Below are 56,124 nucleotides of genomic sequence, written 5' to 3' on the forward strand. Positions count from 1 at the left end.
CCCAAACGAAGGTATTCGATAATCCCATCTGCGGTTTTTCCAGACAAAGTTGTCAGCGTGCTATCCAGCGGCTGCTTGCCTGCCAGCGCATTTGTCATGGTGGTTGCAAAGTTAGGATCGTTTCCTAACGCCGCCGCCAGCTCGTTCAGGGTATCAAGCGCCGCAGGTGATGAGCCAACAAGCGCAGCCAGAGCTGATTTTACGAAAGCAGTAGTGGCTATTTGCGTATTGTTGACAGTCTGCGCAGCCGTGGGGGCTGTCGGCGTTCCGGTCAGGGCCGGGCTTGCCAGTGGGGCTTTGAGTGCAAGCGCGTTATTAATGGTGGTGCTGAAATTAGGATCGTTGTTGATAGCCGCAGCAATTTCTTTCAGCGTGTCCAGTGTAGCCGGGGCTCCATTCACCAGGGCGATCAGAGCCGCCTGAACAAACGCAGTTGTGGCAAGCTGAGTGGTATTGTTACCTGCAGCTGCAGTCGGGGCTTTTGGGGTGCCGGTAAACGTCGGGCTGGCTTTTGGCGCATATTGCGTATGCGGATCAGCTGCAGCAAGATGCGCCGCCATCAGCTCATCTACATACACCTTCAGTTCCAGCACCTTGTCATCCACATATTTGCGGGTAGCCAGCACTACGGACGGGTCAATTTTCAGCGTAATGTTATCGGTGCTGCTGGTAATCAGTACCATGCGCACTGTCTGCGTGCGGCCGCTCCCTTCTGCCAGCTGCGGTTTGTAGCTCTCCGGGCAGTTTCCCACGGCGATCAGCGCGCCCGTTTCGTCAAACAGCCCAACCTCACGAATCCACCAACCGCCCTCAGTTTCAGGAATCACCTGCTCAGCAATAATCTGGCTGCTGTTCTGCGGATCGATGTAAAGCATGTTCAGGTCAGCGCGCCGCTTTTCGGAAACCAGCTTAGTCTGTTGTGCGCTGGGAGTTGGAAGCACGCCGCCGCCATCCCCCACCGCCATCTGGGTAATTTTCAGCGGCACACCGAGCGCGGCAGCGCTTGCCAGTTTCGCCGCGCCAATATCCGTCAGCAGGGTATAAAATTTTGCGCTCATGGGTTCACTCTCATTGTGTCGATAACATGGACGGCGCCGCCCTCGTAGGCAGTGCCACCGGAAATGATGGTTTCGTTGATATACGGGTAAATCGTGATTTCTTCGCCGGTGTAAGTGGCAGCCCCAACGAAATATGGTCCGCTCGTCTGCAGGTTTATGGACATGCCGATCAGATGCCGGCTGCAGGGTTTGGCGTCACCAATCAGGCGCTCCAGCTCCAGATAGGTTTCTTCTGTTATGCCCTGGTCCTGCACCCCAATATCCAGGCGAAACGTGCCCGGCGCCTCGCCAGTCTGCCACCATTCAATGATGCGGATCAGAAAGCCGAACGGCTCCACCACACGCCGCACAGCGCTGGTTGTGCCCTTGTGCTGATGGATATAGAACGCATCCTGCACCACGCGGCGCTTCACGCTCTCCGCCCATCCTTCGTCCCAGCGATCAACCGAAAAGGCCCACGCCAGATACGGCAGAAACTTGACCGGGCATGTTGCCGGGTTCCATAAATCGCGCAGCGGCACCTGCAGATCGGAAATTCCGCTGCAGGTCTGCGCCAGGCGGCGCTCAAGCGGCGATGAACCAGGAGGAAGCAGACTATTCATCCGTTCCCCCGTTGGTTACGCTCCATTCCGTACATGAAGCGGCTTGTGTCTTATCCAGCACCACATCAGCGAGCGGCGAGGCCAGCTCAACACGTTGCACACCTTCAACATGCAGCGCGGCATAAATAGCACTGCGGCGAATATCGCGCCCCAGCCTCGTCTGGCTGGCGATATATTTCTGCAGGCTGGCCTTTGCCGCCTCCATCACCGGCTCAGCTTCTGGCCCCGGGTAAAGAAAGATCGTTGCATCCACGCTGTACGGAATAATTTCAGCGCTGCGCACCGTCAGACGGTCAGCAACCGGCCGCACGTTCTCACTGTTAAGCGCCTGTTCAACCACTCCCAGCAGATCCGCCGCTGCCGTTCCGTCGCCCTCACGGCTCAGCACGGTAAGCACCACCTCCGCCGGTGCCGGGCTGGTTGCGCTGGCGTCAGCCACTCGCCCGTCAGCGCTTTTAGCGTGAAACTCATAGGCCGCCGTCGGCCCCGCCACGGACAGCCCCTCAAATGCAGCAGGAACACGCAGGCGCAGCGCCTCATCACTTTCCATTACCGCTGCGACCGGCGGCACCGCGTCGTTATCCGCAGGTGTAACCGTCAGCCGCTTCACGTTGTAGTTGGCCGCCATCTGATCGAGATCGCCGCCAATGGCATAAGCCACCATGACCGCCTGCGCCGCCTCGTTAATGCGCTGGCGCAGGAGGATTTCACGATACGCATTTTCCTGCAGGAGCTTGGTCACGGGTTCAGACTCCAGCTCAAGCGTGCGCCTTACCGCGTCCTGCTCGTCTGCCGGATAAAGGGCCATAAACGCGGCTTTCCGTTCGTTTAGCAGCGTTTCAAAATCCGGCACATCCACTATCTGCGGGGCGGGCAGCTGGGAAAGGTCAATTACTGCCATTGTCTGCTCCTGTTGATACCGAAAGTGAAACCGGCGCGCCGTTATCACGCTGCCCGGTAAGCTCAACCACCATCGAACCATCAAAACTGCTGTCTATGGTGATGGAATCCAGGGTAAGCCGCGGCTCCCAACGACTCAGAGCTACATAGACCGCAGACATTACCTGCAGGCGCAGCGCCGGGTTCTGCGGCTGGTCTATCAGTTCAGACAGAAGCGAGCCATATTCCCGGCGGGCAATGCGGCTCCCCTGCGGGGTCAGCAGAATATCCCGGACCGACTGGCGCAGGTGGTCCGTGTCGGTAATGGTCCTGCCGTTGCCCTGACTCATGCCGATATAAAGCGTCATACCGGGCCTCCTGATGTATCGCCGCCGGACTTAACGCCGGTATGACCGTGTTTATCGACTACGATCCCGTTAGAACTCATGGCGCCGCCGCCCTGGGTGACGCCACCATTGATCACCACCTCGCTGTTTATGCGCGTGTTGCTTGCTTCCACCACAAATTCCCCCGTTTTCAGGGTTATGTTATCTGCAGCCTCGATCACCATGGATTTGATGCCCCGCACATGCCAGCGGCCGGTCGCAGGTTCATATTCAAACCAGCCACCGTCCGGGTATTCCGTTACGCATCCGTCCACGGAGTCCGACGGCGGCGCGAACTGGTTGGAATAGATCGCAGGTAAGGCAAAAGCGGTTTCCAGATTGCCGCCCATACTCAGCACCACCACCTGCTCATCCGGCGACGGGCACCACCATGTACGGGCACCACCTGCGCGCAGTGTCAGCCAGTTAATCCAGTTGGTTTCAAGCTCGCCCACTTTCACCCGGCATAGCCAGTTTTCCCGGTCCACTTCGGTTACGGTGCCGGTGCGGATCAGGTTGGTGATAAGGCGCATGATTTCGGTTAGTTGTGCGTTCATAACGAAAGGTTGCCATCAGAGGGAAAAGGGATGCAGCGTTGGGTTTTGTGCCGTCCGTGACACAAATTTCACTCCGACAGCCAGCGCAAAAGCGTGTCATGGGTGATGGTTTCCACCTCATCATTCACGCCCAAAAGACGGCGTGCCGGGTACCGGGCCTCCGGGCCGTTGCGTCTGACTCGATCACGCAGACCATAATGGTGAACACGGGCGATGCGCTGGACTTTCCCATCAAACTGCACGCTGGCAGAGTCCGCAGTGGCTGCGGTTTTCAGGTATTTAGTGGTGCGCAATTTGGCGAACATCTGGCGCTTGATGCGCCCCTTTTTACTTCTGGCCGTCACCCGGCGCGGCTCAAAGGTGGTGCCGTCTGGATTGCGCTGCAGCCTGATATTTTGCTGTTGCGACCGGCGCAGCTCCTGCGCCAGTTGTCGCATCATACGGTTGCGGGCTGCCGGTTCCAGATTCGCCAGCAGGGCCGCCATCCAGTCATCTACCCTCTGCAGGTCATCCACGTTTCACCGTCCACATTTCTTCGGGTACGTCGGGTTCCGGCACCGCTTCAACGCTCGATACGGTGCCGTCTGTGCTGACAATCACGCGCTCCGTGAGCTGCAGATTGAGGCTGAGATCACACAGATCGTTGCTCAGGATATCGACGTCAAAGGTAAAAAGTTTTTCGCGCAGTTCCGGGTTGTTGATGGCGTCCGGTTGATTGGTCATTAACCAGAGCAATACGGGCGCCATCACTAAATTCTGGTTGCCGCTAAAGTCTTCAATCACCACATTCAGGGTGTAGCGATATTCCCATGACATTGAACGGGCGCCGGTTGCGACCAGCGAACCGTTATCAACAAAAAGGTGCATTTTGTCCGGGTTGTCACGGACATACGCCACCGATTTATTCAGGGCGTTGCGTAAGGACTGCGGCTTGTTCACTGTCTCGCTCCTGACACGCTATGATCGTGTCCACTTTGTCGGCACATGCTGCCCAGGCGGCCTCAGTCTCATCCAGCACCTGGTTCAAATCCCCATTACTGCGCGGCGCTGACCTGTCCAGGCGGCATTGCGTCACTTTTGGACAACCACTCACGGTAAGCTGCACCTCCTGCGATGGCCGGGCGCTCCCGCAGCCGGATAATGTCAGCAGGCAAAGGAGTGTCAGCCCAGCGGCGTAAATCCTCGTTTTCACGTTTTAGCTCCTCGATCCGGCGCTGGCGACTCCGCAACAGCGCGGAATTCTCCTCCGCTGCAGCATAAAGTTGCATCTGCGCCCGGCTGTTGGTTTCAGTAAGAATGGACAGGCTGATGAGCTGGCTGTTTTTCTTCGCCAGCTCCTGCTTGTTCTTTTTAAGCGCCTCTGCCTGCGTCCCGATGGTGCTAACGGCATTGTTAAGCCGCCATGACTTCCAGCCCAGCAGTGTCAGCACCAGAGCCAGGATCACCGCCAGCGCGCGCGTCATGCCCCTGCCCCTTTAAGGCACCAGGCAAGCTCACGGGCGCGCCGGTTTTCCAGCCCTTTATTCCGTTGACCATTTACATAAACCCAGCGGGGGAGCTGGTTGCACGCCTGCCACCATTGCTGGCGATTGATGTAAGAAACCATTGTTGACCGGCAGATTGCCCCCGTTCCGACATTGAAACCGATACTGATCAGGGCATCGTAAACATGCTGAGGTGGCTTAACCTGCAGGCAGGCTTCAATCCTTTTTTCCGTCAGCAACACGTTATTAATCAGCCCCTGCGCGGCCTGTCGCTCCGTTATGGTTTTGCCCGGCACTACCCCGGACGTATTGCCGATCCCGTCAGTCCAGACCCCGGCGCTGCACTGGTATGGCTGGAGGCGACACCCTTCGAAATCAGCAATCAGTTTCAGCCCCTCGACGGAGGTATGAAGCGACTGAAAACCCGGCAGCGTGGCGGCAATCGCCAGCACCGCGCCGACCAGGCAACGCTTAACGATTGAAGGACTCATATTCCCCCCTGGATATTCTGCCGTCCCGCAGCAGCTGGTAGGCTTTCCAGCGTAAATAACAGGTCACCGCTGCAGTAATAATCCCCAGCGCAAGACCGGTGATGGTCGATACATCTTTAAGAGACAAATCACCGAGCCATGCCAGAAGCAGGGCAACGCAGTAAGTGATAAAGGCGCTGATTCGTTCAAGCGTCATAGTTCAGTCCCATAACTGGACAGTCTGCGCAGTGGTTGACGCCGTAATGTCCGGCAGCTCCACCTGCAGCCCGTGCGGTAAAAAGGGGCCATATTCAGCCAGCCCCGGATTCGCCTGCAGCACCTGTTCAGTGACTCCCTGCGTGCGCCCGTAATGGCGCCAGCAGAGTGCGTCCACCGTGTCATACTGATGCGCACGCACTTTCATCAAATCAGCTCCACCGTCATATGCGGCATATCGCGCAGGCGGGACTCCGCCCAGCGCACATCGCGCCACAGCTCGCCTAAGGTTGTTTCGATATCTTCAGCTTTCTTGCTTCCGTCGCCGGTTGCGTCAAAATCGCGATAGCGCTCAACCAGGTTTGCTTTTGCCCAGCAAAACACCGCACGGCGATACAGCATGAGCCGCTGGCTTTCGCCGTCGATCACATCTGCAGGGACGTCGGCCAGGCTCGCATACCCCTGCGCCCGTTGTTTCTCGCGGAACTCATAAAGATCGGCGTTAACTTCAGCAATCGCTGTCAGCAACGCCAGACGCAGGCGCGGATCGGTGACACTCCCATCCATGCGCATATCACGGCGGAACTCTGAAACCCTGACATCAGGCCAGAAACTGGTGTTTTTAATAACGTCCTGGGTACTTTCCCCGGCCTGTTCCGGCGAAACGAATTGCATATTTCTGGCACTCCCAAATAGTTGGGCGGTGGACGGGGTTTTGACGCGGCATAAAGCCTGTCGCCACCCCGTGCCGCCCCGCGCGTTGGCACGATTCGTTAAGCCGACATTGCCTGTCGCAATCGGCTTTCAAGCTTGTTGATTTCGGTTTTGACGCCAGAACTGTTATCCAGCTGCAGGGCACGCTTCAGATGGTTAAGTGCTGCCACTGCCTGATCGTTATCCCGCAGCGCGTAGCCCATCGCCTTATGAAGTCGGGCACGGGACTGATCCGGCATATCCTGACCTTCAACGATATCGAGCACCTGGGTAAGAATGGCGGCATTGAATGATTCACCGGCAGAAAAAGCGCGCATTGCCGCGTCGGCAAACTCTTCGGCAACAGCGGTCCCGCAGGTCCGGTTGAAGCGCTGCGGCAGGACCCATCCGTGTTTAATGGCATGACGGGCAATGTCCAGCGCGCCGGTATAGTCTCCGGCATCAATGCGCCAGATCATGACGTACATCGCCACGTCGTCCTGGCCTGACGCGTCAGCATCCAGCAAACCGGCAATCCATGAGGCATAAGCGGGAAGAAACTCACGTTTGAGCTGAGCCTTGCGCTCATTTGACTGGACGGTTTTAAGGCGCCTGCGGTGTTCTGTCAGCTGTAACAGCATCTGGTTATAACCCGTCATACTGGCTTTACTGCCGCCCTGCCGGGCGGCATCCTGTGCCTGTACATACTGAGTGTGAGCACGGAACGGATTCATTTATCACGCTCCGGCGCCAGTGCCGCCCGTATTCTGAGCATCAAGCGCGCCCTGCACTGCTGCAGCAACGATGGTCTGAATATTTTCAGCCGTCAGCGCCGCGCCCGGATTGCCGTCTGCCTGCGCTGGTAACATCTCGATGTTCTCAACCAGACAAACGCCATCGTAATCTTCGACAACATACGCCTCGTTAACGGATTCGTAGTTCTCCACGCGGTCACGCTTCGGATTGTCGATAACTGAACGACGACGGGTACCGGCTTGCCAGTAAATAGACAGGTTATCCAGACGGGTGATCAGCATGGCATTAGCCGGGAAGAACGGCGCGCGAACGGCCGGGAGGTTGCCGATACGCTTCTGGCTGATGATGAGATCGGCCGCCATCGCTTCGCTGTTTGGCTGGTCGCGGTTGACGATCGGGAAATATTTATCCGCCAGCAACTGGCGCCCGACGATAACCACAAGCTCCGTATCTTCCTGATACCACGGCGCGATTTTCTCATTCACGGCGCCCATAACCAGCGCGTCCAGATTCAGGAAATCGCCGCCTTTACCGACACGGATAGTCTGAGAAACCACCTCGCCCTCGGACACGATTTTGTCCAGAACCTGAACGGGTTTCTCCTGGCGGATTTTCTCCAGCCAGCCGATATTCACATCCTGCAGCAGCGGATAGGTCTTGCGGTCTGACGTTTTTTCACGTTTCACACCGTTGAAGCCGATCATGATGCGGTCAAGTGCCTGGCGAATAATGATGGCGTCACGGATGCGCGTCTGGAAGTCCTGGAATTTAGCCCACAAATCCAGTTTTGCATAAGGCAGCGCAGTATCAGAGTTAGTCTGGGTACACTTGTACCCTTCACCGTCGATGTAAGTCGGATCAACGGGTTCACGGTCTTTCTGGGTGGTATCAGTATTACCGGCGATACTGGCGCCAATCCCCAGCCCCAAACGCTCGCCGGACTGCTCATCAACCGGGATAATGTTGATTTTCTGAAGGAACGAGGAAGACTCCTGGATTTTCGTTTCCAGCGTCTGCGCAACGGACGGCTCTGCCGTATATTTTGAGGTGATACCGCTCACAGGCACGCCATTAAGTGTGGCGAGCTGCGTCAGATAGCCGTTGAATTTAAAACGCGTCTCTTTTTTCATTGTGCTTTTGCTCCATCAGCAATCGGTGGTTTGTTCTGCGCCGTTATTGCCGGTCGCATTAGGGCGGCGTTCGCTGCGGCTGTCCTGAGTGGAAAGCTGCTCACGCAGGGCGGAGAGTGCGTTGGTTGTCTCATCAACAACCTTCTGCATATCGCTCAGCTTGTTGCTGAAATCGGTTTGATGGGTGCTGACCTGCTCCGCCAGCGTCTGATGCTCACGCGCGATGGTTTCAACAGCCTGATTCACATCAGCAAAGCGGGCGTTATCATCGGCGCCTTTGCGGGACAGCAGCTCTTTCACGCGGGTAAACAGGCTGGTTTTTTCCGGCACGTCCTCAAACTCGATCAGCGTTTCAACAGCAGCGGTAAACAGGTTGTCTTTGTCCAGCTTGCGGCGCGCCAGGGGGTTATGTTCTGCGCTGGCACTGAACTGCAGCATTTCAGTGCCGAGGCTTGCCGGATCGTCAGTAATCGCCAGGCCAACCAGATAAGCGGAGCCGGTATCGGCAAAGCTGGTGTTAACTTCCATTGAGGTGAAAAGCTTCTGCCAGTTGCTGGTCATCGTGACCAGATCGTCAGTCGGGGCAATCCAGCCATACAGCGCCATTTTCCCGGATAATGCCCCTTCGGTGATTTCTTCCGCTTCCAGCTTTTCCACCATGCCAAAACGACGGAAAGGCCCATCAGGGGTGAAGCCCTTGATGTGTTCCATATTGATCAGCGCGGTGTATACCTGCGGGTTATAGCTCGCAGCCATCTGGGTGAGCCATTCACGCTCAATAACGCGCCCGTCAGTAGTGGCCCCTTCGACCCCAATACGAAAACGCTTAGATTTTTTTGCCATCGGTCCGGCTCCGGTTAGTTAGTTCGTAACACGTTCAGAGCCTTATGTTTGCGGTGATGGGCGCGTGTAAACAACGCGTTGGGCTTGTGCGAACTCCCACACAATGCGAAGCCGGGGAAAGTGCTGATTTGAGGCCGTATGTTTGTGCCATGACAACACTGACCCCCGCAGACCTCGATCCCCGTCGTCAGGCAATGCTGATGTACTTTCAGGGATACCGCGTAGCCCGCATTGCTGAAATGCTGGGCGAGAAAGTTGCAACCGTTCACAGCTGGAAAAAACGCGATAAGTGGGGCGAATATGGCCCACTGGATCAGATGCAGCTCACCACCGCCGCACGTTACTGCCAGCTCGTCATGAAGGAGCAGAAGGAAGGAAAGGATTTTAAAGAAATTGACCTGCTGGCGCGTCAGTCCGAACGACAGGCCAGGATCGGCAAATTTAACAATGGCGGGAATGAAGCAGACCTGAATCCGAACGTGGCGAACCGCAATAAAGGTCCGCGCAAGCCGCCGGAAAAAAACCTGTTTACCGACGAACAGATCGAAAAGCTGGAAGAGATTTTCCGCGCCGGTATGTTCGAGTACCAGCGCCACTGGTGGGACGCTGGCATCAAACACCGTATCCGCAACCTCTTAAAGTCACGCCAGATCGGTGCAACCTACTATTTCGCCCGTGAAGCGTTGATAGACGCCCTGACCACGGGCCGAAATCAAATCTTTCTGTCAGCGAGTAAAGCTCAGGCGCACGTTTTTAAACAGTACATCATCGACTTTGCAAAAGAGGTGGACGTTGAACTGAAAGGCGATCCGATGGTGCTGCCTAACGGCGCGTGTCTTTACTTCCTCGGTACAAATGCCCGTACCGCGCAGAGCTATCACGGCAATCTGTATCTTGATGAGTATTTCTGGATACCGAAATTCCAGGAGCTGCGCAAGGTGGCCTCCGGTATGGCGCTGCACAAAAAATGGCGTCAGACCTATTTCTCTACCCCTTCCAGCCTGACGCACAGCGCCTACCCGTTCTGGTCTGGCGCCCTGTTCAATAAAGGGCGCCCGAAAGCCGACAGGGTAGAATTTGACATTTCTCACAGTAGCCTGGCGCACGGCGTTTTATGCCCTGACGGCCAGTACCGCCAGATAGTCACAATTGAAGATGCCGTAAACGGCGGGTGTAACCTTTTCGACCTGGACCAGCTGCGCCTGGAGTACAGCCCGGACGAATACAACAACCTGCTGATGTGTCAGTTCGTTGACGACCTGGCGTCCGTGTTCCCGCTGGCGTTGCTGCAGTCCTGCATGGTTGACAGCTGGGATGTGTGGGACGATTTCGAACCGCTTTTACTGCGTCCGTTTGCATACCACCCTGTCTGGATCGGCTATGACCCGGCAAAAGGAACGCAGAACGGTGACAGCGCCGGTTGCGTGGTCATTGCGCCTCCCGTCGTCCCCGGCGGTAAATTCCGCATCCTTGAGCGTCACCAGTGGCGCGGGATGGACTTTCGCGCACAGGCCTTAGCGATTGAGGAAATCACCAGACGCTACAACGTGACCTACATCGGCATTGACTCGACCGGCGTTGGCGATGGCGTTTACAAAACGGTTAAGCAGTTCTTCCCTGCTGCGCGTGAGTTTGTCTACAACCCGACCGTTAAAAATGCCCTGGTGCTTAAAGCCTACGACATCATCAGCGGGCGCCGTCTGGAATTTGACGCGGGGATGCTGGATATCGCGCAGTCCTTTATGTCCATTCGCCGTTCAACCACCGCCAGCGGCAACCGGCCAACCTACGAAGCAGCCCGCACAGAGGAAGCCAGCCACGCGGATTTAGCCTGGGCAACCATGCACGCACTTTATAACGAACCACTGGCAGGAGCTTCCGCCAGTACCAGCAACATCGTGGAGATTTTTTAATGGCTAACCGCAAAAACCGCAGCAAGGCACCGCGCGGCCAGACCGCCACCGATACGGCCAACATGGTCAGTAATGCACATGCGGAGGCGTTTACGTTTGGCGATCCGATCCCCGTGATGGACCGCCGGGAGTTATTTGATTACCTGGAGTGCGTGCAGGTGGACCGCTGGTACGAACCACCGATCAGCATGGATGGCCTGGCGCGAACTTACCGCGCCGCCGTGCATCACTCCAGCGCAATTCAGGTAAAACGCAATATTCTTACCAGTACCTTCATCCCTCACCGCTGGCTGTCTAAACAAGCCTTTTCCCGGTTCGCCCAGGACTTTCTGGTATTCGGTAATGCCTACCTTGAAAAACGCATGAACCGGCTAGGGCAGATCATGGAGCTGCGCGCCTCGCTTGCCAAATATACCCGTCGTGGCATTGACCCGGACACCTACTGGTTTGCACAGTATGGCTACAACTCACAGCCCTATCAGTTCGATGAGGGAAGCGTGTTTCACCTGATGGAACCCGACGTTAACCAGGAGCTTTACGGGATGCCGGAATACCTCTCCGCCATTCCCTCCGCCCTGCTGAATGAATCGGCCACGCTGTTTCGCCGTAAGTATTACCTAAACGGTAGCCATGCTGGTTTTATCATGTACATGAGCGACCCGGCCGCCGATCAGAAAGACGTGGACAACATACGCGAAGCGCTGAAAAAATCGAAAGGGCCAGGCAACTTCCGCAACCTGTTTATGTACAGCCCGAACGGCAAGAAAGACGGCATTCAGATCATCCCGCTGTCAGAAGTCGCAGCGAAAGATGAGTTTCTTAACATTAAGAATGTGAGCCGTGATGACATGCTGGCAGCTCACCGCGTGCCGCCGCAGCTGATGGGGATTATTCCAACGAATACCGGCGGGTTTGGCGATGTGGAAAAAGCGGCGCGCGTTTTCGTTCGCAATGAACTAATTCCATTACAGAAACAATTTCAGGAGTTGAACAGCTGGCTTGGAGATAATGTAATTCGATTTGAATCCTATACTCTCGATGAAAACGATAATTAACAAAAAGGCGCCAAAAGCGCCTTTTTCGCATAAATTTTCATCAGGGTCTTGATAGTTGCCAATGCTGTTCTATGGATAGCAGTACCGCTGGCAATTCCCTTAGTTGATTTAAAAATCCTTCAATCACATGGTCATGGCTTCGGCCATGACCTATACAAGTACGCAGCGCACTGTCAACTCTGAATTCGCCCTGAAAAGCTATTGTTGCTTTCTCATTGACATGCTCTAGGGTTAACTCATTAATTAGAAAACATATAACCTGCTCTAAGCAGACAAAGCGATTATGTAACGCAGCCTCTTCAATGAAACCCGTTTCTGCTATTGCTTTCAAAAAGCGTTTATCACCAGATAGTAACAAATCATGATGATTCAACAACCCTTGAACCAAGCGCATTTCACCTTCATCAAGGTTATCAAAATCGTTTTGTAATGAGATCAGCCTTGGGTCCGTTATGATCTCTCCAAATAATGAAAAAACGCCTTGTCCAAGACAATCATTTACGCGTTCTATTGCCTCGGTACCGTAGCGCCGAATCGCAGCCTTTCCCCGTAGTTGATATACGATCGTATCTAAAACAAATAGTTGGCCAAAATTTCTAGTAAGTAATTTGCAACCTTCAGAAAGCAGGTCGAGTTGGGCCAATTTCAGTACTACATCATTATCAAGTAATACAGCCACTGGCACTACACCTCGATGTTGTTCATTCTGCAGAGCATTTCGAACTTATCTTCGGAAACCTTCTCTTCATCTACAAATGCAAGAAAGGTACGTTTAGCTTGATCAGGCCATGCCAATTCAGGACCAGGATAGAGTAAGTTCAATGCACTGGCACATACCGCATAAAAATTTTTCCCCGTGCGACTGGTCATCGTTTTAGCATAATTTAATGCTATATGGCCTGGGTCTACCTGATTTTGACGTGCAATGCGCATGGCTCCATCAGCTAAAACGTCAGCAGTAACCCTATATTGGCTATAAAACGATGCATCAGGTCGCCCATTCAACAACTCAATAGCGAAACTGTTAGCTTCTCTTTCAAGTGGATTGTCGACATCATCTTCGTTGATTTTCTCATCAATCAGCAGTGAATTACGATCAAGATGCCCGCAAGCAATATGACCTAATTCATGCGCTAAACTAAATAAAAGAGCACTTGCGTGCTTGTGCCTTTTTGTTAACGCAATGACTGGGCGATCAGATACTTTGATAGCAACAGCATCCATCTTTTTCTTGGCTGGGATTTCTGGCATGTACAGTACCGGTATTCCCATCGACCAAGAAAACTCTAAAAGAGCAAGATAGTCTACCCAAGGCTTGCCGCTGGATAATATTGAACCTCTAATTTCACCAGCAGTTGGAAGCCCTTGATAATCATTTTTTGCAACAGAGGCCGCAATTTTTGCCATCCCATCTACAACAGCCGTTGCAGCCTGTAGCTCCTGTACAGGTTTGTTAGCTGCATGTTTGTACCTACGTACTGAATCATTAAATTCCAGTGGTACAGAAGGATCTATGACGGTGTTGAGATCAAGATTGGCGAATTTTGCCAATCCTAAAATTACTTGCTGGCTGATACTCGGAGATTGGTTCAACGAGTCATCCCACCAATCAGGTAAAAGCTTCGCTAAGCCGTCAGCCAGACGCCCATCAAGGGTTCTGACACGACCAAGGAAAGCATTAAGAGGTTTTTGATGGATAGTTACAGTCATCTCCGCCCCTCCTTATATTGTTAATTTTGATGGTTGATTTCTATCCACAGTATAACCTGCGCATTTATGCTTCACACGCAATTTCTTATAACCCTACACCCTAAAACGCGCGCTCGTAGCCCCGCCACGCCTGCCCGCTTTACGTGATGCTTTTCATGCGCCTGCATGACCTAAGCAAAAGCCTGCCACTACTAGTGGTTTTCAGCTAAAACGATCCTCAAACGATCATGCGGATTCATGCGGCATAGCCATGCAGTAGCGGCCATTTCGGAAAAAATGCATGGCATGGCATACATCTTTTCGTATTGATCTTTTTAAACAGGCTGTTATGGCATATTTTAATTTCACCAAAAATAGATAATTTAACGCACAGAACCTACCCGCTATTGAAACTGGAGCACTAAGAATGGCTATTCACAAAATCTCTGGAGCATTTTTCAAAGACATGCAGGTTGAATGGCCCTGCCCGGAATGTGGTCAGAAAACCCTCCTAATCATCCCTGAAAGTTTTGTTGTTAATGACACACACGACACTGACAAACACAGTAGCGAAGTTTGGTTTGAGCCAGAAATGCATGTGTCAATTTTTAGCTGTATGGCCCGCTGCTCAAGAAGACAGTGCGGCGAGGTTGTAGCCTGTGTAGGCGATAGTGGATGGGAACGACGAGGTTGGGATGACGGTAGGTCTGATGATGAATATTACCAGTGGTATCATCCTAAGAGCTTTTTCCCATCATTACACCCTTTCGAACTTCCTGCTAAGTGTCCAGAAGAAATCACCGAACCTCTCCAGGCTTCCTTTTCTATCTTTTTGATGCAACCAGGTGCAGCAGCGAACCTCATTAGAATTTCAGTTGAACGAATGCTGACGGCTATGGGCGTTGCTGAGAAAAACGATAAAGGTAGACGCATCGTTCTACATACCCGCCTAGAAATACTCCCGGCTTTATATGAATCGTTTAAGGACCCTCTCATGGCTATAAAATTTTTAGGTAATGCCGGAAGCCATACGTACGACAAAGTTAAAATCAAAGACATTGAAGATGCGTTTGAAATTATGGAATACGTAGTTAATGATCTGTTTTCAGGCAGGAAAGAATCAGTAGAAATTCTGACGAAGCGATTGAGTGACAAATTTGAAGAATGAGTTTGAATAACCCCTCGCATCTCTCGTTGTTCAACCTTGCTGACGCCAGAATCATGTTCTGACGCCAGCAACGTTCCCTAATGCAGCCAGCTATCGTCTTCCCAAACCTGCTGCATAATTTCCATCACTCTTTTTTTGTCTTCATCAAGCTTTAAGCCGCTCAGCTCTAGGCCGTTAGCGCTTCCCTTACGTATGCGGATTGCCGTTTTTGGATAGAGAGGGCGCAAATTTCGGTAAAGCTCGGATTCAAGGGCTTCCAGTGTTGCCTGGCTTATCTTCTGCTCTTTATCGATCATTATTTCAATGCGCATAGATTCCCCCTAACTGGTAGCGTCCAATGTGCGGCTATATTCATGGTTGCGTATTTTTGCCATCAGCTCGTCAGTCAGCTCAGAAACCCACTGGATAGCCAGCCGCTTTTCTTCGTCGCTGCAATCGCTTGCAGCTACCAGCTTTAAGAAAAAATCAATGCGCTGAAGTTTCAATGACTCCAAAAGATAATCCTGCATTTTCCCTCCTTTTACGGCCACTTACACAATATAACTGTATGTATATCCACTGTTTATATATACAGTATAGTACCATTTTCTAAATGTAAAACGCTTTTTTGGTCTTCAATAAGAAAGACCTGATATGAGTCAAAAACAGAAAAATATATCCGATGTGTCAGTAATACAGACGCCATTTGTCATCCTCTCGCAGTCGCCCGTTCTGGTAAAAGATACGTAGCCCTCCCCCAGACGGAAGGCTGCCGCCGCGTAAAAGTAAATTCTCCTCGAACTCACTGCCATCGAATCCTCTGGACCTAAGCTCATACTCCAGTTGCAGACGCTGCTGCTCAGAAATATCCTGCTTGTAAGTCTTTTTCGGTTTCGGTTTTACCAGCCTGAGCCTGGCGACCAGCTCCCGCCGCTCCTTTTTTCCCATTCCGTGCAGATAGTCCTGCAGCGCCTTTTCATCCAGGGGAGTAATATCCGGTACTTCCCCCCCTGAGTGGTTCAAATTTTCATCAGGGGGACAGTTATTGCCACGAGTCCAAGGGGCGCAAGCGCCCTGGTCGGCTGTCGCCTCCTGAAGGTCAACGGCTTTACGAACCATTTTCCACTTCACAGCATGAGTGCAGATCCGGCCCTCAATGATCGGGGACCAGATGCCATAAATACGAACACCGTGATCGCCGTAGGCGCTCGGCTCGTCGTTCAGCTCATAGGCAGTTCTGACAAGGTGATGCTTACGGGGAACCAGGACGCCGCCCTGCTTCATGATGTAGGTGGCAAAACAGCCAGCATCAGCTGCGGCCAGCACAGCATCCAGACGCGGGTTTTCCAGTACCGGCGCGCCTGCCTTTTTGTCACTCTGCGCCCTGGCAGCCTGACCGGCCAGCAGGCGCAGCTCGCGGTACGCCTGGCGGCCAGGAATACCAAAGAAGCGGAATTGCTGGACACGGTGCAGCGAAGCCCAGGCGTTTACGTTCTCAGCGTTATCGCGCAGTGACCTGCCTGTTTCTTTGCTGATTTCCTGCGCCAGCCCGCGCCCGTCGATATTTTTGCTGATGTATTTGGCGATATAGCTGGTTGGCGTACCCTTGCGCGGGTTGATAAGCTCAGACTTGAATCGCGGCCCGGTATTGGTGCCCAGCTCCTCCCGATCCTCACGAATGGCGAATTTACGCAGCAGCGCGGTGATGGATTTGCGGTCTTTTTTGCGCATGAAGCAAAGCAGGTGCCAGTGCACGGTGCCGTCATGGTGTGGTTCAGCAACGCGGACGCCATACCAGCGCAGCCCGGCTTTGTGCATCGCCTTACGGAAGGCGGCGAACATATTTACCAGGTAATCGCTGCTCTGGCGGACTGTGGCACTGGTCCATTTCGGGTTTGGCCTGCCGTTATTAAGCGTCGCGTGAAAGCGTGACGGGCAGGTGATGGTATAGAACACGGCGCATTCACCACGCATTTCTGCGATCAGCTCCAGCCCCTTAACGCAGGCCATCATTTCGTTGCGCCGATGCGCTGGATTGCTGCTGCTGGCGTTTACCACTTCCTCCATATCCAGCGTATCACCTTCGGCGTTAACCAACTCATGTGAGCGGAAAAACTCCAGTGATTTGCGGCGCTGTTCGCGTTTGTGGATCACGGCTTCATAGCTTACATACGGGGACGCTTTTTTATTAACCAAGCAGACAGCGCGCAGCTGTTCTTCCCGCCATTCACAACGCATCTGCCACAACTTGCGATACCACCAGTCCGCGCAAAGCATACGGGCAAGCGAGCCCGGAATAAGCTCGTATGGGACCGGCTTACGGCGGTGCTTTTTACGGCGCAGCTGCTCGAAAGCAGGCGGGATAACATCAAGGCGCATGGCCTCAGCGGCCACCTTTTCCCATGACCGGCGGATCTCTTCCGGCGTAACGTCTTCATCGGTAAACAGCTCACCGCAGACAGCATCCAGACACATGCTCATGTGTGCCGCCACCAGGGTGGATAACCGTTTAACCTGCTCCTGGTTCATTTCCGGCAGGACCAGCAAGCCCTCCAGCCCGTCGTTGCTCGCCATAAAACGGAATGACGCAGAAACCTGGCTGATACGCACGCGTTCCAGGCGTTCAAGGCACGGCCTGATGGTTTCACGCAGATAACGGGAATAAGCCTTTGGCTTGCCCAGGCTCTCAAAATATTTAATCCGTTCAAGCAGCGGCTTACTGATATGCGCCGGTTGGGCGCTAACGTCCGCAATGATGACCAGATCGGGATTAAATTGCTGCTGTTCGCGGGCCATTTTGGCGCGGCTTAACAGCTGATCCTGCTCCATTTCGCGCTGAACAGGATCTCGGGATTCATTGAAGAAATAGCGATCCCAGACCTCATTACTCAGGGCCTCGCGGCGCAGCTGTTCCTGCTCGTTATCCGCAGCATAGAGAGTAAAGAGGTTTGAAAGCGCTGACTCCAGCGCTACTTCCGCCTGTTCCAAATAGGGGTTAATTGCCTTTTTAGGCGCGGTCCAGGGATATGCCCCGGTAGCTTTACCTCCACTACCGGGGATTTCTGATACAAGACGCGCGACGGGACGGCCTGAGCTGATATCCGTCACTCGCAAACTCCTGCGTAAACACTACTGCAAACCGCGCTGTCGTTTGCACTCGCCAGTAAATCAAACTGCGCACCGCCTCGTGTCGTCAGCGCCCAGTCGCGGTACGTCTCAATGCCATACGCATCAACAGTGATGACCTCAATACGTTTTTCAGCGCGGCGTGGATCATGCGTGGAGGGAAAGAAAGTTGAATTGCCGCGGCGCGAACAGTCCGCAACCATTCTTTCCCATTCAGCGACACGACGAACCTCTTCGGGCCAGCGCTGGAAAATTTCAGCAAGTTCAGATTTACGGGCGTGGATGCATGGCATACAACCGACACGGCTGCAGCCCTGCAGATACAACGGGTTAGGCTTGATGCCATGGCGCTTTGCAATCGCAAAGACATCCTCATGCAGCCAGTTAAGTATCGGACGATAGACGTGCAGGCCTGGCGTATTGTCTGCATCTTCCTCCCAGTCCGGCAGTAAAGCGCGCGCCGGGGATTCCTGAGCCCTGACCCCCTGCCAGCTGATAACCTCGTCATACTCCTCCAGAGCAGGAACAATAACCTGAGTCCTGACGGGTTCATGTTTGAGGTCAAAGGTGCAGAAACGGGCTTTTGTGGAAGGGAACCGGCCTTTCCACATGCACAGGTCCAGAAAAGGAATGCCGGTGGGCTTCAATATTTCCAGGGCACGGTGCACACGTTCTGCCGCCTCATCGGCAGACATACCGCATTCCTGAACCAGAGAAACGGGCCATTTCTCTGCAATGAATTTCCGTTTGCCTTCGATCTGGCGAGTGAAATCAGCTTTAACACGGATAACCTTGCCCAGCTTTGATTCCAGATAGTCCAGATATTCCATCGTCTGGGGGTGTTCATGGCCCGTATCAGCGAAGACAGAAATATGAGGAACATCGTTTTCAATGGCCCGCAGCCATTGGGCAAGGCTATCCTTGCCGCCTGAAATACTGGTGATGTTGATGGTGCTTGCAGCAAAGCAGCGCGGATCGATGGGATTCATACGCGCACCTCACGCACAACCGAGTAATCAGGGCCGCAAGCCAGATCAACGCCAGTCCAAACTTTTGGTTTCAGTACAGCAATAAGTTCGCCTGCGGTTTTCCCTTCTCCTGCAGCAACTCCTATGCTGCGTTTTGTGCTGATACGGTGAAGGGTGAAATTTCGGTAAAACGAACGAATCAGGCGGGTGTCGCTATTTGACACGACGATCGGGTGCCCCTCTGATGACCGGCGCACCAGAATAGATGCCAAATCATACTGGTCATCATCAGAGAACCCGGCAGTGTGATAACCGCTAAAAGTACCGTCATAAGGCGGATCGCAGTAAACAACATCACCCGCCGTCAGCATTGCCAGCGTTTCGTCATAGCTGGCGCAGATGAACGTGGCACGCACTGCCTTTTCAGCAAAGGTCAGGATTTCTGCATGAGGGAAATATGGATTTTTATAATTACCGTAGGGAACATTAAATTTCCCGCGTTGGTTATAACGACACAACCCACGATAACAATGGCGATTTAAATACAGGAATAATGCGGCGCGCTCCAGCGTGGTAAGGGATGTATCTTCGTTAAAACGCAGACGATTTTCATAATACTTTTCAGCACTGTTATCTTCGCTGAATAATACCCATGCAACCTGTATTAATTCCTCAGGATGGTAAGCCGCTTTCTTATACAAATTAATAAGGTCAGCGTTAATATCCGCGACAAGATAATGAGGATAGTCTGTTGCCATCATTACAGCACAGGAACCCGCGAAAGGTTCAACCAGTCGCGGGCCAGCTGGGAGGTGTTTTTTCAGTTCGGACATGATGGCGGTTTTGTTTCCCGCCCATTTCAGGATAGTGCTCATACAACGCCTCCGTTGTAGTGCTTGCCTTTAAGCTCTGCAATTTCCTGACAGGTCACGCAGCACTGCACGCCCGGAATAGCGCGGCGGCGAGCGGGAGGGATCGGTGCATCACATTCGATGCAAAGCACACGGGAAACGCCCGGTGCTCTGTTGCGGGCAGTGTGGATGTGGCGCTGACGTTCTTCTTCAACGCGCTGCTGTACGAGATCCATAGAGTCAGCCATTAGTGCAGCTCCTGAGATTCGTTTTCGTAGCGGGTTGCTTCGCGACGCAGCAACTCAGCCGCTTCAATACCGTTTAACCCTTTGTTGGTGATGTGGGTTGCCAGCGCCTCAAGGCGGATTGAAACTGCAAGCGCGCGGCCTTTGCGCTCCTCACGTTTGGCAATATCGATCACCGCCATAAGTGGGTCGGTTTCGGCTACAAACATTTTTGGTAATTCTTTCTGCATTGTTCTTTCTCCTGAATTTGGGCAAAAGAATGCCCGGCGGGTTTACGCCATTAATTTCTGTTATGGGTTAATTCGGCATGGTTAGCCGCTTGGGAAATAAGCTCACCACTGCACGAAAATGATTCATTGCTTTAACCAGTTCCCGCTTTTCGTCAGTAGTCAGATCACTAATATTGACGCCATGACGTTCAGCCGGAATTTTTGCCATAAAGAATATGGCTGCCAGTGCCCGCTCATTTTGTTTATGGTTTATATCACGACGGTCACGCATATCTTTTATGAACCTTTCAAGCTCTGGCTCAATATTCAGACCAAATACATTCGCCCTTAATTCAGCTATACGGTTCAGTCCTTCAAGCCGTTGACCCGGGCTTAGTGGAACAGTCGCAGCAGTGCCTTCAATAGCCATGGTTTCACCTGTTTGGTAGTGGTCAGCCCTGCCAGCAGTTCGTCCTGAGAGCGGGACGGGTGCCAGCGCTTGCCATCTTTCCCGATAATCCAGCCATGGCCGCAGTGCATACCCTGGCTTTGTTTAACCAAAAGCGATGCGAATGACGGCTCTTTAGTCAACATAATCACCTCAGATGATGCCGAACGAAGCACCAAGGCCCGTTACGGTGTCCACCGCACTTGCCATAGCGGGGTTGGCCTGCAGACGGGCCTGCATGGAAACGGCAGCCAGTGCCATCAGGCGAGTTACTGAGTTAATGCTGCTGATCACATCACGGCGTCCGGCAGTGGTTTTCACATCGCCAGTAACGGCACCGGCAGCAACGCGCCCTATCTCAGCGGTGGCGCTCATGACGTAATGCGGCAGTTTCTCTTTTGCCACTTCGTTCATCGGCACGCATGGCAGGCAGTGAATTTGTGCCAAGAAGCCGTCAACCAGGGTTGAGTCCTCAGTGAGATCGGTAAGCAGCCAGATTTCAGGTGGTGTGAGCTGATGCGGCTGGTCTGGGTTCAGCTTGTTGCGCAGTGTCTGGACATTCATTCCTGCGCGTTCTGCCAGCTTTGCCATGTTGTGACGCAGTGAGAAAGTTCGGCAGGCTTCATCAAAATGCGGATGTTTGGAAATTTGATAATCAAACATGTAGTAAATCCTTTTGTATCCCAAAATGGAACTATCAGGCCTGCATTGCGATTTCACAGCCTTGAGCCGCTTCCATCGTCAAAGCGAACATGTTTACTTCGATCAGGCTGTTTACCCCTTCTTTTTTGCGGATAGGTAAACGTCCTTCGCGGATCATCTGGCGGGCATAACTCAACTTGTAGCCGGTACGACGACAGAACTCATCAAGAGTGATGAATGGTTCTGACACCACAAGATTGATGCTGGGGCGCATTGAAAGTTGACGATACATGATGCAATATTCCTCAGTTTGGGTTGTCTCAACACTATTCGAGACTGTTAATCACTATTCGTTGCTTCACACAACGGAGAATAGGATCACAAAACGCCAATGTCAACACGAAACATCACAAATCGCCATATGCCACAGAAGTTACAAAGTAACATTATGCAAAATACTGGCGGCCAGCCGGTGATTGAGCGAATTCTAAAAGCCTACGGTTTTACTACCCGGCAGTCCCTTTGCAACCACTTGGGGATTTCCCAAAGCACGATGGCAAACAGGTATGCCCGCAACACCTTCCCTTCAGATTGGACAATAATCTGCAGCATCGAAACGGGTGCATCTTTGCAGTGGTTAATCTCAGGAGAAGGAGCGATGTACGAAAATGAGGTCGAGCATAAAGCTATAGCCTTAAAACATTACAAAATCACAGATGGGGTTTTGTCATCACATAATGAAATCTACTACGACGGTAGCCTGATTCCTGCCGGTCTATCGAGTCCATCATTAGTCACCTATGAAAACTCTCTTTACCTTATTGATGAACATGAAGGGGAGATTAATGATGGTTGGTGGGTCATAGAGATTGATGGGTTATACAGCATACGAGAAGTATTTAGATTTCCCGGAGGTCGCATACGCGTCGAAAATGGCAAAGCATCTTTTGAGTGTAAGGCACAGGACATAAAGGTATTTGGTAAAGTCATACTCAAAACTGAACAACTTACTTAAGGGTAGATCATGACGTCTTCAGCTAAAGCAACAAAAGAGCAAGAAACTGAAAAGCTTGAACGTTCTTGCTTTGTCATCATGCCTATCGCTGACATGGCTGGTTATGACCAACGCCATTTCGACAGGGTTTATAGCCATTTAATAAAACCAGCCTGTGTCGCTTCTGGTTTCAAACCAGTAAGGGCAGATGAAGTTAACAATTCCAATTTAATTGTTTTAGATATTTTAAAAAGAATTGTTGAGTCAGATATTGCTATATGCGACCTAAGTGGCCGAAATCCGAATGTAATGTATGAATTGGGTCTCAGACAGGCTTTCAATAAAAAAACAGTATTGATTAAAGATGATAGAACAATAAGTCCTTTTGATGTTCAAGCTTTCAGATATTGTGAATATGATAGTTCTCTGCGTATTGATAATGCTTTCAACAATATTAAATCTTTAGAAAAAGCAATATCAAGCACCTTTGAAGCGGATTCAAATGATGTTAACTCAATTGTTCAACTTTTAAGTATTGAACCAGCTAAAGTTGGAGAAAAAACACATTTAAGCAAACAAGACACTTTAATTTTTGAAACATTAAATCAGATATTAAATAAAATCGAAGAACCTAAAAAAATCTATAACAACAGAAAAGTCGTTTCATTTAAGTCTCGCTCGGCGTTTTTAATTGACCAACTGAAAACAACCAAGGTAGAAGACCTAATCGGTAGGAATTACATGAATGAGCGAACATTCGTAATGCTCGGTCAACTTGAATCCATAGAAAATATAAACGGAGTACTGCAATTTATATTTAGATACGGTAAAAATGCCATCTTTAAATACCCTGAAAGTCATCCTGAGCTGGAAGACATTGTAGAAGTCGGCGAATAGGAATTGAATACGCTATGTCTGTTAGTAAATTGTCGAATGGAAAGTGGCAGGCACAAGTTTTCCCAAATGGTAGGGATGGACGCCGTATTCGTCGTCAATTTGCCACCAAAGGCGAGGCTCTAGCCTTTGAGCGCCATGTAAAAGAACAAGCCCAAGATAAGCCTTGGCTGGGTGAGAAGACAGACAAACGCCGTGTTCGGGATTTGGTTACAACCTGGTATAACGCACATGGTGTAACGCTTGCTGATGGTGAAAAGCGTAAAGGTGCAATGGAGTTTGCCTGTCTCGCTATGGGCGACCCCTTCGCAACTGAATTCAACGCCAAATTATTCTCAACGTATAGAGAACAGCGGTTAAGCGGAAAAATAACCCGCTCAGATCGCGTCAAGTCCGTGACCCCTCGCACGGTAAACCTTGAACTGGCTTACTTTCGGGCTATGTTCAACGAGCTGAAAAGACTTGATGACTGGACAGCACCAAACCCTCTCGAAAACGTCAGAGAGTTTAAGATTGCAGAAGTTGAGCTAGCCTGGCTTACGGTTGAGGAAGCGACGCGCTTGCTTGAGGAATGCGAGAAAAGCAAAGCAGGTGATTTAACCACGATTGTCAAAATCTGCCTTGCGACCGGCGCAAGATGGGGAGAGGCTGAAAGCCTCACTGGCAAGCAGATAAGCCCGGGTAAAATAACTTTTATCAAAACGAAAGGTAAGAAAAATCGTGCGGTTCCAATTAGTGATGAGCTTTACGATTTGCTACCCAAAAGCCGAACCTCGAAGCCACTCTTTACCGGATGTTATTCAGCATTCAGGAGCGCGATAAAGCGCGCGGGAATAGAGCTGCCAGACGGCCAGCTGTCGCACGTTCTACGACATACTTTTGCCAGCCATTTCATGATGGGCGGCGGCAATATTCTGGTCTTACAACGCATCCTCGGTCATACGGATATTAAAGTTACGATGCGTTATGCTCACTTTGCCCCCGACCATCTAACAGAAGCGGTTCAACTTAACCCCTTAAACCTAATTAGTGGCAGCAAAATGGCAGCACAGCGCAGCACTATGCAATACTTTTCGACAATATACGAAATCCTATGCGCTTGAATTTACTGTAAATCTTTGTTTTCAAAGAAATACGGTTCGGACTCATAATCGCTTGGTCGCTGGTTCAAGTCCAGCAGGGGCCACCAAATTTTAGCTGTAGAATCAAATGATTAAGCCACTCTCGCGAGTGGCTTTTTTGTTTATTAATTTTAGCGTGGCGATAATAGAACGTGGTGATGCCAACAAAGCACAAAAAAGCCAACTCCGCATCAGCGCGGCGTTGGCCCTGTTTTTAAAGCAGTGACAATTACAACAGGTTAAAAGACATAGCGCATGCCAAGGGTAAATTCATTAGAGACAATGTGCGCTTTCATTTGCTCATCTTTTAAGCCACGCGCGTTGGTAAAGTTGTTATATCCGCTTTCGATCTTACCCATATCGATATAACGGTAGCCCAAATCAACATACAGACGCTCAACCGGCATATAGCTGACGCCTGCACCTAACGCGTAGGTCAAATTGCTTTGGGTGGTAGACGCATATTCACGACCTGCATTACCCTGCCAGCCGCCCGCTTTGATCTTACTCACACCCACCCCTGCGGTACCGTACACGGAAACACCGTAACCCAGCTCATAATCGCGATACACGTTGAGCATCAGGCGCTCGGTTTCAGTCTGCAGGTGGTTATAGCTGTTGGCGAACGTGCTGGAACCGCTGGTGTATTCAGTTTTCTGCTTAAAGGTGTACTCACCTTCGGTGCGCCAGCCGTTACCAAACTGATAGCCCGCAGCAATCGCCGCGCCGCCGAAATGCTCTTTTTCTTTACCGCCGGTAAACTGCCCGACACCCGGGCGAGCACTGGTATCCATCTCTTTCGCTCGCTGCTCGATCTGCAGGTATTTTGCAGAAGCGTAATAGCCTTCTTCAGTATTTGCCGCCATAACAGTAACCGGGATTGCTGCGATCGGCAGAGCTACTAACATCGCTTTCATATTCATCTTCACTCCGTTGGAAAATTATTACTGCACGTCGAACCGCCGTCCGCCAGTGTCAGGAAATAACAGTCAGTGAGACGAATCATAAACAGGCCGGTGAGGGCAAACTATTAGGGTGATTACGCGTTTTACCTGGTAATTTTACGTAGGGATTTGTCTCGATTTTTATCCCGATCTTTTTACTTTCAATTACTTATTGGTTGGGGAAAACGCAGCAGGACAATCACGCCATCGGTCAGAACCTTTTCCAGTTCCGTCACATCCAACGTGGTATTTTCCGGCAACCGTTGTTCAGTTTACCCGCCATGGCGTTCTTGAGTATTGGTTGTGGAAGCCCATTGCCGAGCCCCCTGAGCACAGGGAAGCGGCGTTTAATGCACAGCCCGTCGGCATTTTTGAGGGTGGTGAGATAATGCAGTTTTACCGTATCAATTAATACATGACTATCACCTACTGTGCATTATTCATAATGCTGTGAAGTCATACACACAGGATTAGAAAACCTAATATAACCGAGTTGTTTTCTATGCAGAAAACACTAAGCCTGCCCCGTAATGAAAATTTTTCTGGTCACCTCAGTGACAAAATCGAAATCATTTGTCACTTCATGAGAGCGACGCCAGGAAACTGGTAATACAGGTCTCTCCACCCTTGAAAAACAGGCGTTTTGGATATTTTTTATTTTTGTTTCATCGTCCATACACTCAATTAATGAAAGTAAGAAATGCATACCATCTGAATGAATGCTGAGCGTTTTTTGATTATCAAAATCTTTAATATTTACACTTCCAGTATGAGTCCTGAGCTTATGAAGCGCATCACAGATATCTACCCACAAAGGAACATTCTTTTTACTGAAACCAGTATCTTCGCAAAACAGGAAAAGCTTCATATACATCGTCTATCCTTTAATAATTTTTTCTCTGCATTTTAACATTGAAGATAAATAAGCAAGAGCAGGATGAAGGAAGATCAAGTGATGATGCTTGCAAATTACAGATTTTAGGAATTTTTTGGTCTACGTTCTGGCGATGTTTGCCATCCGCTCGCCGATATCGCTGACGCGTCAACTTCTATTCCTTGTCAAACATCGGGTTGATGCCTTATAGTCCAGCCAATACTTCACTGGGCTATAAGGCATTTCTATTCATGAAGAAAGATTAAATCTCCATTCTCTATTATCGCCTATGATTGCGACTTAATATTGACTCACCGTTTAGAACTTATTTTTAATGTTTTCGTATTTTTCAATATAACTATCTGCATTGCCTAAACCTCTTCCCTGAACAATTTGTACAGTAGCTGATATAACGTTTTTTACTTTTTCATCTTTGCCCATCTCAATATATAGCCTTTCTGATACGCCAGATTCTGTCCCGCTTATCATGTTAACCACTGGAATATAAGATGAGGCATCTCTTGAAATATCTGTTTTAGAATAGATAAGCAGAAGGTCACCTTCATCTGTAAACGTCATGCCATCAGGATTACCTAATAAATTAATAACTTTCGCTTTAGCACTACCTTTGTCTAATTCTGTAAACGCCAAATTGCGAGCGCTGATATAATCAAGATTATATTTATTCGCATTGTGCAAATCTTTTACAAAGATACCATGATTAATGACAACATTATCAGGACCATAGACAACTGAAAGAACTCTACGTGCATAAGTTCCGGTGATGCCGTTCAAAAAACCTGTATATGAAGCAACCGAAAGCTTACCATCTGGGAATGTTTTCTTTAAAGCCGATCGGGATTCATCTTTTTTCCCAATAATACTGGATAAAGAAGAGGCTTTTGTTTCTCCGTCTATTACTTTTGAATTAATAAAAGAATCACTGTTTTTCTTGTCCGACAATAGTTCACTACCGCCGTTGAATGCAGAGCATGCAGTCAGTAGCATTGATACAACAGCAACAGTTAATGTTATTTTTGTTGACATATTTAATTCATCCTTAAAAAATTTAATATTAAAACAGGAAGGCACCATAATGCCTTCATCCCACAAGGTTCTCGAGTATGTGCTCAGAACCGCTATTACTACCATTTCCTAAGTAATATCAACCCACGCTTGGAATTATTCATCAATCTGGAGAATCAAGCCGTTTAAAAAACTCATCTAAAACGTAATAAAAAACAGTAATGACCTACTTTTCATTTACCGATGCAGACTCTTCGCCGTCATCATCGACTTCACATTCAAAATAGAAAATTTTGACTATCGAAAGCGCAAAAAAAATTACCTTGTAAAATAAATCTTTTATAAATTATTTTGTTGGGGAGGGGTTCCACAGCAACAACTTTTTGCCCTAGCATACTTTTTGGCTTCGGACATATCGTCATACTGTGACATACCACCTGCACCTATGGATTTATCGCGGCAAGCTATGTCATTTTTCCATGAGGGTGGTACTCAAACTCTTATACAATGCCTTCATTTTTCTGACGTTTTCCTCGTCATAAGCCATAAGAACATCTGGTGACAGAGAATGGTAAGTAATAAATACTAAATATTTTGTACCTTCTACGTTAACAAACCTCACATCTTTACTGAGATAACCACCATACTTTTTAGTTTCCACAGCATCACTTACCGTTTCGACATCACCAGGCGAAGATTGCCAGACCAAAAAACGTTCGAACAAAGCATCCCACGCCGGCAACAATGCTTTGCTGGTATAACCGTGGTATCCCATACCACCACCTAAATCAGCAGCAAGCCTAGCATATTCAGGAGGATCCTCAATACGAATCAACGTATTGTGGTAATTCGAATACTTTACTGCCAACTCTGGTGTAAGATCGATATAATTAATATTAGTACTGTAAAAATCGAAAGGCTCAATGCGTAACGACTTATAAACGGAATGACAGCTAGTAAGTAAAAATGAAGCTAAAATTATCCATATAATAAAAAAAATAGATTTTTTCATATTTAACAGCCTTATAAATAGCATTTGATTATATATCGTACTAAATTACTCACAAACTCAAAGTTCGCAATGGACGAAGCTGTTCCTTCATCCCGCTTCTCCCTGACCTGATTTTTCAGGGATTCAGCAGCCTGCTTCGCCGCTGCACGGGCTTGGTCTCCGGCAAGCGAGTTATTATCAACAACAACTTTATCCGATGTGAAGCAGGCCGCCGGAGCTACATTTCTACTGCTACATCAGTATGTTACAACTACTTTTCCCGGACATTTCGCTGAATCGGGCGCAATGCCTTAATACGCGGTTTTGCACCACGTTCTCCACTTTTCCCAGTAATGGTAAAGAGCTGATAGCCGCCCCCCCTCCGGCATTAGAAGTGCATGAAGAGAGGGATTAAGAACTGACAGGTAAAGGTCCCTGCTCAGTGCCCGGGACCTCTACAATAACTACCACCATTTAGGATAATCGTTAAAAGCACGTAATATCGATTGCCAGGCAGCATCATCAAGCTTTTCACTTCCTTTTGATAGGGAGATACCACCATTAATATCTTCCTTCATACATGACCAATTCAGCTCACCAGCGACTGGATTTAAAACTAACTTAAAACCGTCGTTCATATCCTTGAGGATGGCAAGTTCGCCACAGTTCATACAGCTAACAAACTGGTCAAAGCACTGACACTCTATCCAGAAGTGAGCATTAACTTCAGCCTTATAACCAAACTTCTCAACTGAAATTGAGACGCTAAACTTTAAGGAAGGAACATGCTCATCAAGCTCAATAACGTCCAGCTTTATATTTACATGATTAGTAATTTCTATATCCATTTAATGAGACCCTAAATAACGTGCATGAATTATTGTCGGCAATTCTCCATCAACACGAGGCGGCTTAATTTCTAGCTGCCAGCCATCAACTGTAATTCGTTCTCCATATGGCATATTAGTTTTAGTTGCCGTGTTCACAGCAGCTTGAAAACTACGCAATTCCTCTTGACTGGCAAGACGCACTGCTTTAGGCGTATGTGTCACAGCTTTTGATGCCGCATATTCAGCCATATGTTCTGTAGCATTACCATGCTACTCATATTTTTTGTCCATTTGGTAAAGACATTTCAAATCGCGCAGGTCGTGGGTGGTTTTGCTGCTGCCGATGGTGAAGCCAATGCCCCCGGCCCATCAGACTGGACTTTTTGGTCTCCTTAAAGCGCCAGGAGGTGTCCGTGTTGGCGGCCAATATGCCGCTACGAGAGCGTAGAGGTCACCTACAGAATTCGTGCAGGCTACCGCCTTGCCATACGGCAATATCGGTGCGACCACAACCCTTTTCCGCCGCACGATATCCATGCTTCAGCTATTCAGCGAATAAAGGCTGATAAAAAGATCCCGCGCAGTGGCCGGGATTTTGTTAACAAGATGGTAGTTTAGCCAACAAAGAATTAATCTTATCGGTATCCTCAGGATTTAGTTTCAAATACTTTTCACACGCTAACCGAATATAATGATAGCAGGTTTCTTTACTGACAATAACAGCATCTGCTTCCGAAGGTGGATACCCCATAGCAAACTCCACCCCTTCAAAATGTTCGCTTTCATCGTAACTATCCATATCGGGAAAATTGCAATAAGCCCCATCTTTATTTAAAGCCCCCCCTTTAGAAAATAATTCAAGGGCTTCAATAAAATCACCATCCTCATAAACCCTGTCAAAATAGGACACAACAATTAAATTCAATCCACCATCTATATCCTGTTGAGTAAATAATTCTTTTTTCATGCCTCACCTCAATTGGGATGGAAGTTACGAACCGTTCCAGTAGTTTTATCTACGTAAATTCTGAAATTAACACCATCCACAGTTACATTCGCCTGGCCATTTTTACTAGACATTGCCTCATTAAATCCCTTAGCAGCAGCCTCTTGTCCAAGTTCTAATATTTTCTGGTCAGTAAATACCTTAGGATCATAGATGGTTTTGGTCTCAACAGTAGCTTTATATTCTCCTGTAAGACTACCATCCCGACTCTTGGTTGGAACAAGATATTTCACTTCAGTGATACCATTTGCCCCTGTTGGGGTTTCACTGACAATCTTCACATTATATTCTTTGGCTGCGTCATAAAACGCATTCGCATTGTGACCGCCCGAGATCCCATTCTTTTGCGTAAATCCATCTACAGTTGCCAAATGTTTTGGCTGATCAACTCTGAAATTAATTCCCGAGGGATAAACAACAATTTTTTCAGTTAGTGTACTGAGTTTACTGACAGCAGTAGCACCCAGTACAGGAGTCATTGAGGCAGTAACTATTTTCATCCCGTCATAGGTTTCAACATAGTTCGTCGCCGTAGCCTTATCAACCCCAAGCTGCGCCATGGCGTAATTCACCATCGCATCCTTCACCTGCTGCTGATTCTGCGCATCAACACTGGTGATATTCAGCAGGTTTACGATCTGACCATAAGAGTCTGCATACTGCTGGCTGGCTTTCGAGTTGTAGCTACCGGTGTTTTCGTATTCACCTTTAGCTGCGATAGCCTCAAGTCTTGCTCCGGCACAGGCCGCACTGCCAGCATTACCATTACCACAGGCATCAATGACTTTCTGGTCTCTGGCAATATCTTTTTCACGTAGATCATTGATAGTCTGCTGTGCTTTTTCACGTTCAGCCGGATCTTTGCTGTTGAGTTTTTGTTTCGCTAACTCAAGCTCTGTCTTTTCAGACACGCTCAGATAGTTATTCTCAACCGCATTCTTCCCGCCCTGCGCCCCCGCAGCTGCTGAAGCCGTACTGTCTCCCGCTATTCCTCCGGCCATCCCCGCCGATATTGTCGCCAGCGTGCTGACCGTCTGCTTCTGCTCCTCGCTCAGGTCACTGACCGCTTTACCCGGGTACATCACCGCCATAATGGCTCGCGCCGCCAGCTCACCCGTCGCCGCTCCGGCCGCACCCGCTGCTGTACTGTTCCCCTGCAGCGCCGCAACCGCGCCGCCCAGTATCGCGTGCGCGATGGTGTTGACCGCCGGATTACCCTCGGTTGATTTCAGCAGATGCGCCAGCTCCGGTGCCGAGGCCCCTGCCAGCGCACCGACGATATCTCCGCCTGCCAGCCCCTGAAGCGCCGCCGTTGCCGCCTGAATACCACGCTGAATGGTGCTGCCCGTACCAAACTTCGCCTGCTCATCCCGATACTCCGGCGTCTCTTTCAGTTGTTCAACCGTCAGGTCAGGGTGCGTCTTACGCGCTTCCTCCAGCGCATTCAGCTCGCCCTGCGTTCGGGCGATGTCGGCCACCTGTCCGCCGATATCACTGATGGCACTCACCTGCGCAAGCCGCTGCTGCTCCTTCTCCTTGTCAAATATCGGGCTGATGCTGTCGTTTGCGTGCTCTGTGTCCCGGCTCAGGCTGGCCACATCCTGCTGCTGGTTCGCGGTATCCCGGACGGTGATGTTACCCTCGCCCACCGCCGCCTGCGTCGTGCCTTCCGCATGACCGCTGCTGCCCGCGACCGATACAACCCCACCCGGCAGGTTGCCCTTGAATGTGTCGCCGCCAAAGTCACCGCCGCCGCTCAGGCTGACGCCGCTGTGGCTGACCTTATAATCCGCCTCGTTGTGGATATCACGGAAGCCCAGCGTTCCCGTATCGAGACTGTTTTTGTCCGCCGTCGCCGTCGAGGCAATCACCGCACCGTCAAGCTGCGTGTGGCGTCCCACCGTCACATCAAAGCCGCCGTCACCCGCGAAGAGCCCTGTCTGCTCCTGCACCGAGTCATACGTGCTCTTCATTTTGTCCTGGCTGGCGCTGATGTAGCCGGAACCCGTCATGCTGCCGAAGGTGAAGCTGCCGCCTGCCGCCGCGCTGTTCTGCGTCGATTTATAATCGTTGCTGTCCTGCTGGCTGCTCATCCACAGGTCACGTCCGATATCCGCAACGATTTTATCGCCACTCACCTGCGCGCCGTTCAGAATGGCGTCCCGACCGCTGGTCATGGAGACCGTCCCGCCGCTGTCGAACGTTGTTTCCGTCCACGCCGTACCGTCGCCTTTTTCGTGACCTTTCGACGCGTTTCCATTAGCGAAAACACTGATGCCATAACCGCTCTTCCCACCACCAATGCTGACGCCTGCGCCGCCACCGCTGCTGCTGTTCTTGCCGGTCGTCTGCTGTGTGCTGGCTGCACCGCCCAGCACAATGTCGTTCGCGGCGGCAAGCGTGGTGTCGCCGCCAGCCTTCAGTTGGCTACCACCAATCAGGATGTCGCCGCTGTTCTCCCCCTGCCCTTTTCCGGTCGCGGTGATGGACAGATTATTCCCCGCATTCAGCGTACTGCCCGCAACCGTGTCACTCTGCATGTGCTGTTCGGATTTCGATTTCTGCGAGGAGAGCGAAACGCTCACGCCAATGCCGTTGTTCGGGTCACCGTTAACCTGTGCCACTTCAGCACCCTGCGCCGCCTGCACGCCTGACAGTGCCGCTTTGGTCGCTTTCAGCGCCGCAAGGCGGTCATCGCTCTCGCCTTTCGCGTCGTGTGCCGTCTGCACCGCACTGTTCACCGCGCTCCCCGCCGCCCCAGACAGCGCCACCGTCAGACCGCTGCTCTTCTGCTCAAACGTCTCATCGCGGGTGCGTTTGTCGTGCCCCGGCTCAATCACCACGCTGTCACCAGTCAGGCTGATATCCTTTTGCGCGATGATATCCGCCCCGCCGATATGCGCCTGTTTGCCTGCCGTAATGCTGACGCTGCCGCCCGTCGAACCGACGGTGCTGAAGCTTTCACTCTGCGTCGTGCCCTGCTCGCGCAGATCGTGGGTGGTTTTGCTGCTGCCAATGGTGAAGCCAATGCCGCCCGTGCCCATCAGACCGGACTTTTTGGTCTCCTTAAAGCGCCACGAGGTGTCGGTGTTGGTGGCCGCCACGATGTCCACGTTGTTGCCCGCCGACAGCGCCACGTCACCGTCACCCGCCACCGCCGAGCCTAAAACCCGCAGGTTGTTCCCCGCCGACACCGTCACGTTGTCGCCACTCAGCAGCGAGCCCTTCTCCCGCGTCGCGCTGTCTTCCTCGATGGTGTGGGTGGTCTTCTTGCTGAGGAACCCTTTTTTGGTTTTGGTCTCTTCCTTAAAGTGGTAGTCGCTCTCCGTCGCCGTGGTCAGATTCACGTCGCGACCTGCCGCCACGCCGATATCACCCTGCGCTGTCACCTCTGCCGCCTGTGCGGTCACGTCCCGTCCGGCAAGAATGACCGTGTTACCGCCGCTGGCGATTGCCGTGCCCTGCTGGCGTACGGACTCATCGATAACGGTTTTCTTACCGCCCTGGCTACTGCTGCTCGTGGTGGTGGCTTCCGCCAGCAGGTTCACGTCCCGCCCGGCCTGAATGCCCACATCCCCTTCTGCCGCCATCGCCGCCGCACGGGCATTCACGTCGTTACCTGCCTGCAGGGTGAGGTCGCCGCCTGCGGTCAGCGTGCTGCCCTGATGCGTGACGGAGGCCGTCTCCGTTGTCGCGCGGTTGCGCCCGGCACGTCCCTCGCTCGTCGCCATCTCATTGGCGGTGATGTTGATATCGTTCCCCGCCGCCATGCCCAGACTGCCGCCCGCCGACACGTTTGCGCCAGTGATGTTGATATCCTGTCCGGCACGCATCACCAGCCCGTCTGTCGCGGTGATGGATGCCGTTTTGCCCACATCCGTACCGCCAAAATGCACGTTCCCCGCATCAACATTCCACTGATGGGTGCGTGTGACATTGTTGATACTGCCGGAAACGCTCTCAAGCCCGATGGTTTTACCGCTGATGGTGGAGCCGATGTTGTTGATGTCCCCCAGCGCGCTCAGGTTCAGCCCGCCGCCCGCGCTGATGAGCCCGGCGTTGAGGTTGCTGATGCTGTTGCTGCTGTCGATGGACAGGGCATTCTGCGCCGTGATGGTGCTGCCGCTGTTGGTGACGTTACCGCCCGCCAGCTGCACGTTATTACCGCCGATCACGCTGCCGCTGTGAACGGTGACATCCTTCGGTGATAGATACACTTTCGGGATCATCACCGTCTGGCCGTTAATGGTTGCCGCTTCCCACCACAGCAGGCTGTGGTCAAGGGCGGCAACCTGCGCTGCCGTCAGCGCCACGCCGAATTTCAGGCCCAGCGCCTGCTGCTGCGTGGCGGCGCTGTCCATCAGATAGCGCATCTGATCGAGGTCGGAACCGATGCCGTTGATATACCGGCTGCCGGTTTGGTTCAGAATAGCGTTGCTGACGTAACGGGTATCGAACGCCGCGTCGCCGAGGAAACGGTAATCGCGATCCGGGTTCAACCCCAGACGGTCGAGGAAATACGCCGAGCCAAGGAACTGGTTCCGATCGGTGTAGGCACTGTTGGTCTCACGCGGTGCATCGCCAGGCTTGATGCCGAGCATGCCATAGAGTCCATCAAACAGGCTGTTGTCCACCTTCCCAAGGCCATCAAGCTTAGGGTTCACCGTAATCAGGTACGGGCTGTCGGGGTCGGTGGATGGCACGAAGTAACCATTATCACCGGACGGCAGCGGATAGTTACCGCTGCTGCCGTTCTGTTCGGAAAGGGATGAGCCGCCGGAGATGTCTTTCAGGGCGTCAGTGATATTGCCCAATTGCTCAGGGAGGCGAATGTCTTCACTGCCACCTTGTGCCAGTGATTCACTGTTAAGGCCCTTACCAATAGCTTCAGGCGTAAGTGTATTCAGCGTTGGGGCATGAATAGTATTATTGAATCCGCCCGCGTTGGCAGTGACGTTGGTATTGCTGATGTCACTCTTAAAGTTCGCACTGACGTTACCGCCAGCACTGATAACTGAGCGGTATACACCGCCATCGGCCACAAATTCTGTCGTCCGTTCACCGAGGAGATAAGGCACCCAGCCATACCAGCCATAGTCCTCATCAAACCAGCCCCAACTTCCGTCTGCATAGTGCGTCAGAGGTTGCCATTTGCTGTCGTTGCAGTCCTGATAAAACCACTCACAACGATATTCAGCCTGAACGTAGGTAACGCGACGTCCACCTTCGGCAGAGAGGTTATTCAGTGTCCCGCCCGTAAGAACGGCGTTACGTCCCGCAAGAATATGGCTAGCACGGTTATCCAGCGTTCCTGCATTGATTATGATGTCGCGTCCGGCAGCCATTCGGGCGGAACTGCCGGTGGCCGATACGGACACAACGGACTCACTCAGCAGGAATTGCCGGATATCTTCCCCTGTGAGGCGATAATCAACCCTGTCACTGCACTGTCCACTGCCGTTTGCACCACTTCCGGCGCAATGCTCATACCTGTCAAAAACAACCTTACTGCCATCGTTTTTCCAGTCTTCAAGCAAGAGGACAAAATCCGAACGTCTGCCGTTGAGGTCATAACTAAAGTAGTGTTCATCTGCGGCAGGAATGGCATCAGGGTATTCCCGTTCTGACTGGCTGACAGTCAGGCCATCGGCTTCATTGAGCAAATGGCGGGTATTCACGGTGATATCGCCGCGTGTGGTCTCAATCGTACCGGAGCGGTTAATCACTTCTTCATTTGCCTCACCGACTGCATTCCTCTGCATCCAGAGGCTGTTATCAGCAAGAATATCGCCGTAAATATTGTGAATACGTGCAGCAAACAGGGAGAGATTATTGCCCGCATATATCAGCGCTGTATTAAGCAGCGTGCCTGCTGCCGTCATCGTCAGGCTGCCCGCCGTACCGGTGAAGCCGTTAATGGTGATATTTTCACGCGAGGTGAGCTGCACATCTCCGCCCGCCTGAAGCGAGCCGGACGCATTCAGTAGCAGGCTCTGCGCGCTGAAGGTACTGCTACCGTTCCCGGTGGTGAGCGTACCGTTGTTCGTGAATGCTCCACCCGCACTGAGGGCGATGGCATTGCCCTGGATAACGCCGCTGTTGGTGATGGCGTTTTGCGAGGAGACCGACAGCGTTTTACCTGCGGCCAGCGTACCGGTGTTAACAAGCGCATTAACCAGCTTCAGCGTCGCGTCGCCCAGGGAAACCACCTGACCACGACCGCTGAAGTTGGCGACATCGAGCAGCAGGCTGCCCCCGCTGTAGAGTTTACCGCTGACGGTATCGGTGAGAGCGTCACCCGTCACCGTCAGCGAGGCAGTACCCAGCAGCGTGCCGCTGTGGGTGATGTTCAGGTATTTCACCCCCAAATCCGCACCCTGAAGCGTGCCGCGGTTATCGAGCGAGCTGCCACGCAACTCGGCGCTGCCCGTCGCCAGGAGGTTCCCGCCATTCACGGCGTTAACCACATCCAGCAGCAGCGTGACGGCCTGAACCAGCCCACTGCTACCGTTTGCCAGCTCTGGCGCGGCCAGCGTGAGCTTCCCACCGGAGAGAATTTTGCCGTCATTCTGTAAACGGGTGGTGGCGTTCACCGTGGATTCACCGCCGCCCTGCACCGTCCCCTGATTATTCAGCGTGGCGGAAGAAGCCTTCAGCGCGTTCTGGCTCAACAGAACACCACCAGCGGTGTTGTTCAGCGCCCCGGAAACGTCCAGCGTCAGCGCTTCACCCTGAAGCCGTCCGCTGTTGATCAGTTGCCCGGCTGTGATTGCGGTCGTTTTACCCTGAATCTGTCCGGCGTTCGTCGCATTACCGGCATTCATCAACAGGACGCCAGCCGTGAGTAATTTCCCGCCGACCTGGTTGGTCAGCGTCTGGTTCAGCGCGGCGGAAAGCGCATCAACCCCGGTGATTTCACCGCTGTTTGTCAGCGTATTCGCCTTCAGCGTCAGATCCTTCGCTATCCACTGCCCGCTGTTTGCAAGCGTCAGTGCTGAGAGCGCCAGTTCTCCGTTTGAGGTGATTTTGCTGCCCGTCGTACTGATAAGATTGCTGTCGATCTGCGCATCCAGTACATCTGCCGCCTGGATCGCACCGCCGTTCGTAAGCGCCTGCGCATGAATAAGTACCCGCTTGCCCTGCCATTGCCCGGCGTTACTGAGATCACCGGCCGTCACCGTCAACTCGCCCGCCGTCAGCAGCGATCCCGATGCTTCATTCACCAGCGAGAGGAGCGGTGCAGCCATCTCCAGACGAGCAGCCAGCGTCAGCGCGGCGATCCCGGTGAGCGTGCCGCCGTTAGTGATACTGTCCTGATGCGCGGTAACGCGGTTCCCCTGAACCGTTCCGCTGTTGCGCAGCGTATTCCCCGTGAGCGAGAGCGTGCCAGCCGATAACAGATTGCCGTTGTTAACGGTATTGCCCGCATTCAGCGTGATGTCGCCCTGGCCCATCAGTTCACCGGTATTGCTGAATGTCCCGGTAGCGGAGGCGTCAAACGAGCCGGTCGCCAGCGAGCTTCCGCTGTTATTCCAGTCGCGGCCGCGAAGACTGACGTTCTGCCCCTGCAGCTGGCCCGCGGTGGTCAGCGTGGTGCCTGAAAAGGTGAGGTTCCCGCCCGTAAGCGTGCGCGAGCCTGCCAGTAAATCCAGTATTCCGGCGGTCACGGATAACGCGGTATCCCCCTGCAAGAGACCGCGACTGTCGAGACGATCGGCATTCAGCGTCAGCGTCTTCCCTACGATACTGCCCGCGCTGGACACCGATTGTGCCGTGATGCGGTTTGCCCCCTGCGCCAGCAGCAGCCCCTCCGCGCTGTTATTCAGCGTGCCGTAATCAACAAGGAGTGACGCACCGCTCAGCTCACCGCTGTTGGACAGGCGCGAGCCGGAAAGGGACAGCCCGGCATCGCTGGTGATAATGCCGCTGTTTTTCACGTCAGAAACTGAAAGGGTGAGTGCCGACGGGCTGTATAGCACGCCGCTGCTGCGGTTATCCAGCAGATGAGTGACCAGCGACAGCGTCTGTCCCGCGTGGATCAGACCACTGTTTACGACGGCAGGGCTGCTGATGGCGAGCGAGGACGCCGTCAGCGTCCCGCTGTTATTGAGATTGCGGGTTTCAATCTTCAGGGTTGACGCTGAGGATTTTCCCCCGTGACTGAGAGCGTCAGTGGCGTTCAGGATAAGACTGTCTTTGGCTGCCTGCGTCCCATCAAGCTGCGCATTCTGTACGTCCACGCTGACGCTGTTACCCTGCGTCTGTGCCGTTGCCGTGGTGGTCAGGCGTTGACCGCGAACGCTCACCGAGCCGCCCGCGCTGGTTTCTCCCGCCAGGGTGGTAGCCGTATTGTTCAGCGCCAGATCGCCATCGCTGTGGGTGACTGACTTTTCGGTGGTGATGAACGCGTCTGCTGAGCCAGTAAGCCCTCTGGCACCGGAAAGCGTGCCGCGGTTTGTCACCTGCGCTGCCTTCAGCGTCAGCGTGTCGTCGCTGACGAGCGTGCCGCTGTTATCCAGTTTACCGCTCGCGATAACGGACATTTTGCCTTTCGCGCCGGTTTCACCAGACAGCGTGGCGTTGCGTGCGTTGATACCCAGCATGGAGGCGCTTTTCAGGCTGCCGGAGCTGGTGATGTCGGTTCCTGAAACGTCCAGGCTGTTGCCCTGAACGGTGCCGGTATTGCTGAATGTCCCGGTCTTCAGCGAGGCATCCGTCCCGGCGGACAGCGTCCCGCTGTTGATCAGGTTCCCCGCGTTAATGCCAAGAGATTTTCCGGCAGTGGTACTGCCTTTCAGCAGGGTATTCCCGGACGTAGTGAGAGCGATATTTCCGCTGGCGCTGGTTCTGCTGCTGCTCTCCTGAGTCAGCGTCTGACCGCTGAGCGTGATATCTGAGGCGCTGACGCTCCCGCGCTGCGTCAGCTCACCGCCTTTCACCGACAGCTGCTGACCCGCGACGACAGAGCCGTTTAGCGCGGCACGCTGCGACGCCTCCAGCGAAATATGGCCTGACGCGGTCAGCTGTGTCCCGGTCTCCAGCGTTTTCGCGTTAACGGAAGCATCCTGCCCGGCGATGTTTTTCCCCTTAAGCGCCGCGTTTTCTGTCACGTTCACGGCCAGGTTACGACCGGCACCGCTCTGGGCATCCGCACTCTGGGTGAGGGTGTTTGCCGTCAGCGTGGTGTCGGTTCCCGCAGTGAACGCGCCGCCGTTTTGCGTGAGTTTACCGGTGGTCGCTAGCTGAAGGTTTTTATCGGCGGCGATATGGGCCTGGTCGAGCGTCAGGGCGCCCTGCCCGGAGACAGTGAGGTTCCCCCCTGCTTTATGGTCGCCGGTTAACGTGACCTCTTTCGCAGAAACGCGGGTGCTGCCGCTGGCAAGCGTGTTTTTCAGCACCACTTTCCCCGCGCTGCTGAGCGTAATATCACCCTGACGCGCGTTGAGATCCCCCAGGTTTACCCCCAGCCCCGTTTCGCTGGACACCAGACGAATACGGTTGGCGTACATCCCGCCCAGCGCACCCGTGTCTACCGCAACCTTCGGCGCGTCACCTTCCCCTTTCAGCGCGCTGACGCTGCCGTCTGCGGCGACGCGGTTCGCCCCGGCGACCACGCGCACCTCTTTCGCATGCAGCTGGGCATTGATCTCGGTCGCGCGGGAAATAATCGATACGGCATCGCTCTGGCTGCCATCCAGCCCGGCGCCTTCAATGGTGACCGCACCTTTCGTCACATCAAGCGATTGCAGCTTACCGCTGCCGTCGAGCACCGGTTTCCCCGTGGTGAGCGTCGCATTCGGCGTATTAATAAATCCGCAGCCGTTACAGGTGATACCGTAGGGGTTCGCCACAATAACGTTTGCCGCCTTGCCCGCCACTTCGGTGTACCCCTGCAGATGCGAGCGGTTCGTGCCGGTGACTTCGTTGATGATCCCTTTGGCTTCCTGCCCGGCTTTCAGGTTAGGGTTGTTTTGGATAATTCCGCCAAGCTGGGTCTGGTTCAGCTGTCCCGTGGCGTTATTCAGGATCAGCCCTTCTTTGCCGACGTTGTAATCGTGGTATTTATTATGGGAAATACCGGACTGATTCGGCGTGGCAATGTTCACGACCGGAACACCGTTGGCCGCCTTATCCATCTGCGTATTTCCGGACGGGGCGATCGTGGCGGCCACCGCAGGCAGCAGCGGCTGGGTTGCCAGCAATACGCTCAGTAATGCGCTAAGCGCACGCTGTGAAAAACGAACCTGATCCTTTTCCATCATCCCTGTCCCTTAAAAAACCACTGAAAAACGGTAATACATCACGAGGTGGTCCGGTGCCAGCCAGTCCGGATAGTCCACCGGCGTGCCGACGGTAAACTGGCTGGAGTACCCGCGATTCGTCGCGGTAAGCCCCAATGCGGTTCCCCACAGCGTGCCGGAGGCATAACGATCCAGGCCGTCCTTCTTCAGCCAGCCGCCGTCAATTGCGGCAAGTACGCCAACATCGCCAACCCACGGCAGCGTAAAGAGCGACCAGTTCAGCTCGTTTCGCCAGTAGCCGCCGTTATCGCCGGAGATGTACTGCTCCTTAAAGCCCCGAACAGACGTTTCGCCGCCCAGCGTCAGACGCTCGCTGCCGTACAATCTGTCCGGGGACCACTGAAAATAGACGCTGGTGAGCCACCAGAGTTTGTCCGCCACGGGACGCTGAAAGCTGCCGTTCAGGCTCCATTTGCGGAATTCTGCTTTTGGCACATCACCCTGTTTGTCGTTATCGTCTTCCGCCCCCAGCCACGGCACGCCCTGCGTAAAGGTTGGGTTCAGGGTCGCCACGCCCGAGGCGATTTTTTGAGTGTGGTTAATGCCCAATGAAACACTGGAGAGTTTGCGGCTGCTGGTGGCCAGCAAAACATCATCAAGATAGTTACGGTTGATGCGGTGAGTGATGCCCGCCGACACGCCGGTTTTGATATCGCCATTGCGGAACAATACCCAGGAGCCCGTCAGACGGTGCGTTTCGGTGTCCCCCGTCGACCGCCAGAGGTAGCCGTTGTTATCAATGGTGCTGAGGTAGTTGCTCCAGCTGTAGCTGTAGTCCAGCAGTCCGTAGCCGTAAGGCACGCTGACGCCTGCTGCAAAATTTTGCGCATCCTTGCTGTTGGAAAAATCACTGCTGCGCCCGCCGCTGATAAACCACTTGTCCGCCAGACCCAGCAGGTTATTTCCGTACAGCGCGCCAGTAAGCTGACCGGTGCCGGTGCTCTTTTGCCCGCTGTTATCAAAACTGACGGAGCCGCTGAGGGGGAACTCTGGCGTGGCGGTCAGATTAACCACCGAGTAGCCCTGCCTGTCGCCAGGCAAAATTTCAATTTCGACTGGCCGCTGACGTACCCGGTTGAGTTGTTCCATGCCCTGTTCGATATCGCGCAGGTTAAGGATCTTCCCCTCAAGCCCGGGGAAGGTCATGTTCAATGTGCGGTCCGGCACACCTTCGAGGCGAATGTGCTGAAGCTTTCCTTCCAGCACGGCAAGGTGGAGTACGCCGCCGGAGAGATCCTGCTCGGTTAAAAACGCGCGGCTGGTGATATAACCCCGGCTGATGTACCAGTCGGAAACAGCATCAGTCAGCCTGGTGAGACGAGCCATATCAAGGCACTGGTTAATCCAGGGGGCGGTCAAACGGTTTTTGGCAGAAGGTGAAAGCAGCGTCGCGCCCGACAGCTCAATGCGGCGGATGACGAAACAGGGTCCTTGCGGCGTGGAAGCATCGTCTGGGGTAACGGGACGCGGCACGATCGCGCTGCGCTCAAGCTCTTCACGCTGACGCTGGTTTTCATCAAGCAGCTGTTGCTGCTGTTGTTGAATGGTATTACGGTCAGCCGGAGACAATGGAGCAGCCAGTGCAGCACCGGATACCAGCAGGGTAATACCCGCTAGCACGTTGATTAACGCCGTTTTCCCTAACATTACTGACGCTCCTGCGTAAAGTCCGTTTTCAAACTTGCCTGTTAAAAAATGAGCAACTTATGTCAGAAAGTAACCGGTGTAAATAGATGTAAATGAGATTCAGATTAATTAAAGACACTTTCAGAGTTTTCGGTGTGTTTGGCAGATCGCCCGCAAAAAGAGAGGGCGTAACTGTGCAAGACAGAGTGCTAAAGAAATCCCCTGTCGCGCCGATCATCATCCGTGTGTATTATTTCCTGTAGCTTTTACAACAACTAACCTTAACTCAAATACTTAAGCGCCAAAGCGAAAGGCATCATGAGCACACCGATCAAACGGCTAGAAATCATAAAAAATGCCATCGAACTGGAAGATGACGACATCATCCAGAGCCAGCTGACGCGGCTGAAAAATGAAGCGTTTGACGAGGAACTACAGGCAATCGTCGTGGCGCTTGAGCAGAAGAACTACACCGCAGCCATCAGGGCCATCACCGCGTGGCTGCAGGGCCAGCGCGCCGTGACCCCGTGGCGTGACCCGCAGGTGGCCGCCAGCAAGCTGGAGCTGAAGGCGCTGGAAGAGCGTCTGCGCGATCTGATTGACCGCCGCAACGCCCGCGTGCAGCAGCTTGACGAGTTCAACGATCTCTATTTCTCCCGTCTCGGGCCGCTGATGCAGCAGATCCTCGCCCTGCGTAAAACGCTGGCGGAGCTAAACCTGCGCCGTCAGCAGGCGGAGGCGCGTCGGCGCGAAGAAGATTATCGCCGCTGTCAGCGCTATATGGCGCAGGCCGTGGAGGTGCTGGCAACGCTCACCCAGCGCTGGCGCGATCTCCCGGCGGATTCCGTACAGGCTGCCGAGGCGCGTAAACAACTGCAGCAGCAAAGCAACCTGATTGCCAATCTGCTGGCCGAAGCTCTGGAGCTGGAGAACGGCTTAACGCGTGAAGAAGAGCCCGCGCGCCAGGCGCGCGATGAGGCTAACGAAGAGTACGAGAAGTATCGCGAGCAGCATCACGATGCCGAAGTGCGTCTGCGCAAAGGGAAAGATCTCTCGGAAGAGGATAGGAACGAGCTGAAGCGCCTGTGGCGTCAGGCGAGCAAGCTATGCCACCCGGATCTGGTGGCAGACGATCTGAAAGAAGAAGCTAACACCATGATGGTGCAGCTCAACCAGGCCAAACAGCGCGGGGATGTGAAAGCGATCCGCTCACTGGTGGCGCGTCTGCAGCAGGGCTTTGAGCCAATGATGGCGAGCGACAGGCTGAACGATCTGGAGCGTATCCGCAAAAAAATGGCGCAGGTGCGCGACCAAATCGACACCCTGGTGAACGAGCTGGCGGAACTGGAGAAAGAAGAATCCTGGCTGCTGGTGTCGTCGCTGAACAATATGGAAGCCTACTTTGCCCAGCAGGAGAAGGCGCTGCACGAGGTCCGCGCCTCGCTCGAACATCAGGTAAGCGAAGCGCAGCTGGAATCCGCAGCCTGACTATTTAGCGTGCCAGTATGCGCTGGCACGCACCAGCTGTTGGTCAATCGCGTCGGTTTCAAACCGGCGGCTCAGGTTTTTCACCACCTTCCCTTCCCCGGTCAGCCAGATAAAGTAATCCTTTTCGGGCACGCTCAGCGTCGCCAGATGATCAGCCACCGCCTGAGGGTTGTGGCCCACAATCCAGGTGATGTTGAATTCACTCAGGTGCGCCAGATAGTCCTGATAAGATCCGTCCCCCACGGTCACGGCCGCATGAACGTCCGGGCGTACCGACAGTTTTGCGATGCCTTCTAAACGGCGGCGCAACGCGGGCATCCCGGACTCATCGCATACGTACAGCTGCCAGGCATAATCTTCCGGCACCACCAGCGATCCGCGTGGCCCACCGATAGTGAGTTTGCCGCCAGGTTTGGCTGCGACCGCCCAGTTGCTGGCAACGCCGCCATCATGAACGAAGAAATCCAGTACCAGCTCATTTTTTTCCTCATCGAACAGTGGCGTATAGTCACGCGCCTGCGGGCGCACGCCGTCACCCCAGTCGATGCCTTCATCGGTAACAACGGGCGGAACAAAGGTCGTGCCCGGCGCCGGGAAAAAGACCTTGGTATGGTCGTCGAAGCCGCGGGAGCTAAAGCCCTCCAGTGCCTCACCGCCGAGCACAACGCGCTGGAAGCCAGCGCTGACGCGCTCGACGCGCAGGACGTTCAGCTCGCGAAAGCGCAGATCGTTGCGGACACGTTGAGGGTAACGGGTTGATGTCATTTTTATGCCCTTCTCAGGTGAATACGATATATCGAAATTGTTTTTTAATGATAATGATTGCTATTAACCAGGAATGCAAGATCTTTTAGATTGCATCTGAATATATCTAAGATATAGTTTAGATATATCAAATTGAGAGGGTCACTATGCGACACGAACATGAAGGCGGTGGACGCCGACCGCGCTTTTTCGGCCACGGCGATCTGCGTCTGGTGATACTGGATATCCTTACCCGCAACGCCAGCCACGGTTATGAGCTGATCAAAGAGATCGAGAACCTGACGCAGGGGAACTACACGCCAAGCCCGGGCGTGATCTACCCAACCCTGGATTATCTGCAGGATCAGGCCTTTATCACCATTACGGAAGAAGAGAACGGCCGTAAGAAGATTGCGATAACCGCCGAAGGACAACGCTGGCTGGATGAAAACCGGGAACAGCTGGAACAGATCCAGGTGCGCATCAAAGCGCGCAGCGTCGGCTTCCAGCTGCGAAAAAACCCGCAGATGAAGCGGGCACTGGATAACTTTAAAGCAGTGTTAGACCTGAAGGTGAATCAGGGAGAGCTCAGCGACGCGCAGCTCAAGCAGATTATCGGCGTCATTGACCGCGCGGCGCTTGAGATTTCCCAGCTGGATTAAGCCGGTGCGTGCTCGCTCACGCGGAAGACGCGTACAAGCTCTTTCAGGTGCATCGCCTGCTCATTCAGCGATGCCGCCGCCGCAACGGACTCCTCCACCAGCGCGGAGTTCTGCTGGGTGGTGGCGTCAATCAGGCCAATCGCACTGTTGATCTGCGAAATGCCTTCCGTCTGCTCGTGGCTGGCCTGACGGATCTCACGCAGAATCACGTCCATCTCCTCCACGTTGCCGACCATCCCGTTGATCAGCCCGCTGGCTTTTTCGACCAGGTTCATCCCGTCCTGGGTCTGGCTGGTGGAGCTTTCAATCAGCTGGCGGATTTCACTCGCTGAAGAGGCGCTCTTCTGTGCCAGCTGGCGCACTTCGCCCGCAACCACCGCAAAGCCACGCCCGTGCTCTCCTGCGCGCGCCGCCTCGACCGCCGCGTTCAGCGCCAGAATATTGGTCTGGAAGGCAATGGCGTCGATCAGGTCGATAATGTCGGACATCCGGTTAGACGTTTCGTTAATCAGGCGCATTTTGCTGGTCACCTGCTTCATCATCTCACCGTTGTTTTTCACCACCATGGCGGCATCGGCAGAGAGGTTGGTCGCTTCCCCGGTGTGCGACGCGGTGTTTTTCACCGTCGCGGTGATCTGCTCCATTGAGGCAGCCGTCTGCTCGACGGAACTGGCCTGCTCTTCCGTGCGCGCGGCCAGATCCTGGTTGCCTGCGACAATCTGCGCGGCGGCGCTGGAGATGTTCTCCGAGCCGGTCTGCACCTGCTGCACGATCTCCAGCAGACGGGTTTTCATCTCCATCAGTGCATGCAGCAACAGGCCGGTTTCGTCTTTGCCGTGAGACGTAATGCTGCCGGTCAGATCACCATCGGCAATGGCTTCAGCAAAGCTCACCGCCTCGCCAAGCGGCCGGGTAATGGAGCGCACGATAAACCAGCCAATCAGGCTGCCCGCCGCCACGCTGAAGAGCGTGATCAGAAGCAGCAGCATGCGGTTGGTTCGGAAATCACCGTCCACCTGCGCGCCCGCGCTCTGCATCTCGTCGTTTTGGATGGCGATCAGCGCCTGCACCTTCGCTTTGTAAGCCTGCTGCACGGTGAGGGTGTTGGTCATCATCTCCTGGATAGCGCCCGCACGGTTGTTGTTCTGCACCGCCTGCAAAATGCGGTAGCGCGAGTCCAGATACTGCTGGCGCACGCTGCGGATATCCGCCAGGACCTGCTGAGACTTCGGATCCTGCAACGCGTTGTTTAGCTCGCCCAGGATCACCGTAATGTGCTCGCTGATCTCTTTCAGACGCTGCTGAGATTGCCCCGTGTAGGTGCCCTGCTCGTCCAGCAGCATAAGCTGCTGCGTGCTTATAAATTCCTGGAAGTTGTCGATTAGCTGGTTGGCTTTTACCGTGGTTGGATAATCGTGGGTAATGATAGTCTGCATCCCGTTGTTCGCCCGATTCAGGCTCAGCAAAGAGACGCTCGCACTGACGATCATCAGAACAATAAAGAACTCGAACGCCAGAAATAATTTCGTGCCGATCTTTACGTCATGTAAGAACATATTTACTCCATCGATGTGATTATTTCTCAGACGATCACCGTTATCGGTAACGAACGCGCTAACTTTATGACTTTGATCGTTTTTTTATTTCATAACCATCACAATGGATAGGTACAGTCTATTAATTTTGGCGCATCGATCGTTGCGTAACCACCAGAGAGGGCATTTCTGAAATAGCGTCGGGGAAAACTGACTTAGGCAGGCATAAATAACTGAGCGGATTTTTTTAGTTATTTAATATCACATTAACAATAAACGTTAAAAATTATCACATTAAAAAGCCGTTTATACCTGATGGTATAAACGGCTTTTCTGGAACATTACTGACTCAATGGAGCACGGTCACGGCATCTTTGAGACGTCCCGCACGGTGCTTCACCATGGCGGAGATCTGCGCGCTCTCCTCTACCAGGTCCGCATTTTTCTGCGTGATACTGTCCAGTTCGGCAACGGCCCGGGTCAGCTCGGACAGACCGGTAGCCTGTTCGGACGTGGCGTGGCTAATCTGGGCAATAAGCTGCGTGACGTTTTTCACCTGCTCAACAATGTCATCCATTGTGCGGCCTGCCGCGTGAACCTGATCGGAGCCGGACTGTACCTTGCTGGCGCTGGCGTCAATCAGCTTACGGATATCGTTGGCCGCATTGGCGCTACGGCTGGCGAGGTGGCGAACCTCACCGGCCACGACCGCAAAGCCTTTGCCCTGTTCGCCCGCACGTGCCGCTTCCACTGCTGCGTTCAGCGCCAGAATATTGGTCTGGAAAGCGATGTCATTGATAAGCGAAGTGATCGAGCCAATCTGCTGGGTGCTGTCAGCAATATCATCCATGGTTTTCACCACCGTCTGCATCGCATTTCCACCTTTGGTCGCCGCGCTGCTGGCCGCCACGGAGAGCTTATCGACTTCGGCAGCGGTTTCAGAGTTGCTTTGTACCGAGGCAGCCATCTGATTCATCGTCGCCACGGTCTGCTGCACATTGGTGACGGTCTGCCGCGTGCGGTCGTTGAGATCGTCATTTCCCTGCGCCAGCTTATCGCTGCCATCGCGCACGCTCACCACCTGGCTTGATACATCATTGATTAACCAGCGGCACATCAGCCCCAGCTGTCCAATCGCGCGCAGCGTCAGCCCCAGCTCGTCGCTGCGGTTCAGGTGCTGCACGCTGTTACGCTCACCCGTCGCAACCTTCAGCGCCTGACGCGCAACATTTTCCACCGGGCGGACAATCTGCTGCTCGAACAGCATCGTCCCCGCGACCATCACGACGGCAGCAGCCACCAGCGAAGGCCAACCCGCAGAGGTGAACGCCAGCGTGGCAGCCATTACCGCAAACAGCGCCGCCATGACGCTACGAACCCGCCAGCGCAGCGGCATAGCCGGTAACTTCCCGAGCCAGCCTTTGCGCACCACCAGCCCTTTATGGATACGTTTTTTACAGCGGCCTTCATTGAGCGCTTGATATAAAGGCTCCACGGTCGCAATCTCTTCCGCCGTCGCTCTTGTGCGAATCGACATATAGCCGGTCATTTTCCCGTGGCGCACCATCGGCACGGCGTTCGCCCGCACCCAGTAGTGGTCGCCGTTTTTGCGGCGGTTTTTGACAATCCCGCTCCAGGGTTCCCCCTGCTGCAGCGTGTACCACATGTCGGCGAAGGCCGCTTTCGGCATGTCGGGGTGACGCACCATGTTGTGCGGCTGTCCCATCAGCTCTTCGAGCGTATAGCCACTCACCTGCACAAAGGTGTCGTTGGCATGGGTCATGTAGCTCTGGAGATCGGTAGTCGACATAAGAGTGGTGTCACTATCCAGAGGGTATTCATTCTGGGTGACAAAGGATGGAGAAGACATGGCGGGCATTCCTTGCAGGTTATTCGAGTGTTAATTTTGTGGTTTATTGTTTTTTCGGCGGTTACAAATTTATCTTTAGTTGTTAAATCCGATCGAGATCGCAAATTTCAGTTAAACCGCACTTTCTGTACGCTTTTCTAATCGATTGATTTAAAATACTTTCGTACAGAAATTACCTGCAAAGCATGATCTGTTAACGCCCACTTAAGTGGCATCTTTCGCACCACTCCGGTGCAATTGACCCCATCCATCGCAATCTCCCCCCTTCCCCTTCATCCCGTCAGGCTTGTATCGGCATGATTAAATATTGCGCAACATTATTTTAACCTGGCGTTTATCCCGATTTTCGTTAAGTCCGCTGAAGTGGCGTAATCCCTGCAATACTTAACGCAGTATCATGTGATACGCGATCCCCGGGAGCATATTTTGAACAGGTTACCTTCCAGCGCCTCGGCTCTTGCCTGTACCGCGCACGCACTGAATCTCATTGAGAAGCGAACGCTCGATCATGAGGAGATGAAACAACTTAACCGAGAGGTCATCGATTACTTTAAAGAGCATGTGAATCCTGGTTTTCTGGAGTATCGCAAATCTGTTACCGCCGGCGGGGATTACGGAGCCGTAGAGTGGCAAGCGGGAAGTCTGAACACGCTTGTCGACACCCAGGGACAGGAGTTTATCGATTGCCTGGGTGGTTTTGGTATTTTCAACGTGGGGCACCGTAATCCAGTTGTGGTTTCCGCCGTACAGAATCAACTTGCGAAACAACCTCTCCATAGCCAGGAGCTGCTTGACCCGCTTCGCGCCATGCTCGCGAAAACGCTGGCGGCCTTAACGCCCGGCAAACTGAAATACAGCTTCTTTAGCAACAGCGGCACGGAATCGGTCGAAGCGGCGATTAAGCTCGCCAAGGCCTACCAGTCGCCGCGCGGGAAATTCACTTTTATCGCCACCAGCGGCGCGTTCCACGGGAAATCCCTGGGCGCACTGTCGGCGACCGCCAAATCGACCTTCCGCAAACCGTTTATGCCGCTGCTGCCGGGCTTCCGCCACGTGCCGTTTGGCGACATTAACGCCATGCGCACCGTGCTGAGTGAATGCCGTAAAACCGGCGACGATGTGGCAGCGGTGATCCTGGAGCCTATCCAGGGTGAAGGCGGCGTGATCTTGCCTCCGCAGGGCTATCTGCCCGCCATCCGTCAGCTGTGCGATGAGTTTGGCGCGCTGCTGATCCTCGACGAAGTGCAAACCGGGATGGGACGTACCGGCAAGATGTTTGCCTGCGAGCATGAAAACGTTCAGCCGGACATCCTGTGCCTGGCGAAGGCGCTCGGCGGCGGCGTGATGCCAATAGGTGCGACGGTAGCGACGGAAGAGGTGTTCTCGGTGCTGTTCGACAACCCGTTCCTGCATACCACCACCTTTGGCGGCAACCCGCTGGCCTGCGCGGCAGCGCTGGCGACCATCAACGTGCTGCTGGAGCAAAACCTGCCTGCGCAGGCGGAGCAGAAAGGCGACATGCTGCTGGACGGCTTCCGCCAGCTGGGCCGGGAATACCCGGACCTGGTGCAGGAGGCGCGCGGTAAAGGGATGCTCATGGCAATTGAGTTTGTCGACAACGAAATCGGCTACAGCTTCGCGAGCGAGATGTTCCGTCAGCGGGTGCTGGTGGCCGGGACGCTCAACAACTCGAAAACCATCCGCATTGAGCCACCGCTGACGCTGACCATTGAGCAGTGTGAGCAGGTGCTGAAAGCGGCGCGCAAAGCGCTGGCAGCGCTCAGGGTGAGCGTGGAAGAGGCGTAATCAACGCCGGGTGGCGCTACGCTTACCCGGCCTACTTTTCAACGGTGAAACTCCGCCACCGTCATAGTGAAGCGCAGCACGCTCTCCCCTTCGTTCGCATAACCGTGCGCCGCTTCGGTTTTCGCCACCGCCGACGCGCCAGCATTCACCTGCGTAACCGTCTCATCCACCGTCAGCGTCAACACGCCCTCGTTCACGTGCAGCAGCTCAAAGGTTCCCGCCGGATGCCCTGTCGAGGTGAAATACTCTCCTGGATGCATCTCCCACTGCCACAGCTCAATCATGTCCGGGCCCGCGGTGCCTGCCAGCAGCCTGGCGTAACCGCCCTGTGCACCCTGCCAGAGAACCGGGATCGCCGCTTCTTCAATAATGTGCACCAGCGGCTCGCTGGAGACGTTGACGATATCTGCTACGGAGATGCCGAGCGCGGCGGCCAGTTTGCACAGAATGGCGATACTGGGGTTGGCTGCGCCCTTTTCGATCTCCACCAGCATCCCTTTGCTGACGCTGGCGCGCCGCGAAAGCTCGTCCAGCGACAGTTTTTTTTCTTTACGCCAGTTGCGGATGCGGTTCGCCACGGCCAGGCTTACCTGGGCAACATCGGCACCCGAGCCAGTCATTATATTGACTTTATCAGTCATTGGTCACTACCATGGTATAAAACAGTCAATACAGGATTATTTATGTCTCTCGTAACGCCGTCAATAGATTCGCGACTTGCCGACATTGCGCCCGGCTTTCGGGCGCTGAGCATTCTGGTTGAAGCCGCGCCGATTACCCACCCGGAGGTTGCCCCCGCCGCGCTGGCGCAGGCCTGCCAGCAGATGTTGAATGATGATGTGCCGTGGGCTGATGCACACCTTTCAGACTGGGATGAGGTATTTAAAGCCTTCGGCGCAAAACCGAAACGCACGCCCTGTTCCGCCGCGGCCCTGCGCAAGCGGGTACTGAAAGACGGTTTGCTGCCATCGCTGGATCCGGTCGTGGATATCTATAACGCGGTGAGCATTCGCTATGCAGTTCCGGTGGGCGGGGAAAATCTCGCGGCGTACTCGGGCGCGCCGCGCCTGACGCTGTCCGACGGCAGCGAGCCGTTTGATACCTTTAAAGAGGGCCAGCCGGTGGTGGAATACCCGGATGCTGGAGAGGTTATCTGGCGCGACGACCTCGGCGTCACCTGCCGCCGCTGGAACTGGCGACAGGGAGTACGTACCCGTCTGGACAGCCAGGCGCAATCTATGTGGTTTATTCTTGAAAGTCTGCCGTCAATGCCGCTTGCGGCACTGGAAGAGGCGGGAGAAGAGCTGGTCAATAACCTGCAGCGGCTGATGCCGGGAGCCACGGTTCAGGTTCAACTGCTGACGCTGTAAGAGGACAACACGATGTTTCACGGATTAAGCGCTTTTCCGTTAACGCCCCTGAAGGAGGGGATGTTTGACGAGCAGTCCTTCATCAATCTTCTGCGCCCCGTGGTCGACGCTGGCGTGGATTCACTGGGCGTTTTGGGCTCAACGGGAAGTTATGCCTATCTGACCGTAGAAGAGCGCGGTCGGATCGCACGCTGCGCGGTGGCGCATGCCGATGACATTCCGGTCATCGTCAGCATTGGCGCATTACGGCTGGACGATATTCTGCGTCTGGCTGACGACGCGCAATCGGCAGGCGTCTCCGGCGTGCTGCTGGCACCCGTGTCGTACCAGCGATTAACGGAAGACGAAGTGTTTAATCTCTATGAAACGGTGACCCGCCGGATCTCCGTACCGCTGTGCATTTACGATAATCCCGCCACGACCGGTTTTTCGTTCAGCGATGAACTGTTATTTGCCGCCGCGGCTCTGCCGAATATAGGGTCCATAAAGCTTGGCCGCGTGCCGGAGGACCTGTCGCAGGTACGCGCTCGTCTTCCTGATCCCGTCACGCTGGGCATCGCCGGTGACTGGCGAGCGGCCTCCGCCCTGCAGGCCGGGTTTGACGTCTGGTACTCGGTGGTCGGCGGGTTGTTTCCGCAGACAGCGCTGGCAATTACCCGTTCGAAAGAGTCGGCACAATCCGAGCGGCTGGAGCCGCTTTGGGAATTGTTCCGTCGATACGGCAGCTTACGGGTGGTAGCGGCAGCGGCAGAAATGCTGGGGAAAGTTGAAACACCGGCGCTCCCCTTCCCGCTTCAGGCTCTTCAGGGTGAGCCGCGCGAAGCGCTTGCTGCGATACTTGCGGATCTGGCGCTGGCCTGAACAACGCCGGGTGACGCTCGCGCTTACCCGGCCTACAAAATCAACACAGCCTCGCACCCGTAGGCCCGGTAAGCGTTAGCGCCACCGGGCAAACACCGCACCATCCCGCACCCGTAGGCCCGGTAAGCGCAGCGCCACCGGGCAAAGCCGTTACTCCGGCAACAGCCCCACAAAACTGCGTTTCTTACGCGGCTCTGACATCAATTCCTCAAGCTTATCCACGCACGCCAGATAGTGCGGAGTTTGCTTATGCGCCAACACCGCCTCCTCGTCTTTATAGGCCTCGTAGATAAAGAACCGGGTTTTGACCCTCGGGTCCTGCAATACGTCAAAACGCAGGTTTCCCGGCTCCTTGATTGCCCCCTCGTGGTTAGCGCGAAACACCTCCAGAAACTCGTCCACCCGCTCGGGCTTGATGTTGATTTCAACCAGCGTCACGTTCATTTTGCTTCTCCCTGTTTCTCTTCCTGCCAGAACTGGAACGCATCGCGGGCGTTCCAGTTCTCGTGAACCACTTTCTTCACCGCCTTCAGCATGGCGAGCGGCGCGCTGGACTGGAAAATGTTGCGCCCCATGTCCACGCCGGACGCGCCCTGGTCAATCGCGCGCCAGCACATCTCCAGCGCCTCGTGCTCCGGCAGCTTTTTGCCCCCGGCGATGACAATCGGCACCGGGCAGCTGGCGGTCACTTTTTCAAAGCCCTCGTCCACGTAGTAGGTTTTGACGAACTGCGCCCCCATTTCGGCGGCGATGCGGCTGGCGAGCGAGAAATAGCGTGCGTCACGCGCCATCTCCTTGCCGACGCCCGTCACCGCCAGCGTCGGCATGCCGTAGCGCGCGCCCGCGTCCACCAGCTTGATGATGTTGTTGATCGACTGATGCTCAAACTCGCTGCCGATGTACACCTGTGCCGCCACGGCGCAGACGTTCAGGCGCAGCGCGTCCTCCATCGCCACCGCCACGCACTCGTTCGACAGCTCGCCCAGAATCGAGTTACCGCCGGAGGCGCGCAGCACCACCGGTTTGTTCGTCGCGGCTGGCACCTGGCTCCTGAGGATGCCGCGGGTACACATCAGCACGTCGGTTTCACCAAACAGCGGCGCGATGGAGAGATCGATACGCTCAAGCCCGGTGGTCGGCCCCTGAAAGTAGCCGTGGTCAAAGGCCAGCATCACCGTGCGGTTGCTCTGCGGGTTGAAGATGCGCGCAAGCCTGGACTGCATGCCCCAGTCCAGCGAGCCGCAGCCCTTCAGGGTGTAAGGCACGTTCTGCTGCGGCGTGCCGATGCCAAAATCCTTGCCGTCTTTGATGTCGTCTAAATCAGCCATTTGCTCCCCCGTCAGAAATCGTATTTGCTGATGTTCTCTTTGGTGAACACCACGCGCTCCGGCAGCAGCACGATGCCGTTGCCCTTCGCCTCATACTGGTAGCCCTGCACGCTGTTCGGCTCGACCTTCAGCGCGCCGATATTTTTTACGTCCATGCTGTCGCCGACGTTAAGATCGCCTTTTTTCAGCAGGCGATCGGCGACATTGACCGCAATTTTGCCCTGTTGCACCACATCCCACAGGCCGAAGGCTTTCACCGTGCCGCGCTCAACGTACGGACGCATCACGTTCGGCGTGCTGAAGCCGACAATCGCCACCCCTTCGCGCTTCAGGTTTTCCGCCGCCTGCGCCGCCGCCGGCAGCGCGTTGGCGTCCGGGGCGATGATCGCATCCAGATCCGGATACGCTTTTAAGATCCCTTCGGCGGTTTGCAGGGATTTGGTGGCGTCGTTATAGCCAAATTGGGTCGTCACGACCTGCCACTGGGGGTGATCTTTCTCGATTTTGGCCTTCGCCTCTTTCACCCACTGGTTCTGGTCGGTAACGGTGGGGCTTGAGTAGAAGAACGCCACTTTAGCGTTCGGCTTGGTGACCTGCTTGCCCGCCATCTCCACCAGCAGGCCGCCAAGCTGCTCCGGCGTCCCCTGGTTGATATAGATGCTGCGGCACTCCGGCTTGGTGTCGGAATCCCAGGTCAGGACCTTGACGCCGCGCTGCATCGCGCGCTTCAGCGCCGGACATAAACCGTCCGGCGACACGGCGGAGACGATAATGGCGTTATAGCCCTGGTTGACGAAGTTATTGATGAGCTGCACCTGGCCGGAGACGCTCGGCTCGGTCGGGCCGTCGTAGGTGACGTCCACGCCGAGATCTTTCCCCGCCTCTTTCGCGCCGTTGCCGCCGCTGGTGAAGAAACCCACGCCCACCAGCTTCGGGATAAAGGCAATGCGGTCCGCCGCCTGCGCCGACGCGAAGCTGAGGGCCATTGCCAGGACTATCAATTTTGTTTTCATCTTACGCTCCGGATAGTTTTCTAAAGAGAGAACGCACCCACTCGCGGTGCAGACTCAGCGAACGTCCCATCACCACCACAACCAGCAGCGCCCCTGACAGCGCGCTCGACACCTGATTAGGGATGCCGACCATCTGTAAACCCTGCTGCAGGTAGCCCACCAGCAGCGCCGCCAGCGCCGTACCGACAACCGAGCCTGACCCGCCGTAGATATTGGCCCCGCCGAGCACGGCGGCAGTGAGCGCGGGCATCAGCAAATCACGCCCCAGATCCGAACGCGCGGAGCCGAAGTAGGAGACCATCACCAGTGCGGCAATCGCCGAGGCCACGCCCACCAGCCCGTACAGCGCGTAGGGCATGCCGTTCACCGACAGCGCCGCATAGCGCGCCGCGCGCGGGTTCTGCCCAATCAAAAACAGATGACGACCAAAGCGCCCGCGGTGGGTAATCAGCCAGAAGAAGACGGTAACCACCGCGAACAGCACCAGCGGTATCGGCAGACCCAGCACCGTGAGGTTAGCGAACGCCGTGAAGCCATCCGGGAAGCCGCCGATGCCCTCGTAGCCCGTCGCTCCCGCCATGCCGGAGAGCAGCAGCGCGCCGCCGCCGTAGAGGTAGAGCGTGCCGAGGGTGATCACCAGCGGGCTGATGCCGGTGTAGTGAATCAGCGCGGCATTAAATAATCCGCACAGCAGGCCGAGCAGCAGCGTCAGCGGAACGGCGACCACCATCGGCCACCCCGCCTGCATCATCACGCCCAGCGCGATGGCGCACAGGCCGATGGTCGAGCCGAGGGAGATATCGATCCCGCCGCTGATGATCACAAGCGTAAGCGGCAGCGCCACAATGCCGATGCAGATGAAGTCGCTGGTGCTGAACAGCAGCATGTTGATGTCGAGCATGCGCGGGTTGATGGCGCCAAAGAGCAGGATCTCCAGCACCAGTAAAATCAGCAGCGCGCTTTCCCAGTTAAGCCTCATTTACGCCACCTCTTTTTTGCGTTTGGGAAACGGGGTAACGTGCTTTCCCCCTTTGTTACCCGGCTGGAAGCGGCCGTACTTCAGCGCCCGCTGATGGCGCGCCAGCGCCTGGCGCAGGCGTCCGTCGAGCACCAAAACGCCCAGCAGCACCAGCCCGGCGATAAAGTCGTTCCACCACGCCGGGAGCCTGAACAGCACCAGCACGGTGTCGATTTGGGTCAGGAAGAAGGCGCCGAGCAGCGCGCCAACCAGCGTGCCCGTGCCGCCCAGCAGCGAAATCCCCCCGAGCACGCAGGCGGCGATGGCCTTCATCTCCAGCCCGCTGCCGGTCTGGTTGGGCACAAAGCCAATCTGCGCAGCAAAGACGATCCCGGCGCAGGCCGCCAGCATGCCGTTCAGGGTAAAGGCAATCATGCGGGTGCGGTTCACCGCCACGCCCAGCTGGCGCGCGGCGGCGAGGTTATCCCCCACCGCGTAGAAGTCACGCCCGAACG

Annotated in this window: 59 protein-coding genes and 1 tRNA gene (1 of these 60 only partly in view); 13 read left to right on the plus strand and 47 right to left on the minus strand. The window is 53.9% G+C overall.

The window, feature by feature from the left end; all coding sequences use genetic code 11:
• From K5E19_RS20265 to K5E19_RS20335, 16 genes are all read right to left on the minus strand, one after another.
• Window positions 1–1,058 (minus strand): phage tail protein (locus K5E19_RS20265; protein ID WP_032679723.1); only part of this gene is annotated, 1,058 nt, incomplete at its 3' end.
• Entirely contained in the window at window positions 1,055–1,660 is a 606-nt protein-coding gene (locus tag K5E19_RS20270) for a phage tail protein I (RefSeq protein ID WP_014884893.1), read from the minus strand. The genes K5E19_RS20265 and K5E19_RS20270, both read right to left, overlap by 4 nt.
• The gene (locus tag K5E19_RS20275; RefSeq protein WP_032678721.1) at window positions 1,653–2,561 is read right to left on the minus strand and encodes a baseplate assembly protein; all 909 of its coding nucleotides are present in this window, start codon (window positions 2,559–2,561) and stop codon (window positions 1,653–1,655) included. Before K5E19_RS20275 ends, K5E19_RS20270 begins: the two co-directional genes overlap by 8 nt.
• Window positions 2,548–2,907, minus strand: a complete 360-nt coding sequence (locus tag K5E19_RS20280; RefSeq protein WP_221552792.1) for a GPW/gp25 family protein — start codon at window positions 2,905–2,907, stop codon at window positions 2,548–2,550. Before K5E19_RS20280 ends, K5E19_RS20275 begins: the two co-directional genes overlap by 14 nt.
• Entirely contained in the window at window positions 2,904–3,482 is a 579-nt protein-coding gene (locus K5E19_RS20285; RefSeq protein WP_014884896.1) for a phage baseplate assembly protein V, read from the minus strand. The genes K5E19_RS20280 and K5E19_RS20285 overlap by 4 nt, the downstream gene beginning before the upstream one ends.
• A gap of 68 nt (window positions 3,483–3,550) precedes the next feature.
• Complete coding sequence (locus K5E19_RS20290; RefSeq protein ID WP_221552793.1) at window positions 3,551–3,997, minus strand: phage virion morphogenesis protein; 447 nt, start codon at window positions 3,995–3,997, stop codon at window positions 3,551–3,553.
• Complete coding sequence (locus K5E19_RS20295) at window positions 3,990–4,421, minus strand: phage tail protein (RefSeq protein WP_221552795.1); 432 nt, start codon at window positions 4,419–4,421, stop codon at window positions 3,990–3,992. Before K5E19_RS20295 ends, K5E19_RS20290 begins: the two co-directional genes overlap by 8 nt.
• Window positions 4,384–4,632 carry an Rz1-like lysis system protein LysC gene (gene lysC, locus K5E19_RS20300; protein ID WP_236248931.1) on the minus strand — a complete coding sequence of 83 codons (249 nt, stop codon included), beginning with the start codon at window positions 4,630–4,632 and terminating at the stop codon, window positions 4,384–4,386. The genes K5E19_RS20295 and lysC overlap by 38 nt, the downstream gene beginning before the upstream one ends.
• Window positions 4,517–4,945 carry an Rz-like lysis system protein LysB gene (gene lysB / locus K5E19_RS24265; protein WP_252058840.1) on the minus strand — a complete coding sequence of 143 codons (429 nt, stop codon included), beginning with the start codon at window positions 4,943–4,945 and terminating at the stop codon, window positions 4,517–4,519. Before lysB ends, lysC begins: the two co-directional genes overlap by 116 nt.
• Window positions 4,942–5,457 carry a lysozyme gene (locus K5E19_RS20305; protein ID WP_014884901.1) on the minus strand — a complete coding sequence of 172 codons (516 nt, stop codon included), beginning with the start codon at window positions 5,455–5,457 and terminating at the stop codon, window positions 4,942–4,944. The genes lysB and K5E19_RS20305 overlap by 4 nt, the downstream gene beginning before the upstream one ends.
• Window positions 5,438–5,653 (minus strand): hypothetical protein, encoded by a 216-nt coding sequence (locus K5E19_RS20310; RefSeq protein ID WP_014884902.1) that lies wholly within the window; start codon window positions 5,651–5,653, stop codon window positions 5,438–5,440. Before K5E19_RS20310 ends, K5E19_RS20305 begins: the two co-directional genes overlap by 20 nt.
• A gap of 3 nt (window positions 5,654–5,656) precedes the next feature.
• Complete coding sequence (locus K5E19_RS20315; protein ID WP_000868184.1) at window positions 5,657–5,860, minus strand: tail protein X; 204 nt, start codon at window positions 5,858–5,860, stop codon at window positions 5,657–5,659.
• Complete coding sequence (locus K5E19_RS20320) at window positions 5,860–6,327, minus strand: head completion/stabilization protein (RefSeq protein WP_014884903.1); 468 nt, start codon at window positions 6,325–6,327, stop codon at window positions 5,860–5,862. Before K5E19_RS20320 ends, K5E19_RS20315 begins: the two co-directional genes overlap by 1 nt.
• A gap of 98 nt (window positions 6,328–6,425) precedes the next feature.
• Window positions 6,426–7,079, minus strand: coding sequence for a phage terminase small subunit (gene gpM / locus K5E19_RS20325; protein ID WP_032665783.1), 654 nt, complete (start codon window positions 7,077–7,079; stop codon window positions 6,426–6,428).
• A gap of 3 nt (window positions 7,080–7,082) precedes the next feature.
• Window positions 7,083–8,231, minus strand: a complete 1,149-nt coding sequence (locus K5E19_RS20330) for a phage major capsid protein, P2 family (protein WP_032678728.1) — start codon at window positions 8,229–8,231, stop codon at window positions 7,083–7,085.
• 15 nt (window positions 8,232–8,246) lie between these two features.
• Window positions 8,247–9,074 carry a GPO family capsid scaffolding protein gene (locus K5E19_RS20335; protein WP_063929287.1) on the minus strand — a complete coding sequence of 276 codons (828 nt, stop codon included), beginning with the start codon at window positions 9,072–9,074 and terminating at the stop codon, window positions 8,247–8,249.
• Window positions 9,075–9,223: 149 nt separating this feature from the next.
• Here K5E19_RS20335 and K5E19_RS20340 point away from each other — a divergent pair, with 149 nt between their 5' ends.
• Together K5E19_RS20340 and K5E19_RS20345 are read left to right on the plus strand one after the other, a co-directional pair.
• Entirely contained in the window at window positions 9,224–10,987 is a 1,764-nt protein-coding gene (locus tag K5E19_RS20340) for a terminase ATPase subunit family protein (protein WP_048987499.1), read from the plus strand.
• Window positions 10,987–12,042 (plus strand): phage portal protein, encoded by a 1,056-nt coding sequence (locus K5E19_RS20345; RefSeq protein ID WP_063929289.1) that lies wholly within the window; start codon window positions 10,987–10,989, stop codon window positions 12,040–12,042. The genes K5E19_RS20340 and K5E19_RS20345 overlap by 1 nt, the downstream gene beginning before the upstream one ends.
• 40 nt (window positions 12,043–12,082) lie before the next feature.
• Here the strand turns inward: K5E19_RS20345 and K5E19_RS20350 are convergent, their stop codons facing one another.
• Together K5E19_RS20350 and K5E19_RS20355 are read right to left on the minus strand one after the other, a co-directional pair.
• A complete protein-coding gene (locus K5E19_RS20350; RefSeq protein WP_048210636.1) occupies window positions 12,083–12,721 on the minus strand; it encodes a hypothetical protein in 639 nt (212 codons plus the stop codon).
• A 5-nt stretch (window positions 12,722–12,726) separates the two neighbouring features.
• The gene (locus K5E19_RS20355) at window positions 12,727–13,752 is read right to left on the minus strand and encodes an ImmA/IrrE family metallo-endopeptidase (protein WP_063929291.1); all 1,026 of its coding nucleotides are present in this window, start codon (window positions 13,750–13,752) and stop codon (window positions 12,727–12,729) included.
• A 406-nt stretch (window positions 13,753–14,158) separates the two neighbouring features.
• Between K5E19_RS20355 and K5E19_RS20360 the strand changes: the two genes are divergently transcribed.
• On the plus strand, window positions 14,159–14,899 hold the full coding sequence (locus tag K5E19_RS20360) for a DUF4145 domain-containing protein (RefSeq protein WP_221552797.1): 741 nt from the start codon (window positions 14,159–14,161) through the stop codon (window positions 14,897–14,899).
• Window positions 14,900–14,976: 77 nt separating this feature from the next.
• On the opposite strand, the gene K5E19_RS20365 is transcribed toward K5E19_RS20360, so the two are convergent.
• The 11 genes from K5E19_RS20365 to K5E19_RS20415 form a co-directional block, all read right to left on the minus strand.
• Window positions 14,977–15,210 carry a DinI family protein gene (locus K5E19_RS20365; RefSeq protein ID WP_127851004.1) on the minus strand — a complete coding sequence of 78 codons (234 nt, stop codon included), beginning with the start codon at window positions 15,208–15,210 and terminating at the stop codon, window positions 14,977–14,979.
• 9 nt (window positions 15,211–15,219) lie between these two features.
• The gene (locus K5E19_RS20370) at window positions 15,220–15,408 is read right to left on the minus strand and encodes a hypothetical protein (protein ID WP_085017565.1); all 189 of its coding nucleotides are present in this window, start codon (window positions 15,406–15,408) and stop codon (window positions 15,220–15,222) included.
• A 157-nt stretch (window positions 15,409–15,565) separates the two neighbouring features.
• Window positions 15,566–17,938: a replication endonuclease gene (locus K5E19_RS20375; protein WP_311775525.1), complete on the minus strand. Its 2,373-nt coding sequence runs from the start codon at window positions 17,936–17,938 to the stop codon at window positions 15,566–15,568.
• Window positions 17,939–17,982: 44 nt separating this feature from the next.
• A complete protein-coding gene (locus tag K5E19_RS20380) occupies window positions 17,983–18,993 on the minus strand; it encodes a phosphoadenosine phosphosulfate reductase family protein (protein WP_221552800.1) in 1,011 nt (336 codons plus the stop codon).
• Window positions 18,990–19,847: a DNA adenine methylase gene (locus tag K5E19_RS20385; RefSeq protein ID WP_221552802.1), complete on the minus strand. Its 858-nt coding sequence runs from the start codon at window positions 19,845–19,847 to the stop codon at window positions 18,990–18,992. The genes K5E19_RS20380 and K5E19_RS20385 overlap by 4 nt, the downstream gene beginning before the upstream one ends.
• Window positions 19,844–20,071 (minus strand): TraR/DksA family transcriptional regulator, encoded by a 228-nt coding sequence (locus K5E19_RS20390; RefSeq protein ID WP_048987514.1) that lies wholly within the window; start codon window positions 20,069–20,071, stop codon window positions 19,844–19,846. Before K5E19_RS20390 ends, K5E19_RS20385 begins: the two co-directional genes overlap by 4 nt.
• Window positions 20,071–20,277: a DUF2732 family protein gene (locus tag K5E19_RS20395; protein WP_161348947.1), complete on the minus strand. Its 207-nt coding sequence runs from the start codon at window positions 20,275–20,277 to the stop codon at window positions 20,071–20,073. The genes K5E19_RS20390 and K5E19_RS20395 overlap by 1 nt, the downstream gene beginning before the upstream one ends.
• Before the next feature lie 88 nt (window positions 20,278–20,365).
• Window positions 20,366–20,707: a DUF5347 family protein gene (locus K5E19_RS20400; RefSeq protein ID WP_079893551.1), complete on the minus strand. Its 342-nt coding sequence runs from the start codon at window positions 20,705–20,707 to the stop codon at window positions 20,366–20,368.
• Window positions 20,671–20,871, minus strand: a complete 201-nt coding sequence (locus K5E19_RS20405; RefSeq protein ID WP_063147872.1) for a phage filamentation protein Fil family protein — start codon at window positions 20,869–20,871, stop codon at window positions 20,671–20,673. Before K5E19_RS20405 ends, K5E19_RS20400 begins: the two co-directional genes overlap by 37 nt.
• 7 nt (window positions 20,872–20,878) lie before the next feature.
• Complete coding sequence (locus tag K5E19_RS20410; RefSeq protein WP_079893552.1) at window positions 20,879–21,388, minus strand: phage regulatory CII family protein; 510 nt, start codon at window positions 21,386–21,388, stop codon at window positions 20,879–20,881.
• Between the two features lie 34 nt (window positions 21,389–21,422).
• Window positions 21,423–21,659, minus strand: a complete 237-nt coding sequence (locus tag K5E19_RS20415) for a hypothetical protein (RefSeq protein ID WP_032436367.1) — start codon at window positions 21,657–21,659, stop codon at window positions 21,423–21,425.
• Between the two features lie 99 nt (window positions 21,660–21,758).
• On the opposite strand from K5E19_RS20415, the gene K5E19_RS20420 reads away from it, so the two are divergent.
• From K5E19_RS20420 to K5E19_RS20440, 5 genes are all read left to right on the plus strand, one after another.
• A complete protein-coding gene (locus K5E19_RS20420) occupies window positions 21,759–22,382 on the plus strand; it encodes a phage repressor protein CI (RefSeq protein WP_079893553.1) in 624 nt (207 codons plus the stop codon).
• Between the two features lie 9 nt (window positions 22,383–22,391).
• Window positions 22,392–23,258 carry a hypothetical protein gene (locus K5E19_RS20425; protein ID WP_079893554.1) on the plus strand — a complete coding sequence of 289 codons (867 nt, stop codon included), beginning with the start codon at window positions 22,392–22,394 and terminating at the stop codon, window positions 23,256–23,258.
• A gap of 14 nt (window positions 23,259–23,272) precedes the next feature.
• Window positions 23,273–24,358, plus strand: a complete 1,086-nt coding sequence (locus K5E19_RS20430) for a tyrosine-type recombinase/integrase (RefSeq protein ID WP_079893555.1) — start codon at window positions 23,273–23,275, stop codon at window positions 24,356–24,358.
• Window positions 24,353–24,444, plus strand: a tRNA-Met gene (locus tag K5E19_RS20435). Before K5E19_RS20430 ends, K5E19_RS20435 begins: the two co-directional genes overlap by 6 nt.
• Window positions 24,445–24,464: 20 nt before the next feature.
• On the plus strand, window positions 24,465–24,602 hold the full coding sequence (locus K5E19_RS20440) for a hypothetical protein (RefSeq protein WP_221552803.1): 138 nt from the start codon (window positions 24,465–24,467) through the stop codon (window positions 24,600–24,602).
• A gap of 13 nt (window positions 24,603–24,615) precedes the next feature.
• Here K5E19_RS20440 and K5E19_RS20445 read toward each other — a convergent pair whose 3' ends face one another.
• The 9 genes from K5E19_RS20445 to K5E19_RS20485 all read right to left on the minus strand — a co-directional run bounded on the left by K5E19_RS20445 (window position 24,616) and on the right by K5E19_RS20485 (window position 41,995).
• Window positions 24,616–25,299 carry an outer membrane protein gene (locus tag K5E19_RS20445; protein WP_221552804.1) on the minus strand — a complete coding sequence of 228 codons (684 nt, stop codon included), beginning with the start codon at window positions 25,297–25,299 and terminating at the stop codon, window positions 24,616–24,618.
• Between the two features lie 535 nt (window positions 25,300–25,834).
• A complete protein-coding gene (locus tag K5E19_RS20450; RefSeq protein WP_221552805.1) occupies window positions 25,835–26,194 on the minus strand; it encodes a DUF6911 family protein in 360 nt (119 codons plus the stop codon).
• Between the two features lie 318 nt (window positions 26,195–26,512).
• Window positions 26,513–27,241: a hypothetical protein gene (locus K5E19_RS20455; RefSeq protein ID WP_221552806.1), complete on the minus strand. Its 729-nt coding sequence runs from the start codon at window positions 27,239–27,241 to the stop codon at window positions 26,513–26,515.
• Between the two features lie 448 nt (window positions 27,242–27,689).
• Window positions 27,690–28,232, minus strand: a complete 543-nt coding sequence (locus tag K5E19_RS20460) for a hypothetical protein (RefSeq protein WP_221552807.1) — start codon at window positions 28,230–28,232, stop codon at window positions 27,690–27,692.
• A gap of 443 nt (window positions 28,233–28,675) precedes the next feature.
• A complete protein-coding gene (locus tag K5E19_RS20465) occupies window positions 28,676–29,059 on the minus strand; it encodes a hypothetical protein (protein ID WP_221552808.1) in 384 nt (127 codons plus the stop codon).
• The gene (locus K5E19_RS20470; protein WP_260411882.1) at window positions 29,060–29,290 is read right to left on the minus strand and encodes a hypothetical protein; all 231 of its coding nucleotides are present in this window, start codon (window positions 29,288–29,290) and stop codon (window positions 29,060–29,062) included.
• A 349-nt stretch (window positions 29,291–29,639) separates the two neighbouring features.
• A complete protein-coding gene (gene cdiI, locus K5E19_RS20475; protein WP_221552809.1) occupies window positions 29,640–30,008 on the minus strand; it encodes a ribonuclease toxin immunity protein CdiI in 369 nt (122 codons plus the stop codon).
• An 8-nt stretch (window positions 30,009–30,016) separates the two neighbouring features.
• Window positions 30,017–40,309 carry a hemagglutinin repeat-containing protein gene (locus K5E19_RS20480; protein WP_260411883.1) on the minus strand — a complete coding sequence of 3,431 codons (10,293 nt, stop codon included), beginning with the start codon at window positions 40,307–40,309 and terminating at the stop codon, window positions 30,017–30,019.
• 9 nt (window positions 40,310–40,318) lie between these two features.
• The gene (locus tag K5E19_RS20485) at window positions 40,319–41,995 is read right to left on the minus strand and encodes a ShlB/FhaC/HecB family hemolysin secretion/activation protein (RefSeq protein WP_221552810.1); all 1,677 of its coding nucleotides are present in this window, start codon (window positions 41,993–41,995) and stop codon (window positions 40,319–40,321) included.
• 297 nt (window positions 41,996–42,292) lie between these two features.
• On the opposite strand from K5E19_RS20485, the gene K5E19_RS20490 reads away from it, so the two are divergent.
• Window positions 42,293–43,462: a DNA repair protein gene (locus K5E19_RS20490; protein ID WP_221552811.1), complete on the plus strand. Its 1,170-nt coding sequence runs from the start codon at window positions 42,293–42,295 to the stop codon at window positions 43,460–43,462.
• Here the strand turns inward: K5E19_RS20490 and K5E19_RS20495 are convergent, their stop codons facing one another.
• Complete coding sequence (locus tag K5E19_RS20495; protein ID WP_221552813.1) at window positions 43,463–44,227, minus strand: siderophore-interacting protein; 765 nt, start codon at window positions 44,225–44,227, stop codon at window positions 43,463–43,465.
• 146 nt (window positions 44,228–44,373) lie between these two features.
• On the opposite strand from K5E19_RS20495, the gene K5E19_RS20500 reads away from it, so the two are divergent.
• Window positions 44,374–44,868, plus strand: coding sequence for a PadR family transcriptional regulator (locus K5E19_RS20500; protein ID WP_221552814.1), 495 nt, complete (start codon window positions 44,374–44,376; stop codon window positions 44,866–44,868).
• Here K5E19_RS20500 and K5E19_RS20505 read toward each other — a convergent pair.
• Window positions 44,865–46,424 (minus strand): methyl-accepting chemotaxis protein, encoded by a 1,560-nt coding sequence (locus tag K5E19_RS20505; RefSeq protein ID WP_221552815.1) that lies wholly within the window; start codon window positions 46,422–46,424, stop codon window positions 44,865–44,867. The genes K5E19_RS20500 and K5E19_RS20505 overlap by 4 nt on opposite strands.
• Before the next feature lie 328 nt (window positions 46,425–46,752).
• Window positions 46,753–48,273, minus strand: a complete 1,521-nt coding sequence (locus K5E19_RS20510) for a PAS domain-containing methyl-accepting chemotaxis protein (RefSeq protein WP_221552816.1) — start codon at window positions 48,271–48,273, stop codon at window positions 46,753–46,755.
• A 426-nt stretch (window positions 48,274–48,699) separates the two neighbouring features.
• Between K5E19_RS20510 and ygjG the strand changes: the two genes are divergently transcribed.
• The gene (ygjG, locus tag K5E19_RS20515; RefSeq protein WP_221552817.1) at window positions 48,700–50,079 is read left to right on the plus strand and encodes a putrescine aminotransferase; all 1,380 of its coding nucleotides are present in this window, start codon (window positions 48,700–48,702) and stop codon (window positions 50,077–50,079) included.
• A gap of 38 nt (window positions 50,080–50,117) precedes the next feature.
• Here ygjG and K5E19_RS20520 read toward each other — a convergent pair whose 3' ends face one another.
• Window positions 50,118–50,720, minus strand: a complete 603-nt coding sequence (locus K5E19_RS20520; RefSeq protein WP_221552818.1) for a helix-turn-helix domain-containing protein — start codon at window positions 50,718–50,720, stop codon at window positions 50,118–50,120.
• A 42-nt stretch (window positions 50,721–50,762) separates the two neighbouring features.
• Between K5E19_RS20520 and K5E19_RS20525 the strand changes: the two genes are divergently transcribed.
• Complete coding sequence (locus K5E19_RS20525; RefSeq protein WP_221552819.1) at window positions 50,763–51,449, plus strand: B3/4 domain-containing protein; 687 nt, start codon at window positions 50,763–50,765, stop codon at window positions 51,447–51,449.
• A gap of 12 nt (window positions 51,450–51,461) precedes the next feature.
• Entirely contained in the window at window positions 51,462–52,310 is an 849-nt protein-coding gene (locus K5E19_RS20530; protein ID WP_221552820.1) for a dihydrodipicolinate synthase family protein, read from the plus strand.
• Between the two features lie 150 nt (window positions 52,311–52,460).
• On the opposite strand, the gene lsrG is transcribed toward K5E19_RS20530, so the two are convergent.
• The 5 genes in view from lsrG to lsrC are tightly spaced (at most 11 nt apart) and all read right to left on the minus strand, a layout consistent with a single transcriptional unit that may run on beyond the window.
• The gene (lsrG, locus tag K5E19_RS20535) at window positions 52,461–52,754 is read right to left on the minus strand and encodes a (4S)-4-hydroxy-5-phosphonooxypentane-2,3-dione isomerase (protein ID WP_003862606.1); all 294 of its coding nucleotides are present in this window, start codon (window positions 52,752–52,754) and stop codon (window positions 52,461–52,463) included.
• Entirely contained in the window at window positions 52,751–53,638 is an 888-nt protein-coding gene (gene lsrF / locus K5E19_RS20540) for a 3-hydroxy-5-phosphonooxypentane-2,4-dione thiolase (protein WP_029741387.1), read from the minus strand. The genes lsrG and lsrF overlap by 4 nt, the downstream gene beginning before the upstream one ends.
• An 11-nt stretch (window positions 53,639–53,649) precedes the next feature.
• A complete protein-coding gene (gene lsrB, locus K5E19_RS20545) occupies window positions 53,650–54,651 on the minus strand; it encodes an autoinducer 2 ABC transporter substrate-binding protein LsrB (RefSeq protein WP_221552821.1) in 1,002 nt (333 codons plus the stop codon).
• Between the two features lies 1 nt (window position 54,652).
• Window positions 54,653–55,630 carry an autoinducer 2 ABC transporter permease LsrD gene (gene lsrD, locus K5E19_RS20550; RefSeq protein WP_221552822.1) on the minus strand — a complete coding sequence of 326 codons (978 nt, stop codon included), beginning with the start codon at window positions 55,628–55,630 and terminating at the stop codon, window positions 54,653–54,655.
• Window positions 55,631–56,124, minus strand: the end of a protein-coding gene (gene lsrC, locus K5E19_RS20555) for an autoinducer 2 ABC transporter permease LsrC (protein ID WP_221552824.1). Its footprint extends 538 nt past the window's final position; the window shows 494 of its 1,032 coding nt (coding positions 539–1,032); its start codon lies off the right edge, out of view; its stop codon occupies window positions 55,631–55,633.

Source organism: Enterobacter sp. RIT637, assembly GCF_019718755.1.
In the GTDB taxonomy this organism is placed as follows: domain Bacteria; phylum Pseudomonadota; class Gammaproteobacteria; order Enterobacterales; family Enterobacteriaceae; genus Enterobacter.

What these genes read in the sequence shown, in the direction of transcription:
- K5E19_RS20270 (WP_014884893.1), bottom strand. Translation starts at nt 1,660, where the DNA reads ATGAATAGTCTGCTTCCTCCTGGTTCATCGCCGCTTGAGCGCCGCCTG.
- K5E19_RS20275 (WP_032678721.1), bottom strand. Translation starts at nt 2,561, where the DNA reads ATGGCAGTAATTGACCTTTCCCAGCTGCCCGCCCCGCAGATAGTGGAT.
- K5E19_RS20280 (WP_221552792.1), bottom strand. Translation starts at nt 2,907, where the DNA reads ATGACGCTTTATATCGGCATGAGTCAGGGCAACGGCAGGACCATTACC.
- K5E19_RS20285 (WP_014884896.1), bottom strand. Translation starts at nt 3,482, where the DNA reads ATGAACGCACAACTAACCGAAATCATGCGCCTTATCACCAACCTGATC.
- lysB (WP_252058840.1), bottom strand. Translation starts at nt 4,945, where the DNA reads ATGACGCGCGCGCTGGCGGTGATCCTGGCTCTGGTGCTGACACTGCTG.
- K5E19_RS20305 (WP_014884901.1), bottom strand. Translation starts at nt 5,457, where the DNA reads ATGAGTCCTTCAATCGTTAAGCGTTGCCTGGTCGGCGCGGTGCTGGCG.
- K5E19_RS20310 (WP_014884902.1), bottom strand. Translation starts at nt 5,653, where the DNA reads ATGACGCTTGAACGAATCAGCGCCTTTATCACTTACTGCGTTGCCCTG.
- K5E19_RS20315 (WP_000868184.1), bottom strand. Translation starts at nt 5,860, where the DNA reads ATGAAAGTGCGTGCGCATCAGTATGACACGGTGGACGCACTCTGCTGG.
- K5E19_RS20320 (WP_014884903.1), bottom strand. Translation starts at nt 6,327, where the DNA reads ATGCAATTCGTTTCGCCGGAACAGGCCGGGGAAAGTACCCAGGACGTT.
- gpM (WP_032665783.1), bottom strand. Translation starts at nt 7,079, where the DNA reads ATGAATCCGTTCCGTGCTCACACTCAGTATGTACAGGCACAGGATGCC.
- K5E19_RS20330 (WP_032678728.1), bottom strand. Translation starts at nt 8,231, where the DNA reads ATGAAAAAAGAGACGCGTTTTAAATTCAACGGCTATCTGACGCAGCTC.
- K5E19_RS20335 (WP_063929287.1), bottom strand. Translation starts at nt 9,074, where the DNA reads ATGGCAAAAAAATCTAAGCGTTTTCGTATTGGGGTCGAAGGGGCCACT.
- K5E19_RS20340 (WP_048987499.1), top strand. Translation starts at nt 9,224, where the DNA reads ATGACAACACTGACCCCCGCAGACCTCGATCCCCGTCGTCAGGCAATG.
- K5E19_RS20345 (WP_063929289.1), top strand. Translation starts at nt 10,987, where the DNA reads ATGGCTAACCGCAAAAACCGCAGCAAGGCACCGCGCGGCCAGACCGCC.
- K5E19_RS20355 (WP_063929291.1), bottom strand. Translation starts at nt 13,752, where the DNA reads ATGACTGTAACTATCCATCAAAAACCTCTTAATGCTTTCCTTGGTCGT.
- K5E19_RS20360 (WP_221552797.1), top strand. Translation starts at nt 14,159, where the DNA reads ATGGCTATTCACAAAATCTCTGGAGCATTTTTCAAAGACATGCAGGTT.
- K5E19_RS20365 (WP_127851004.1), bottom strand. Translation starts at nt 15,210, where the DNA reads ATGCGCATTGAAATAATGATCGATAAAGAGCAGAAGATAAGCCAGGCA.
- K5E19_RS20370 (WP_085017565.1), bottom strand. Translation starts at nt 15,408, where the DNA reads ATGCAGGATTATCTTTTGGAGTCATTGAAACTTCAGCGCATTGATTTT.
- K5E19_RS20380 (WP_221552800.1), bottom strand. Translation starts at nt 18,993, where the DNA reads ATGAATCCCATCGATCCGCGCTGCTTTGCTGCAAGCACCATCAACATC.
- K5E19_RS20385 (WP_221552802.1), bottom strand. Translation starts at nt 19,847, where the DNA reads ATGAGCACTATCCTGAAATGGGCGGGAAACAAAACCGCCATCATGTCC.
- K5E19_RS20390 (WP_048987514.1), bottom strand. Translation starts at nt 20,071, where the DNA reads ATGGCTGACTCTATGGATCTCGTACAGCAGCGCGTTGAAGAAGAACGT.
- K5E19_RS20395 (WP_161348947.1), bottom strand. Translation starts at nt 20,277, where the DNA reads ATGTTTGTAGCCGAAACCGACCCACTTATGGCGGTGATCGATATTGCC.
- K5E19_RS20400 (WP_079893551.1), bottom strand. Translation starts at nt 20,707, where the DNA reads ATGGCTATTGAAGGCACTGCTGCGACTGTTCCACTAAGCCCGGGTCAA.
- K5E19_RS20405 (WP_063147872.1), bottom strand. Translation starts at nt 20,871, where the DNA reads ATGTTGACTAAAGAGCCGTCATTCGCATCGCTTTTGGTTAAACAAAGC.
- K5E19_RS20410 (WP_079893552.1), bottom strand. Translation starts at nt 21,388, where the DNA reads ATGTTTGATTATCAAATTTCCAAACATCCGCATTTTGATGAAGCCTGC.
- K5E19_RS20415 (WP_032436367.1), bottom strand. Translation starts at nt 21,659, where the DNA reads ATGTATCGTCAACTTTCAATGCGCCCCAGCATCAATCTTGTGGTGTCA.
- K5E19_RS20420 (WP_079893553.1), top strand. Translation starts at nt 21,759, where the DNA reads ATGTCAACACGAAACATCACAAATCGCCATATGCCACAGAAGTTACAA.
- K5E19_RS20425 (WP_079893554.1), top strand. Translation starts at nt 22,392, where the DNA reads ATGACGTCTTCAGCTAAAGCAACAAAAGAGCAAGAAACTGAAAAGCTT.
- K5E19_RS20430 (WP_079893555.1), top strand. Translation starts at nt 23,273, where the DNA reads ATGTCTGTTAGTAAATTGTCGAATGGAAAGTGGCAGGCACAAGTTTTC.
- K5E19_RS20440 (WP_221552803.1), top strand. Translation starts at nt 24,465, where the DNA reads ATGATTAAGCCACTCTCGCGAGTGGCTTTTTTGTTTATTAATTTTAGC.
- K5E19_RS20445 (WP_221552804.1), bottom strand. Translation starts at nt 25,299, where the DNA reads ATGAATATGAAAGCGATGTTAGTAGCTCTGCCGATCGCAGCAATCCCG.
- K5E19_RS20450 (WP_221552805.1), bottom strand. Translation starts at nt 26,194, where the DNA reads ATGTATATGAAGCTTTTCCTGTTTTGCGAAGATACTGGTTTCAGTAAA.
- K5E19_RS20455 (WP_221552806.1), bottom strand. Translation starts at nt 27,241, where the DNA reads ATGTCAACAAAAATAACATTAACTGTTGCTGTTGTATCAATGCTACTG.
- K5E19_RS20460 (WP_221552807.1), bottom strand. Translation starts at nt 28,232, where the DNA reads ATGAAAAAATCTATTTTTTTTATTATATGGATAATTTTAGCTTCATTT.
- K5E19_RS20465 (WP_221552808.1), bottom strand. Translation starts at nt 29,059, where the DNA reads ATGGATATAGAAATTACTAATCATGTAAATATAAAGCTGGACGTTATT.
- K5E19_RS20470 (WP_260411882.1), bottom strand. Translation starts at nt 29,290, where the DNA reads ATGGCTGAATATGCGGCATCAAAAGCTGTGACACATACGCCTAAAGCA.
- cdiI (WP_221552809.1), bottom strand. Translation starts at nt 30,008, where the DNA reads ATGAAAAAAGAATTATTTACTCAACAGGATATAGATGGTGGATTGAAT.
- K5E19_RS20480 (WP_260411883.1), bottom strand. Translation starts at nt 40,309, where the DNA reads ATGATGGAAAAGGATCAGGTTCGTTTTTCACAGCGTGCGCTTAGCGCA.
- K5E19_RS20485 (WP_221552810.1), bottom strand. Translation starts at nt 41,995, where the DNA reads ATGTTAGGGAAAACGGCGTTAATCAACGTGCTAGCGGGTATTACCCTG.
- K5E19_RS20490 (WP_221552811.1), top strand. Translation starts at nt 42,293, where the DNA reads ATGAGCACACCGATCAAACGGCTAGAAATCATAAAAAATGCCATCGAA.
- K5E19_RS20495 (WP_221552813.1), bottom strand. Translation starts at nt 44,227, where the DNA reads ATGACATCAACCCGTTACCCTCAACGTGTCCGCAACGATCTGCGCTTT.
- K5E19_RS20500 (WP_221552814.1), top strand. Translation starts at nt 44,374, where the DNA reads ATGCGACACGAACATGAAGGCGGTGGACGCCGACCGCGCTTTTTCGGC.
- K5E19_RS20505 (WP_221552815.1), bottom strand. Translation starts at nt 46,424, where the DNA reads ATGTTCTTACATGACGTAAAGATCGGCACGAAATTATTTCTGGCGTTC.
- K5E19_RS20510 (WP_221552816.1), bottom strand. Translation starts at nt 48,273, where the DNA reads ATGTCTTCTCCATCCTTTGTCACCCAGAATGAATACCCTCTGGATAGT.
- K5E19_RS20520 (WP_221552818.1), bottom strand. Translation starts at nt 50,720, where the DNA reads ATGACTGATAAAGTCAATATAATGACTGGCTCGGGTGCCGATGTTGCC.
- K5E19_RS20525 (WP_221552819.1), top strand. Translation starts at nt 50,763, where the DNA reads ATGTCTCTCGTAACGCCGTCAATAGATTCGCGACTTGCCGACATTGCG.
- K5E19_RS20530 (WP_221552820.1), top strand. Translation starts at nt 51,462, where the DNA reads ATGTTTCACGGATTAAGCGCTTTTCCGTTAACGCCCCTGAAGGAGGGG.
- lsrG (WP_003862606.1), bottom strand. Translation starts at nt 52,754, where the DNA reads ATGAACGTGACGCTGGTTGAAATCAACATCAAGCCCGAGCGGGTGGAC.
- lsrF (WP_029741387.1), bottom strand. Translation starts at nt 53,638, where the DNA reads ATGGCTGATTTAGACGACATCAAAGACGGCAAGGATTTTGGCATCGGC.
- lsrB (WP_221552821.1), bottom strand. Translation starts at nt 54,651, where the DNA reads ATGAAAACAAAATTGATAGTCCTGGCAATGGCCCTCAGCTTCGCGTCG.
- lsrD (WP_221552822.1), bottom strand. Translation starts at nt 55,630, where the DNA reads ATGAGGCTTAACTGGGAAAGCGCGCTGCTGATTTTACTGGTGCTGGAG.